Source organism: Pseudofrankia sp. EUN1h (assembly GCF_001854645.1).
GTDB lineage: Bacteria > Actinomycetota > Actinomycetes > Frankiales > Frankiaceae > Pseudofrankia > Pseudofrankia saprophytica.
Window position 1 is genome coordinate 1 of record NZ_MBLN01000001.1, and the last position, 57,671, is coordinate 57,671.

Genomic DNA, 57,671 nt, shown 5'->3' on the forward strand with positions numbered 1-57,671 from the left:
CCCCGGCGATGGGCCGGTGGTTGGCCCGGTCGGTGCGGACCAGGTCCGCGAGCACCTTCGCGTCGCCGGCGTCGCTTTTCGCCCCCGAGGTGACGTGCCGTTCCCGGTACCGGGCCGCGGACAGCGGATTGATCGCATAGACCTGGTAGCCGGCCGCGGCCAGCGCGCCGACCCACGGCCCACGGTCGGTCTCGATCCCGACCACCACCGCCGCAGGCTCGTCCCCATCGCCCAGATGGTCGGCGATCAGGCCGTGCAGCTCGGYGATCCCGGCCACGCCCTCCGGCAGCCGACGGCGCACGAGCCGCCGGCCGGTCTCGTCCTGGATCTCGATGTCGTGATGGGCCTCGGCCCAGTCATCCCCGACGAACAGCAACCCCGGTTCCCTTCCCAGCTGTCGATCATTCAACAGAGCCTTCGGGAAGGATCGCGCACACCCTAATGGATCAGTGCTCGACGGCACGACATCCCACCGGTCGTCTCACCCTCCCAGYGAACCAGCGGCGACACGATCTAGGACTAGACCTCGATCATCAGGCCTGGCGAAACGAGTGCTCGACCGCTGGCGGCTCGGACACCAATCCATCACGGATAGAACCGGTGCAGCCCCATTAGGTGATGGAGAAGCCGCCGTCGACGGTGAGGACCTGGCCGGTGACGAAGCCGCCGGCGTCGCTGGCGAGGAAGAGCAGCGCCGCGGCCAGCTCCTCGGGGTCGCCGATGCGGCCCAGCAGCCGGCGGGGCGTATGGGCCTCCAGATAACCGGGGGAGTACTGGCCGGTCATCTCGGTGGCGAAGAAGCCGGGGGCGAGCGCGTTCACCCGGATGCCCTTGCGGGTGCCCCACTGCTGCGCCAGGTCCCTGGTCAGGCCGAACAGGCCCGCCTTGCTGGCTGAGTACGCCGCCTGGGGCAGGCCCGCGGTCGTGATGCCGAGGACGCTGGAGATGTTGACGATGCTGCTGCCCGGCTTCATGACCCGGCCGCAGGCCTGCGCCATCCAGTAGCAGCCGTTCAGGTTGAGGTCGACGACGGAGCGGAACTGCTCGGGGGTCTCCCGGGTGGCCGGCACGGCGGTGCCGATGCCCGCGTTGTTCACCAGGATGTCCACCCGGCCGAACTCGGCCATCGCCGCGGCGACCAGCGCCTGGCAGTCGGCCGGCTCGGTGACGTCGGTCCGCACCGCGACGGCCCGCTGGCCGGCCGCCTCCACCAGCGCCTTGGTCTCCTTGAGCCGGTCCTCCCGGCGAGCCCCGAGGGCGACGTCGGCGCCTGCTTCGGCGAGCGCCTTAGCGAACGCGACGCCGAGCCCGGCGGACGCTCCGGTGACGATGGCGACCCGTCCATCGAGCCGAAAGCGGTCAAGCACGGACATGCTTCCCCACCGATCTTCTAGGACTGAGCCTTCCGCGATTCTGCCCGTTCCGGTCAGCGGAGGATGCCGGTGTGGCCGAGGGAGTAGCGRCCGGGCTGGGGCCAGACCGACAGGCCGTGCGGGCCGGCGCCGACCGGGATGCGGGCCAGCAGCTCGCCGTTCTTGGTGGAGATCGCGTAGACCTCGCGGTTGTAGCGGCCGGAGAGCCACAGGACGTCGCCGTTGACCGAGACACCGCCCATGTCCGGGCTGCCGCCCGGGATCCGCCAGCGGTCGACGATCTTCCTGGTGGCGAAGTCGATCAGCGAGATCGTTCCTTCTCCGCGGTTGGAGACGTACAGCACCTTGGCGTCGCGGCTCGGGTAGAGGCCGTGGGCACCTTTTCCGGTAGGCATGAACTCGATCTGGCGGAAGTCCTCGCCATCAATCAGATGGACGCCGTTCTGGTCCATGTCGGCGACGTAGAAGACCTCGCCCTGGGGGTCGAGCTTGATGTCCTGCGGCATCCCGCCGACCGTGAGGTAGCCGAGCACCCGCTGGTTCTTCCAGTCGACCTTGACGAGTTTCCCGGAGAACTCGCACGTGGCGATCAGGTAGCTTTCGTCGGCCGAGTAGTCGATGTGATCGACGCCGGGACAGGTCACCGACAGCTGGCGGTGGAGCTTCCAGGTGTGCGCGTCGTAGAAGTCCAGCCGCTGCTGAGCCTCGGCGACGACGATCGCGTATGCCCCGTCCGGGGTGAAGTACATGTTGTACGGGTCGGCGACGGGAATGTTCGGGCCCTCGACCCGGCCGGTGACCGGGTCGATCGGTGTGAGGCTGTTACCGATGTTGTTCGTGGCATACAGCGTCGACAGGTCCCAGGCCGGCACGACGTGCTGTGGCTTGGCGCCGGTGGTGAACTCGTCGATGACCTTGAAGGTCTTCGGGTCGATGACCGTCACCGTGTCGCCGTCGCTGTTCGGCACGTAGACGAGCGAGCGCTGGCCGGTGACCTCCGGGCTCAGGTCGCCCGGGCCGGTGTGGGCGTAGATGCCGCGCCCGCCAGCCCCCGCGGGCGGCACGCCCGCCGAGGTGCCCGCCGAGGTGCCCGCCGGGGGCGTCGTCGTGCCGGCTGGCATGGTCATGGTGCCCATGCCGGCGGCGTCGGCGGTGTGGGCGTCCGCGCCGGCGCCGGGCACGCCGTCGTCCGAGCAGCCGGTCGTCACGGCGGCGACGAACGCCGCGGTGACGATCGCCGCTCGGAGGTCGACCCGCGCGCGCCKGGCGGGGCACGCGCGCCTCACGAACCTGAATCGGAATACATCTTCCGCATACCGCTGGCGACGCACAGTCGGTCAGCTTTGCCGTCTCTGGGCTCGCTGTCATGCATCCGCGCCGTGTCCCGCGGACGTCGTCCGCGTGCCCGGCCGCCGTCCGCCGCGCGGCGCGGCCGCCGATCGTCGCGCGCCTGGGCCCCGACCGCCGCGCGGCCAGGTGAATACGCCCCGTGACCGCCCCGGCGACCGGCGTCACGTCGCGAAAAGAACGGCCGCTGTACACCCGTGCGTCCGGCGGCGATGGTAGGCAGGAAGGCATGGACCTTCGGATCTTTGTCGAGCCGCAGCAGGGCAGCACGTATGCCCAGCAACTCGGCGTCGCGCGGGCCGCCGAGGAGGGCGGGTTCGACGCCTTCTTCCGCTCCGACCACTACCTGCGGATCGGCGGCGGGGACCCGGGACCCGGCCCCACCGACTCCTGGGTGACGCTCGCCGGGCTCGCCGTCCAGACCAGTCGCATCCGCCTGGGCACACTGCTGACGAGCGCCACGTTCCGCTACCCGGGGCCGCTCGCGATCTCCGTCGCCCAGGTGGACGAGATGAGTGGCGGGCGCGTCGAGCTCGGCCTCGGCGCCGGCTGGTTCGAGGCCGAGCACCAGGCGCAGGCGATCCCCTTCCCGGCACTCGGTGAGCGGTTCGACCGGCTCACCGAGCAGTTGGAGATCATCACCGGCCTGTGGACGGCCCCGGTCGGCGAGACCTTCGGGTACGAGGGCCGGTACTACTCGGTCACCGACAACCCGGGGCTGCCGAAGCCGGCCCAGCGGCCGCGGCCGCCGATCATCATCGGCGGGTCCGGACCGGCGCGCACGCCGCGGCTCGCCGCTCGGTACGCCGACGAGTACAACGCGGCCTTCAAGCCCGTGGCGGAGGCCGCCCGGCTGTTCGACCAGACCAGGCGGGCCTGCGAGGAGATCGGGCGCGACCCGGGCAGCCTGAAGCGCTCGGTGGCCCTCACGACCTGCTGTGGACGGGACGAGGCCGAGCTCACGCGGCGGGTCGAGGCGGTAGGCCGGCAGCTGCCGGAGCTGCGGGAGAACGGCCTGGCCGGCACCCCCGCGGAGCTGGTCGAGAAGATCGGCGCCTATGCCAAGATCGGCGCGGACCGCGTCTACCTCCAGGTTCTCGACATGGACGACCTCGACCAGATCGCCCTGCTCGCCGCCGAGGTCCGCCCACACGTCTAGGTCCCGGGCAGCGCGAATCCGCCCGGCTCGCGGCCCTTCACGATCACCGCGACCGCGACCGCGACCGCGTCGTCGCGGTCGCGGTCTGGCCGAATCCGCGACCGCGACGACGCGGAGGTGGTGATCTACCGGTCGCTGCTGGCGGGCGGCCGCCCGCCAGCAGCCCTAGCGTCCCGCTGTCGGGCGGAACATGACTAAGACGGTGGGATTCCGGCGGGCGTAGCGGACGGCTGCCCGGGCGGCCGAGCCGGATGCCCACACCATCGTCCACTCGACCGGCACCAGGCTGACCACGCCGGTTACCCGCTCGTAGAGGTCGTCTTGGACGGCGCGCTCGGCGGTGTGCGACGCCTGCGCCACGCCGTCCATCCCGAAGGCGCAGTACATGCCGGAGGTCCAGCGGGCGAACCGGGCCCATCGGTCACGTTCCGCCACGACCACCAGCCTCGAGCCGGTCCGCACCGCGAGCTCGGCTGCCAGCAGGACATCCGCGAGCTCGCCGGGGTCACCCGCGCGCAGACCGACGATCACACTGCTACCGGACGCGACCGCGGTCGCGACCGCTCGGTCCTGCGCTTGCTCCACGGCCCCTCCTCGGGTTGACCGTTCGACCTACTTGAGCCCGATTGTGACGCACCTCATAGGCAAGTGGAAGGCCTAGTGAAGTGCATCTCGTTCGCTGTGTCCATACCCGCATCCGGGACGCGTCAGGCGCGCGGGATCCGCCCGCAGCGCGGTCCAAGGACTCTGGGCGCCTGGGCCTAAAGGCCTAGAACCCACCACATTTCCGTCACGCTCCGTGTCGGATCGAACGGGCATCGCGAATTAGCGACAAAGGTCACCATCGGCGGACATTTTTCGAGCTTGCTTCGATTGGCACCATTCGGGCGGTTGGCCCGCGCGCGGGTGGCCTGAAGGCGGCCGTGGGGGGCGGGAGTGTCCTGAAGGTCACAGCGAAGGGGGGGTCGATGCGACCTGTTCGGACGGCCGCGGCGGTCATGGTCGTGGCGGCGTTGGCGGCGGCCAGCGCCTGCGGCGGGGGCGAGTCCGGCGGTTCGGGCGACCCTGGGCGGACGGTCGACCTCGCGGACTTCACCCCTGGCCCGCCCAAGGGCTGGGACGCGAACGGCTTCAGCGTCGACGCCTCCTCGCTGCGGTGCGCCGGCGCGGCGACCAACCCGACCCGGGGGATCACCGACACCTCGGTCAAGGTCGGCGGGCTCGCCGTCATCACCAGCCCGGCCACCAGCTCGATGGCCGGCATCGACGTCGGCGCCAAGGTGCGCTTCCAGCGGGCGAACGCCGCCGGCGGCGTCGCCGGGCGCACGATCGACTTCGTCGGCGTCAAGGACGACGCGCTGGACCCGGCGCGCAACGGCCAGCAGGCGCACGCGCTGGTCGAGCAGGACCAGGTCTTCGCCGTCGTCCCGGTGGCGACGGTGTTCTCGAACTTCCTCGACGTCTTCTGCGCGCAGCGGGTGCCGTTCTTCGGCTGGGGCATCGGCGGGGGCTTCTGCGACACCGCGAACGGCTTCGGCATCACCGGCTGCCTGCTGCCCGACCGGCCGAAGGTCGACGCGACCACCTGGGGCCTGATGGTGACCTCGGTGCTCGGCCCGGTGGAGCAGGCGAAGACGAAGGCCGTCGCCGTCATCGGGCTGGACACGGACGCCTCGCGCGCGGGCGTCGACGCCGTGGCACGGGGCGTCCGGCTCGCCGGTATCCCCGTGTCCTATGACAAGTCGCCGATCCCGCTGTCCGGCCTCAACGACGCGACCGCGATCGTGGGCGACATCATGACGTCGAACAAGGGCGGTCCGCCGGATCTGGTCATCTTCCCCGGCGACTTCGAGTCGACGACCAAGGTGACCGAGGCGCTCAAGGCCAACGGGTACAAGGGCGACACGATCAACGCCGTCGGCTACGACCCGCGGCTGACCAGCCTCGACGCCCTCGACGGCGCGCACACGCTGCTCCAGTTCGCCGTCCCGGAGGCCGACACACCGGCGATCCGGCAGCTGAAGGCGGACTTCGCGCAGTACGCCCCGGACCAGCCGCTCACCCTGCCGGCGATGGCCGGCTACTGGTCGGCCGACATGTTCGTCGCGGCGCTGACGGCGACGGGCCGCGACCTGACCGCCGACTCCTTCCTGAAGAAGCTCAACAGTGGCGACTTCTCCTACTACGTGCAGGACACCGTCGCGGAAAGCCGGTGGCCGCTCAACCACGCCACGTCCCCGCCGTGCTTCGCGATGGCCCAGCTCAGCCAGCACCAGTACCAGGTCGCTACGAAGCTCACCTGCGGCAGCCTGGTCCCGCTGGCATCCGCGCCCTCGTCGACGCCAACCGGCTGACGCCGCTCGCCGCTGCCGGGCTCCGGCGAACTCGGAGCCGGGCGCCGGAGGTGAGAGGCTGCTCCGAGCTGGAGCTGGAGCCGCGCCGGGATGGCGACGCGTGAGCGAGCGGAGGCGGGCGTGGAGGCCGGAACCGGGCTGGAGCCGGACCGTCGTGGGGTGGCGGTGGTGACCGGGGGCAGCAGGGGAATCGGCGCGGTGACCGCGGTCGAGCTGGCCAGGCACGGGTGGGACGTGTGCCTGAGCTATCGGGCGGACGAGGCGGCGGCGGCCGGGGTGCTGGCCACCTGCGAGCAGGCCGGAGCGCGCGCCGTCGCGGTGCGCGCGGACGTGGCCTCGGCCGAGGACGTGACCGCGCTGTTCGCCGCCGCCGACCGCCTCGGGCCGGTGACGGTCCTGGTCAACAACGCCGGGATCGTCGGCCGCCGGGCCCGCGTCGACGAGCTGGCGCCCGAGCGGCTGGAACGGATGATGGYGGTCAACGTGGTGGGTGCCTTCCTGTGCGCAGGCGCTGCCGTCCGTCGGATGTCCACCCGTCACGGCGGGAGCGGCGGCGCGATCGTGAACGTGTCGTCGGCCGCCGCCCGGCTCGGCAGCGCCGGCGAGTACGTCGACTACGCGGCTTCCAAGGGCGCCATCGACACGATGACCATCGGCCTCGCCAAGGAGGTCGCGGCCGAGGGGGTCCGGGTCAACTCGGTCCGCCCCGGCGTCATCGACACCGAGATCCACGCCAGCGGTGGCCAACCGGACCGGGCGGCCAAGGTCGGCTCCACGGCCCCTGTCGGCCGGGCCGGCACCGCCGCCGAGGTCGCTGCCGCCATCCTCTGGCTCTGCCTTCCCGAGACCTCTTCCTACGTCGTCGGCACCTTCCTGGACGTCACCGGAGGTCGCTGACCCCTCGGAACCTCAGGCCGGGCAGATGGTCGGGCGGATGGGCGCGGCGGCGTGGGGGCGTGGGCGCGGCGGCGGGAACGGATGGGCCCCGGGAGTGCCAGGCGCGGTGGCCCCGGCCAGTGCCGGCGCCGCCGGCCGGGCGAGCGCCGCGGCCGGGGTGAGCACCGTGGGCGCGGACAGGGCCGGAGCCGGCCGGCGGGCTTGAGGCTGGGCCGGCATGGGCTCCGGTACCGACGGCTGACGCGTGGCCTGGCTGGGGATGCGGGTCTGGGCCTCCATCAGGTAGGCCGCGACGGAGCCGGCCCTGCCCTTCACGGTCATCGGGGGCAGCGGCACGAGGCGGGCGCCGTATTCACCGCGCAGCGCACTGGCGGTCGGTTCGGACAGGACGGTCTGGCCGGCGTGGGCGAACGCCTGGAGCCGGGCCGCGAGGTTCATGGTGTCGCCGACCAGGGTGTACTCGCGGCGCGCGTCCGAGCCGAGCAGCGCCGCCGCGACCTCACCGGTGCTCACGCCGATGCCGAGGCCGAAGGGCGCGAGCCCCTCCAGCTCCCAGCGAACGTTGAGGGTGCGCTGCCGCGCATGCATCGCGACCGCCGCCCGCGCGGCCCTGGTCTGGTGGTCGTCCTGGGGGTAGGGAGCGCCGAAGACGGCGATGACGGCGTCGCCCGCGTACTGCAGGACGGTTCCGCCCTCATCGAGGATCGCCGCGTTCATCTCGCGACGGTGCGCGTCGAGGAGGCCCGCCAGCACCATCGGGTCTGCCCGCTCGGCGATCGAGGTGTAGCCGCGGATGTCCGACATCAGCACGGTGACCACGAGGCGCTCGGTGCGCTGGCCGGCGCCGGCGTCGGACCGCAGCTTCTCGGCGAGGCCACCGGGCAGCAGCCGGGACAGCGCCTCGCCCTGCTCCTCGCGGCGCACGATCGCGGCATGCAGCAGCCGGAGCTGCCGCAGCGCGCCGGACCGACCGTTGCTGGCGCCCTGAGCCAGTCGGAGCAGCGTCGCATCGATAGCGCTGTTCACCGCTTCCGGTGTGTCGCCGCGGCGTTCGGCGATCACCCGGATCGACCGGCCCTCGGCGACGTCGCGCAGGAGTTGTGCCTGGTCATCGCTGAGGTCGGCCGCGTCGCGAACCGGGCTGAGTACGGCGGCGACGATCTCCGGGTCGAGCATCGACGAACCGGCTGCCACCTCCCGGATGGCCCGCACCAGGATCTCCGGATCGGCTAGGCGCTCCTTGAGCAGGTAGGCACAGCCACCTGCGTCGGCGCCGGCCAGCAGACCGATCGCATACTCCGGCTCGTCGTACTGGGAGAGCAGCACCACGCCAGTTCCAGGCGCGTAGTGACGGATCTCGCGGGCGGCATCGACCCCTTCATCGGAAAAGGTCGGCGGCATCCGGATGTCCGTGACCACGACCCGCGGTCGGCGAGTGCGGGCAAGTTGGACAAGCTCGTCTCGGTCGGCGGCGACGCCGACCACGGTCAACCCAGGCACCCGGGCGAGCAACGCCCGCACCCCGGCTCGGACGATCAAGTTGTCGTCCGCAAGCAGCWCCCCGATCTGCTCCATGGTGCTAATTCAGCCCTGTTGGTGACCCGATGCACAGGGCGGTKGGACCACCGGCACGGTGGTGCCAGCACCACATTCCTTTTGGGGATGACTCGTGGACATCGGTTCGCGGCGTCCCGTCGCCCGGTAACCGCACTGTCCCAACGCGAACGGGCAAATCGGGCGAGGGCGGCGACCGGTAGCCGCCCCGCGTGTTCCGGCGAACCTTGGCACCAATGGGGTAATTTGCCCGTTCTTGTTGTTACTGGCCGATCGGCACTTCGATCGGCACTGGAGTGCGGTCCTGAGGGAAGATCGTCCGCGAGCCCGCGCTCTGGCGTAGCAGGCGCGCTACGCTCCGGCAGAGAGTTTGGGGTGGCGAGTTTCCTTGATGGATGTGACGGACCGCTTGGACCTGGCCGAGGGGTCAGCAACCGGGGCGGACCGCGTACACCAGGACCACATCGGGGTGGTGGCGCTGAACAGCGAGACCGACTACGCCGCCCGTGRCTGGCTGGAGACGGTTCCCGACCCAGCCGTCGCGGTGCGCGCGGATGGCAAGATTGCCGCGGTGAACGCCCGCGCCGCCGCGCTGCTCGGTTACGCCCACGATGACCTCATCGGCCAGCCTGTAGATGCGATCGTCTCCGACGGGCTCGCTGCCGTTGGTCTCCGCCGGGACGCCGCCGAGCCGGGTGACCCGGCTCGGCTGGAGGATCTTGGTCGGGTCACCGGGGCCGTGGCGCACGACGTCAACAACCTGCTGTCGGTGATCAGGAACTATGCCGTGTTCGTCGGTGACGCGCTGGACGCGGCCGCCGAGGCCGACCGGACCGCTCGGGACGCCGGCGGCCCGGTCGACTGGGAGGCCCTGCGCCACGACGTGGCGCAGATCCAGCACGCGGGCGAGCGGGCGGCCGAGCTCACGGCCCAGCTGCTGGCCGTCGTCCGCCGCAAGCCGGCCGAGCTCGGCGCCGTCGATCTGTGCGCGGTCGTCCGCGAGACGGTCGGCATGCTGCGCCGCCCGCTCGGCGAGCGGATCGACGTCCGGGTCGAGCTCGACGACGACCTGTGGCTCGTGTCCGCCGACCGGGCGAGGCTGGAGCAGGCGATCATCAATCTGGCGATGAACGCCCGCGACGCGATGCCGCAGGGTGGCACGCTGACGGTGACGGCCGGCAACGTCGTGCTCGGCGGCCCACCGGAAGCGGCGCCGTCCTCCCCGTCCTCCCAGGCCTCTGCCGCCTCCGTGGCCTCCTGGGCGCCGGCGGGAGGCGCCGAGCCGGCCGGCGACCAGGAAGTGGGCGCGGACCTGCCAGGGCGGCGTTTCGTGAGCCTGTGGGTGACCGACACGGGCACCGGGATGACGCCGGCGACGCGGGCGCGCGCGTTCGAGCCGTTCTTCACGACCAAGCCAGAGGACTCCGGTACCGGTCTCGGCCTCGCGGTGGTCCACGACGTCGTCACCCAGGCCGGTGGCGAGGCTCAGATCTCCTCGGCGGTCGGCCTCGGCACCACCGTCAGCCTGCTACTACCCGCCTGCGATCCGCCCGGGCCGCGCGGACCCGCGGTGACCAGGGCGACGGCCGGCGAGCCGGCCCGCCTGGAGGAAACGGCCTGGTCCGCGACCCCACTGGCGTCCCCGCCCGGGGACTCGGCGGCCCCGGACGCGCTGTGGATCTGTCATCGACGGCTCGACGGCGCGCCGTCCCGGTCCGCCGGCGCCCGCCGTTCCCGCGTCCAGTCACCCGCCCCCTCGACGGTCTCCCGAGGCGCCGGCGCCCGTCCGTAACCGTGCCTCGGTGCCTCGGTGCCTCGGTGCCTCGGTGCCTCGGTGCCTCGGGATCCGGGACGTCGTGGAACTCGCCTATTGGGCTTCCTGCCGAGGGATGGCCGAGACCAGTGCGGTGTCGACACCCACCGGYCCGAGGTCCGCGGCGCCGCCGGGTTCACGCAGCGGGGCCGGCCRGCCAGGCAGCGGCTGGTAGAAGAACGCCGTCGCGTCGGTGGCGTGGGTGCTGTCGGGACTGGCCGGATCGAGGTCGCGGTCCCAGGTGATCGCGTCCACCGGGCAGCTGCGCGCGCACGCGCCGCAGTCGATGCATTCCTCGGGGTGGATGTAGAGCTTGCGCTCACCGGTATAGATGCAGTCGATCGGGCAGTCGTCGACGCAGGAACGGTCCATGACGTCGACGCACGCCTCGCCGATCACGTAGGCCATCGCTACCCGCCGCCTAGAGCGCCAAAGGGTGTGCGAAAATGATCTTCTTTCGCGCACCTGGAGGCCGTTGTCCCCGGGATCATTACCGGGAGGTCTTCTGGTAGGTCAGAGACTCGGCGGCAGCGCTCGCGGCGGCGACCCCGGCCTGCCGGCGCGGCAGCACGTTCGCCGCCGTGCCCTGGTCGCCCGCCCGCCCGCCCGCGCCCTTGCCCGTGGCCCCTCGCTCGGCGTGCAGCGGCCCGGTGGCCTCGATCCAGGTCCCGCCGCGTACGCAGCCGACGGGGGCCAGCCGGCGCTCGCCCGCGATCGTCTCGAAGCCGTCGGAGAAGGCGGCCGGCCCTTCCTCGACCCGCAGCACGCTCACCTCGGCCGGGCGGCCGACGTCCAGGGTGCCCAGCTCCGCGGAGCGGCGGATCGAGGCGGCGGGATTCACCGTCGCCATCGCGATGACGTCCGCCAGCGAGGCGCCCAGCGACCAGATCTTCGACATCGTCTCGGGCAGCGAGTAGACCGGCCCGTCCTCGTTGAACAGGTTGAGGTCGGTGCTGACCGTGTGCGGCGGGTAGCCCAGGTCGAGCAGCGCCCGCGCGGCGGCGAACCGGAAGTCCGAGCCGGAGTGGCCCACGTCGAGCCGCACCCCGCGCGCCACGGCGTCGGCGAATACCGGGTGGACGGCCGTCCCGTCGTTCACGAGCGCGCCGGAGTGGCCGCGGAACGCGTGCGTGACGATGTCGCCGGGGCGCAGCGCCGCCAGCGCGTCCAGGTTCGTCAGGCTCTTGGTGTACGGGTACTTGCCCAGGTGGATCATGATCGGCAGGTCGCCGGCGATGGACTTGGCGCCCTCCAGGAACGGCGAGACCCGGGCGTCCTCGGTGGTCGTCGCCCGGACCTTGAAGCCGACGACATAGTCCCTGTGCTCCTCGATGGTCGCCGCGGCGGCGTCCAGGTCGAGGTTGCGCGGGTCGTTGGCGATCTCCAGGCGGTGGGCGATGAAGTCCTTCGTCGCCAGGTAGAGCAGGCACGGGTCCATGAACGCGAGCACGCGGGTACGGACCCCCGGACCCTGCGCGAACGCGCGTGAGATGCCGAGCGTGCGCACCCCCGAGGTGCCGCCGTCGACCACGACCGGGACGCCGACCTCGACGCCGGCCCGGTCCGGATGCACGCAGAAGTCGCCGAGGCCGGGGTAGACGTGCACGTGCAGGTCGATGAGGCCGGGTGTGACGACGAGCCCCGCGCAGTCGATGACCTCGGCCGAGGCACCGCCCGCCGGAGCCTCCGCCGGTGGCGTCGTGTGCGCGGCGCCGGCGGCGGGGCCGACGGCCACGATCCGGCCATGCGCGCAGACCACGTCCGCGATCATGTCGATGCCGTTCGCCGGGTCGATCACCCGTCCACCGGCGAGAACCGTGACGCTCGCGGCGTCACCAGAGTTCGGGTCGCGCATGTCTCTCCGATCGAGCTTCCCGCCGAGGACCGGCGGCATGGCCGAGGACCGGGCGACGGTGCCCAGAACACATGTTCGCGTCCTCGCGAACCGAGGTCCAAGACGCAAACCCGCGCGGAGCCATAGCCCTTTCCTATAGTCCAGGCAGGGCCGACGAACACTCGTCGGGAAGGGCGGTGCGGTGGCCAGGCAAGGCGGCGAAAGCGCGCGTCCGGCCGGCGCGCAGACGCGGCCATGGCTGGACCTGCGACAGGTGGGGTACTTCGTGGCGGTCGCCGAGGAACGGTCGTTCACCGCGGCCGCGGCCCGGCTGCTCGTCTCGCAGCCCTCGCTGTCCCAGCAGATCCGCGCGCTGGAGCGTCAGGTCGGCACGGCCCTGCTGGAGCGCTCCAGCCGCGGGGTGCGGCTCACGCCGGCCGGCCGGGCGTTCCTGGACGCCGCCCGCGGCCTGATCGCGGACGCGGGCACCGCGGTGACCCGGGCCCGCGCGGCCGCCGGGCTCGACGGCGGCATCCTGCACGTGGCCACGCTGACGTCGCTGGCGACGTGGGTGCTGCCGTCGGCGGTCGTGGCCTTCCGGGAGCGGTTCACCGACGTTCCGCTGCGGATCACCGAGCACCCCGACCGGCTCGGCCTGGAGGAGTTCATGGCCGAGGGGCGCGCCGACCTCGCGGTCGGGGCGCGGCCCCCCGACTGGGCCGGGCCGGTGCGCTGGCTCGGCGACGAGCGCTACGTGCTCGTCGTCCCACCTGGCGACCCGCGTGCCGGCCAGACCGGCGTCCCGCTGAGCGCGTTCGCCGCCGCCGACTGGGTGATGTACGCGTCGGGGCACGGCCTGCGGACCCTGGTGCTGGAGGCCTGYGGCGCGGCCGGGTTCACCCCGCGGGCGGCGGTCGAGTCACGCACCGTGGACGCGGCCGCGCGGCTCGCGGCGGCCGGGGTCGGGGTCGCGCTGGTCCCGAACGTGGCCGTGAGCGCGGACCTCGCGCCGCGCCGGGTCGAGCTGGCCGACGCTCCGGTCGTCGCGGTCGTCGGCTACGCCAGAGCGGCCTTCCCGCCGCGGGCGGCCGCGTTCCTCGACCTGCTCGCCAAGCTTCCGGTCCCCGGGCTCACCCGCCCGTCTCCCGCCCCTCCGGGCTAGCGGATGGGCGTACCGGATCGTGGGCACCGGCCACCGCACCTCGACGCGGCTGGCCCCGATGGGGCTGGTCCCGGCGCGGACGGCGCCGGCGGCACGGCGACCGTCAGCCGACGCCGTCGTGGTTGTCGGCCGGGCGCGGCTGGTAGGCGGCGAGGCCAGGGCGCTGCTCGATGCGGGTATGGGCCACCGGGGGGCGGGGGGCCGGCCGGGGCCACGCCAGCGACGCCCGCCAGGAACCGCCCGGTGCCTCCTCGCTGATCTGGGCGCCGGTCAGCGCGGCGACCCGGCTCAACCGGTCGGTCCTGGCGCCCGCGTCCCTGGCGGCGTCGGGACTCGCCGCGGCCGACATGGGGTCGGGCATCACGTGCAGCGTCAGCGCCAGGCCCTCGTTGCCCGACCGGATGGTCACGGCGGCGTTCGCGGCCGGCCGCAGCGGGTCGCTCTCGAGCAGCAGGATCTGGAGGGCGCCCAGCAGCTCGGCGATCTCGGCGCGCGTCGGCGCCGGGTCGCCGACCTCGATCACCGTCTCCAGCGTCCGCGTGAGCGGCCCGTGCACCCGGCTCGCCAGCGCCGACTCCAGGATCATTCGAGCGTCGTTGCTGGCCCGGAACGCCGGCGGCGGCAGGCGCAGCGTGGTGATGGCCCCGCGCAGCTGAGCCTCCACGTCGGCCAGCCGCTCGGCCTCCGGCCCGGTGAGGGTGCGGCGCACGGCGGAGCAGGCCAGCAGCACCGCCGTGAAGTCCTGGATCGGCCCGTCGTGGAAGACGTCGCCCAGGTGGCGCTGCTCGCGTTCCTGGTTGGCGACCATCAGCCGCAGCAGCAGGCGGGCACTCTCACTCACCGGGTCCACCGGGTCGTCCACTGGGGCCGGCGCCGTGGGGGACGCCTCTGGCCGGGCCGGGATGGTGGCCCGCACCTCGGCGGTGGCCACCGGCCTGGTGTCGGGCGGCCTGGTGTCGGGCGTCGAGCGGGGGGGAGCGGAGGCGGACACGGCGATGACGCCGGCCGCCTGCCTGCTGGGCCATGCGCCGCCTGATCCGCCATCCACCACCGGCAAACCGTAACGGCCGGCCGTCGCCCTTTCCATGATCGCAACGGGCCCGGCGGGTGGCGCCTCCCGGCCGGCTGGCGCGGGCTGGCGGGGGTCGCGCGCCGCGCGGGCGGGCGCGGCTCGGACGGTCAGATCGAGGTTCTGGCCGGTCACGACGCCCCTCGGGGACTGTCGACTGGCCGGGGCGTGGGTACCGGGCCGGGCGGCACGGAAGGGATCATGGTGGTAGTAGCGACGACCGTCGCCATCGGGCCGGTCTGCGCCGGTGGCTCGGGTGGGCCGGCGGCCRGTTGCGCCGCTGGTCGGCACGCGCCTCGCAGGCCGTGCACGGCGGTGATCAGGTCGTCGGCGCTGAACGGCTTGCGCAGCACCGCGACATCCCGCGGCAGGTCGTCGTCGATCCCGCCGGTCAGCAGCAGGCAGCGGGCGGGCGTGGACGGGTCCTGCGCGCGCAGCCGCTCGATCAGGTCGGTTCCGCTCCCGGAGCCGAGCCGCACGTCGATGATGAGCGTCTGGTAGTCGGTCGTCGGCAGGGCCAGCGCGTCCTCGACCGAGGCGGCCACATCCACCGAGTGCCCCTCGTGGCGCAGCAGTCGGCTGACCAGCGTCCTGATCATGTCGTTGTCGTCGACGACGAGCGCCCGCGGCTGGGTGTCGCCGGAGCGGGTACCGCTGGGGGCCGCTTCGGGTGCGGCGACGGCTGCCCTGGCCACGGGGCGCCCGATGGCCGCCGTGGGGCCGCTCGTCGCCATCGCCGGCCAGCCCGGCCTGGTCGGCGAGATCATCGAGCCCGCCCGGTGAGCCGGGGCGCGGCGTCCGCGCGGGTGGGGCCAGCGGCGCTCCTGGCCGCGCGGCTCCGGCCGGCACGGCTCGCGGCGGGGCGGCTCGCGCTGGGGCGCCACAGCTCCTGCTGACCCAGTGGCTGAGTTCCTACGGCTCGCACCAGCTCACCTCGCTCGCCTCGGCACACCCCGATGTCCACCGAACGGTCCACCGAACGCCCGCCGGTCGTCCTCGCGTGTCCCGTACGCGCGCGACGCCCGAGGACACCGTTGCGCCAAGAGCTCTGGCTGACAACCCCACGTGTGTGCCCATGTGGGATCGGCGTGACGGAGACGGGGCGGTGAAGTCGTAACGGTAATGGATCGGCTACACCATACGGCAGCCGTGCCAGCCTCGACATCCCGCTCGCGAGCCGCGGCGGCGCGCTCGCCGACGCCCGGCCGGATTCGTCAATAGGGACGTTCGGTCCTACCGCCCTGATGGCGGATCTAGCTCAAGCGGACGCAATACGGCAGACTGCCGGTGACCTGTCTCACATCCTGTCTGGCTCGAACGTGCCGGGTGGCCGCCGTGCCGCCCGGGTCCCCGCCGGCCTTCCGGTGCGTTCCCGGTCGGCCGCTCCAGCCGTCCAGGTCGCTCGGTCTCGGACGTCGACATCCCGCCCGTGGTGGATTTCGTGGCGCGACGGAGCGGTTTGCCGGCCCGCGGCGCGCGAGATGGTTGTTGAGTCAACGTTCTACCTCGGACCGCTCGCGCCCGGAACGGTCCGCGCTCGAAAGGACGGAGGCAGCACCCCGATGATCAGCACGATGCAGGACGTGYCGCTGCAGATCCGGCGGCTTCTCGATCACGCCACCACCGTCTTCGCCGACCAGAGGATGTTCACGGCGCAGCCCGGAGGCGGCCTGGTCGAGGCGACCTTCGCCGAGGCCGGCGCGAACGCGGCCCGGCTCGCGCACGCGCTGGTCGAGCTCGGCGTCGCCCAGGGCGACCGGGTCGCGACGCTGATGTGGAACAACCAGCAGCACGTCGAGACCTACTTCGCGGTGCCCTCGATGGGCGCGGTGCTGCACCCGCTGAACCTGCGGCTGCCCGGCGAGCAGATCGCCTTCATCGCGAACCACGCCGAGGACAAGGTCCTGCTCGTCGACCACACCCTGCTGCCGCTGGCCCGCGCGCTGCTGCCGGCGATGAAGACCGTCGAGCACGTCGTCGTCAACAGCCCGGCCGACGCCGGCACCGATCTCGACGCCCTCGCCGTCGCGGCCGGTCGGCCCATCGGCGTCCACGACTACGCGGGGCTCATCGCCGGGCGCCCGGCMGAGTTCGGCTGGCCGGACGTGGACGAGCGGTCGGCCGCCGCGATGTGCTACACGTCCGGCACCACCGGCGACCCGAAGGGCGTCGTCTACAGCCACCGGTCGATCGTCCTGCACTCGTCGGCGTCCGCCCTGCCGTCGATGATCAACCTGTCGGCGGCCGACCGGGTGCTCTCGATCGTGCCGCAGTTCCACGTGCTCGCCTGGGGCCTGCCGTACATCGCCTTCCTCACCGGCGCCGAGATGGTGCTGCCCGGCCCATTCCTGCAGGCGGAGCCACTGGCGAAGATGATCGAAGCAACCCGGCTGAACAAGGCGGCCGGCGTGCCGACGATCTGGCAGGGCCTGCACGCCTACGTCACGGCCAACCCGGGCGCCGCGGACATCTCCTCGCTCAAGGAGGCTCTCGTCGGCGGCGCGGCCTGCCCACCCTCGCTGATGGAGGACTTCGACCGGCTCGGGATCACGATGCTCCACGCCTACGGCATGACGGAGACGTCGCCCCTGGTCACCGTGGCCCGTCCGCCGGCGGGCCTGAGCCCCGAGCAGGCCCTGCCCTACCGGCTCACTCAGGGCCGGTTCGCCGCGAACGTGGCGGCTCGACTGGTCGGCGCGGACGGCTCCGAGCTGCCGTGGGACGGCCGGAGCACGGGTGAGCTGGAGCTGCGGGGCCCGTGGATCGCCGGCGCCTACTACGGCGTCGACGACGCCGGCAAGTTCCACGACGGCTGGCTGCGCACCGGCGACGTGGGCCACATCAGCTCCGAGGGCTATCTCACGCTCACCGACCGGGCCAAGGACGTCATCAAGTCCGGCGGTGAGTGGATCTCGTCGGTCGAGCTGGAGAACCTGCTCATGGCGCACCCCGCGATCGCCGAGGCGAGTGTCATCGGGGTGCCGGACGAGCGCTGGGGTGAACGCCCGCTCGCCCTCGTCGTGCTCCACCCCGACACGGAAGTGACCTTCCCCGAGCTGCGGGAGTTCCTGTCCGACAAGGTCGCGCGCTGGCAGCTGCCGGAGCGGTGGGCGGTGATCCCCGAGGTGCCGAAGACGTCGGTCGGGAAGTTCGACAAGAAGCGCCTCCGCCAGCAGTACGCCGTCGGCGACCTGCTGGTCGAGACGATCGCGACCAGCTGATCTACGCCGGGCCTCCCCGACTGGCCGGGGAGGCCCGGGGCTGGCTTCGTACCCATCGCGCCTGGGGATGCCGATTGGATAGCTTGGGCAGCCGGAGCGGTGGGGGAGGCTGGCGTTGGGCGTCATCTACCTGGTGCGGCACGGCCAGGCGTCGTTCGGGTCCGCGGACTACGACGTGCTCTCCGAGCTCGGCTACCGGCAGGCGGCGCTGGTCGGCGCGGAGCTGCGGGCGCGCGGCGCGCGGGTCGACCTCGCCGTGAGCGGTGCTCTGCGCCGCCAGCGGGAGACCGCCGCCGCCGCCGGTTGGTCCGCGGACGTCGAGTCCGACAGCCGGTGGAACGAGTACGACCAGGACTGGATCATCAACCGGCACGCGGACGTGGGCGGCGCGCCGGTGAACGCGGGCCAGCTGCCGCCGTCGCGGGGCATGTCGTCCCGCGCCTACCAGGGGCTGCTGGACGTGGCCCTGTCGGAGTGGATCGCGAGCGCGGACGCCGGGCCGGGCAGCTACGTGGCGTTCAGCGACGCGGTGGGCGACGCGCTCGACGGGCTGCTGCGCCGGCTCGACTCGGGCGCCGCCGCGGTGGTCTTCTCCTCCGCCGGACCGATCGCGGCGATCTGTGCGCGTCTGCTCGACCTGCGTGTCGACGGCATCATCTCGCTCAACCGAGTGATGATTAACGGAAGCATCACCAAAGTCGTCTCTGGTCGCTCGGGGACGAGTCTCATTTCGTTCAACGAGCACAGCCACATTGACGCAGCGGGCCGCGAGTTTCTTAGCTACCGCTGACAAGCGGGCATACCCTGTTCGCTGAGTCGGCGTGGCCGGGCTCAGCGAGCCCGCGCCCGTGGCCGGCGGCGATGCCGGCCGGCGGCCGGCGGGCAGGTGGGGAGGTGCGGCTCGTGACGGTGGCATCAGAGTCGACGGCACCAGGGTCGACGGCACCCGGATCGGCCGGACGGGTCGGCCCGCCAGCCGGCCGGGAACCGGTTCATTCGCGGCCGGCGGCGACCCACGAGGTGCGCAATCAGCCGCCGCCGCTCGGCGACCACGACGTCGCGGACGACCCGGTGCTCGTCGAGGGCGTCGAGCGGGAAGGCGCCGGCTACTACCTCGACGACTTACACCGGCTCGGGTGGCTGGCCGGCTCGGAGCAGGCCGCCCGCTGGGGCGACGAGGCGAACCGCTACCCGCCGGAGCTGCGCACCCACGACCGGTACGGCAACCGGATCGACGAGGTCGACTTCCACCCGTCCTGGCACGCGCTGATGGACGTCGCCGTGCGCGAGGGGTTGGCGGGCTCGGCCTGGGGCAGCTCACGCCCCGGCGTGCACGTCGCCCGCGCCGCCGGGCTGCACGTCTGGAGCACCGTCGAGCAGGGACACACGTGCCCGGTCTCGATKACCTACGCCGTGATCCCCGCGCTGCGGGCAGCGCCCGACTTATCGAGAGCCTACGAGAAACTGCTCACCAGCCGCGTCTACGACCCGGGCCTGAACCCGCCGCTGACCAAGCTGGGCCTGATCGCCGGCATGGGGATGACGGAGAAGCAGGGCGGCTCGGACGTGCGCGCCAACACGACGGTCGCCACGCCGCACCCGGACGGCGGCTACCGGCTGCGCGGCCACAAGTGGTTCACGAGCGCGCCGATGAGCGACCTGTTCCTGGTTCTCGCGCAGGCGCCCGGCGGGCTGTCCTGCTTCCTCGTCCCCCGGGTGCTGCCGGACGGCAGCCACAACACCTTCCGGATCCAGCGGCTGAAGGACAAGCTCGGCAACCGTTCCAACGCCAGCAGCGAGCCGGAGTTCGACGACACCGTCGGCTGGCTGGTCGGTCCCGAGGGGCGCGGCGTCCGCACCATCATCGAGATGGTCGCGATGACCCGGTTCGACTCGGCGCTCGGTTCGGCCAGCGGCATGCGCGCCGCCCTCATCCAGGCGCTGCACCACACCCGGCACCGGTCCGCCTTCGGCGGGCTGCTGATCGACAAGCCGCTGATGCGCAACGTCCTGGCGGACCTGGCGCTCGAGTCGGAGGCGGCGACCACGCTGGTGCTGYGCCTGGCCGGCGGGATCGACCGGAGCACGCGCGGCGACGCGGGMGAGCGCGCCTTCCTGCGCCTGGCGACGGCGCTGGCGAAGTTCTGGATCTGCAAGCGCCAGCCGGCGTTCGTAGCTGAGGCGCTGGAATGCCTGGGCGGTAACGGCTATGCCGAGGAGTCGCCCATGCCGCGGCTCTACCGCGAGGCGCCGCTGAACGGCATCTGGGAGGGCGCGGGCAACGTCAACGCCCTCGACGTGCTGCGCGCGCTCGGTCGGGAGCCGGAGGCGTTCGCCGCCTACCGCGCCGAGGTGGAGCTCGCGGCCGACGGAGACAAACGGCTCGACGCCGCGTGGTCCGCCGTGCGCGCCGATCTGGATGAGCTCAGAGGGCTCGGTCCGGACGACCTTGAGTTCGGCGCCCGTTCGCTGGTGGAGCGGCTCGCGTTGGTTCTGCAGGCCTCGCTGTTGGTCAGGCACGCGCCGGCCGCCGTCGCGGACGCCTTCTGCGCCACCCGGCTCGGCGAGGCCGGTGGCCGCGTTTTCGGCACCCTGCCCCGAGGCACCGACGTCGAGGCCCTCATCGCCCGGGTCCCGCCTGCCACCCGCGGTTGAGCGGTTGAGCGGCTGAGCGGCTGATTCCGCGGCTGGGCCGCGGCCTGACGCTTCGCGCCAGCCTGAGGCTGGCGCGAAGCGCGGTCTCAGTGCTCGTCCCAGCTCCAGCGGAAACCGACCACCGCGTGGTGGACGGCCGGCAGGAACCGGTGGACCGTGCCGTCGGCGGAGAGTGCCGCCGGCTCCTCGTCGACGATCAGGCCACCCTCGTGCGTGCTCCACACCGTCCAGCGGAGGTCCCGCGGCGGGTGGTCGGGGTCGAACTGGATCAGGATGTCGACGTTCTCCGTCTTGGCCCGCGCGGCGCGGCGTACCTCCTGCGTCGGCAGCCCCGCCGGGTAGCGGGCGAGGAGCTCCAGCGCGTGCCGCTCGCCCCGGCCGAGCGTCCGGTCGAGCTCGACCTCGACGAGGGTCAGCCGGGAGCTGTACGCGTGCCGGGCTCCGGGCGTACCGCCGATGAGAACCTCGCCGGCGGTCGCGTCGGTGCGCAGCACCCACGGATAGATCCCGACACCGTCTTCCTGGGCGGAGATCACCTGAAAGGTGTGCTGCTCGACGAGCGAGCCGGTCGCGTCGAACCGGTAGCGCTCGAACACCGCGACGGTGCGATGTCGCTGCGGCATGATCATCGCTGGTCCGCCGCGCAGCGTGCCGGAGCTCGTGTCGACGCCCGGGTCGGTGAGGCCGGCGAACGCCGCCCACAGCCCGGCCTCGTGCCGGCGCATCCCGAACGCCTCGATGAACCACTCCATCGTCTGCGCCGAGATGCGGCCGCCGCCGAGCGCTCGGCTTACCCGGTCCTTGAGCGCCCGGTCGAGCTCCTGGTCCTCCTCGGAAACGACGCCGGCATTCCACAGGTATTCGGCGATCACCCGGGCGACCGCGGCGAAGCTGGGCTCCTGTGCGCTCGCCCGGCGTACCCGGGACTCCCACATGCGGCGGTACTCGGCGGTGCCGGTCAGCAACTCGCGCAGCAGTCTCCCGGCGCGTTCGCCGGTTGACAGCGCCTCGTCGCCGGCTATCCCCGCCTGCCCGCCGGCCGGGCTGTTCTGCTGGGTGGTGYCGGTGGACGGCGGCCTTGCGCCCCCGCCCTCGTCACCGCCCGAGCGCGGATCCGGCGACGGTGCCGCCGGCCAGGCTCCGGTGACTGTTGGGTTTCCAGTTCCCACGCCCCACCCCTCCCGATAGCGCTGCGTGGTCGGTTAGCAGTGGGCGCCTCGTGGCGCTGGCCGCGTGGCCCGCGCGGTTTGCATGGCTCTGCGTCACCGACGGCCCTCACCGCCTGGCATGCGCCACCGTGAAGACACCCAGCCTGGACAGTAGTGCGTCGGCGGTTTCCGTCATCGTCGGCATGTCCATTACCAGCGGGTATGTGTGCTGCTGGCTACGGATGGTGATCTTTTGCGCGGTTTTGAGCGGAAGGCACCTCGGTGAGGGCTACCTGGCCGGTTCGGCCTGGCCTCGCTCGAAGCACGCAGCGTGGCTGCGCGAACGCGATAGCAAACTCTTTTTGCTTACCTTCAGTAAACATTCTGGGAGTCGGTGGCGGGTGCCCCGGCGCGCGACGCCGACCGCCTCCCGCCCTTGATCGTGGCGGAGTGTAGCCGGCGACGGAAAATGCCGGCTGGGCATGTGGAATCGGGAACGCCCGTCGCCGCGATCGGCGGAGCGTCTTTCAGGCCCCGGCGGCGGCGTCGGTGGCGGCGGCGTCGAGGGCCTGGCGGAGGTCGGCGACGAGGTCGTCCGCGAGCTCGATGCCCACCGACAGCCGGACCAGGTCGTCGGGCACCGCGAGCGGCGATCCCGCTACCGAGGCGTGCGTCATCCGGCCCGGGTGCTCGATCAGCGACTCCACGCCGCCCAACGACTCGGCGAGCGTGAACAGCCTGGTACGCCGGCAGATCTCCGCGGCGGCACTGGCGCCGCCGCGGGCCCGGAACGACACCATGCCGCCGAAACCGCGCATCTGCCCGGCGGCGACCTCGTGCCCCGGATGCGTTGGCAGGCCCGGGTAGCGGACCTCCGCGACTCCAGGATGACCGACGAGCAGGTCGACGACGGCGGCGGCGTTCGCGCAGTGCCGGTCCATCCGGACCGCCAACGTCTTGATGCCCCGCAATACGAGCCAGGAGTCGAACGGGCCGGGCACGGCGCCCGTCGCGTTCTGGAAAAACCGAACCCGCTCGCCGAGCTCGGGGTCGTCGACCACGACCGCTCCGCCCACGACGTCACTGTGACCGCCGAGGTATTTGGTGGTCGAGTGGACGACGGCGTCCGCGCCCAGCGCCAGCGGGCGCTGTAGATACGGCGAGGCGAAGGTGTTGTCGACGGCGAGCAGGGCGCCGGCGCCGTGGGCGAGCTCGGCGAGCGCCGCGACGTCCGCGATCGACAGCAGCGGATTGGTCGGCGTCTCGCACCAGATGAGCCGCGTGCGACCGGTTCCGCCGGACCCGGTGGCCCAGGCGGGCCCGCCCCCCGCGCCGGCACCACCCACACCACCCACACCGCCGGCCTCGCCGGTGAGGCCCGATCCCGCCGGTCCGTCGCCGGGGCCGAGACGCAGCGCCGCCTTGACGGCATCCAGGTCCGACAGGTCGACCGGGGTGTACTCCAGGCCCCATTCCGCGTAGACGCGGTGGAACAGCCGGAAGGTGCCTCCGTACGCGTCGAGGGGAATGAGGACGTGGTCGCCCGGGCGGCAGACGGCGCGCACCAGGGCGTCCTCGGCGGCGAGTCCCGAGGCGAACGCGAGCCCTACCCGGCCGCCCTCCAGCGCCGCGAGCGACGTCTCCAGCGCCGCCCGCGTCGGGTTGCCGGAGCGGGCGTACTCGAAACCGGCCCGCAGCCCGCCGATCCCGTCCTGCGCGAACGTCGACGCCGGGTGGATCGGGACGACCACGGCCCCGGTCGCGGAGTCCGGCTCCTGGCCGGCGTGTACCGCGAGCGTCTCGAAACCGCCCCAGTCGCGCCCGCCGCTCCCGTTCGCCTGGCCGTCCTCCGGCCGGCCGTCCTCCGCGTTCCCATTCACGGCGCCGCCGGAGGCACGGCGGGGGCCGACGGCGGTCACCGGGCCGCCAGGAAACTCAGCAGGTCGGCGCGGGTGAGGATGCCGACGGGTTTGCCGCTGTCGAGCACGAGCACCGCGGGGTCATCGCCACCGAGGGCCTCGACCAGGGTGGACAGCGGCTCACCCGCGCCGATCGTCGGCAGCGGCGCCGACATGTGCGCCGAGACCGGGGCGTCGACCGCGGCCCGATCGGCGAACACGGCCGCGAGCAGCTCACGCTCGAGCACCGCGCCGGCCACCTCCGCCGCCCGCAGCGGCGGCTCGTGCCGGACGACGGGCATCTGCGACACGTTGTACTCGCGCAGGTAGGAGATGGCCGTGCCGACGGTCTCGTCCGGGTGGACGTGGACCAGCTCCGGCGGACCCGTCTGGCTCCCTCCCCGGCCGCCCCCGGCGCCGCGGCCCTGCTTGCTGGCCAGGACCGCGGCGACGACCGGCTCGTCCGACGGTKGCTCGAGGAAGCCGTAGTCGTACATCCACTCGTCGTTGAAGATCTTCGAGAGGTAGCCGCGGCCCGAGTCCGGCAGCAGGACGACGACCAGGTCGTCGGGGCCGAGCTCGCGGGCGAGCCGCAGCGCGGCGACGACCGCCAGCCCGCAGGAGCCGCCGACCAGCAGCCCGGCGCGCTGGGCGAGCAGGCGGGTCATCAGGAACGAGTCCCGGTCGCTGACCGCCTCGACCCGGTCGACGACCGTCTTGTCGAAGGTCGCCGGCCAGATGTCCTCGCCCACGCCCTCGACCAGGTACGGCCGCCCGCTGCCMCCGGAGTACACCGAGCCCTCCGGGTCCGCGCCGATCACCTGGACGCGGCCGCCGCTCGCCTCCTTGAGGTACTGGCCGACGCCGCTGATCGTGCCGCCGGTGCCRATGCCGGCGACGAAGTGCGTCACCCGGCCGTCCGTGCCCCGCCAGATCTCCGGACCGGTGGTGGCCCGGTGCGCGGCCGGGTTGTCGGGGTTGGAGTACTGGTCGGGGCTCCACGCGCCGGGGGTCCGCTGGGTGATCTCCCGCGCCACGGAGTAATAGGAGCGCGGGTCGTCCGGGTCGACGGCGGTGGGGCAGATGACGACCTCGGCGCCGTAGGCGCGCAGGACGGCCCGCTTCTCCTCGCTGATCTTGTCGGGCATGGTGAACACGCAGTGGTAGCCGCGGATCGCCGCGACCATCGCGAGCCCCACGCCGGTGTTGCCGCTGGTCGGCTCGACGATGGTGCCCCCGGGGCGCAGCCGGCCGTCGCCTTCCGCCGCGTCGACCATGGCGACGGCGATCCGGTCCTTCACCGAGCCACCCGGATTGGTGTACTCGAGCTTGCCGAGGATCTGGGCGCCGCGGTAAGGGGCGGGTCGATCATCGTCCCGGCCGCCGGTCAGCAGGTCCGCCGCCGCCTCGACCATCGACGTCAGCCGGACCAGCGGGGTGTCGCCGACGAGGTCGATGACCTGGTCGACGACCCGAAGGCCGCCGGAAGCCTCATTGATCCGCATCGCTGCCACCCCGCCTGCCTGGTCGCGACCACAGCCGTCCCCGTGCGGTAACCATCAGTCCCGACGGTACCGCTGTTGGTGAGGGTCGGAACGTTGGCTGGCGCGGCGCACGCGCGACTCGGCCCGGTGGGGTTGTCCTTGGGCTCTCAACGTCGTTGGGTGAAGGTATGACGACGGTGGACCCGCACGCCGAGATGATCCGGGCTGTCGAGCCGAGCACCCAGGATGGGTGCGAGGACTGTCTGCGCGAGGGATCCAGGTGGGTGCATCTGCGACTGTGCCTGACCTGTGGGCATGTCGGATGTTGTGACTCGTCGCCGCGCCGGCACGCACGCGCGCACGCGGCGCACGACGGGCACCCGATCGTGCGGTCCTTCGAGCCGGGCGAGGACTGGGTCTACTGCTTCGTCGACGACGCCTTCGTCTGATTGCGCCTGTCCAGGCACCGCGATGTCCCTGGACACCCAGAAGCACCTGAACCCGAGAAGCACCTGGACATGCCAGAGCCCCGGACACGCCGTTGTGCCGGGGCTGGACTCTGGCGGGGATGGCTGGCGGCGTCGGCCTGGCCAGCGGCCCTGCTGAGCGGGAGACGCTCTAGGCCGTACGTCTCACAGAGGACGTACCGGTCACAGTGACCCGCGCAGCGCCCGGGTGGCGACCGGGAGGATGACGCGCGGGTAGCGGAAGATCTTCTGGGCGGTGAGCTCACCGCCGTCGAGCACGGCGCCGAGGGTGTCGGCGCGGGAACGGTCGAGGCGACCGGTGCGCCACAGGTGCCGCAGCCGCAGCAGACCGGGCAGCGCCGCCTCGATCGCGGTGTGGTCGGGCCGGGGGGCGCCGCCGAGCCACGCGTCATACCGCGGGCCGCTCATCACCTGCCAGATGGTGGTGTCGGCGACCGTGCCCGTCCCGTCGGAGATCGTGACGAAGTGCGGGACCCGGAAGAGCCCGGGGGCACCGGCCAGCTCGGGGCGGACGGCCGCGGTGACGACGTCGGCGCCAAGCCCCATTCGATGCTGGCGAGTGCGCAGATGAGCGCTGAAGGCCAAGGCCAGGGCGGTTCGTCCGGGCGGGCCGCACTTGGAGTGCAACACCACGGCATCGACGGCGCGGGTGCGTACCCGATCCATGCCCTCCCGGACCAGCCAGGAACGGTCGACCACGACGAAAGAGACCTGACCGGGACCCCGTTGCCCCTGGCTCTCGTCGTCGTCAACCGCGGCCTCGATCGTCCATCCGGGCCGGAGTGACTGAGCTGGCGCGTGCCAGGCCGGTCGGCCCGGCACCGAATCCTGGAACCACCGACAGGTGACGAGGCCGTCGGCATCCGGTAGCGACAGACTGGGGAGGTCGCTGGACGTGAAGATGCGCTCTCCAGTCAGCGTCTGCTCCGATGTCATGGTGTCCATGCGGTCTCCGTACGGGGGCGGAGTGCTGTCAGACGTGGCGTCGATGGCAACGGAGGCCAGCATCAGCAGAGGAGGTTGTCGAAGTCGCCGTCCTTGGCACCCAGGATCAGGGCCTCGATCTCGGCGAGTGTGTAGATGAGCGCCGGGCCTCGCGGATCCCGGGAGTTGCGGACCGCGACGGCATCGTCCGAGAGCCGCGCCATCTCGACGCAGTTCCCTTGGGAGTTGCTGCGCTGGCTCTTCTGCCAGGTGACGCTCTTCAGCGCAGCAGCGGACATGCCGTTGTAGATCATGGTCAAGGCGGTCTCCTGGGGATGCCGGGGAGGGTTGCCGCCGTATGCGGCACACCCCGAATCCATGTCCAACGTTTCAGTCGAGCCGTCTGCTTGTGGCGAGCGACTCGACCTCGGCGAGCGGTGCCAGTCGTTCATGCCGGGCCTCCGTCTCGGGAAGGGCTCCCGGCCAGTAAGACCAGGAACGCCGTTGGGGCGTTGCGCCCCGTACTTCCCAGATCGCCGACCTGTCAGCACACCTGTCCGATCACGACCTCCCAGATCGGCTTCACCGATCCGACGGGAACCCCGTCGCCGATCCGGCAGGAACCCCAGGCTGGCGGCGACGCGCGCCGAGGAGGCGACAACTCCTTGGAGTCGCTCACTCGGAAGTCGAGTCGCAGGCACCAGCCCACCTCCTCCGTGCCTCGGAAGCCACGGATACACCGTGCTTCTTGCTTGCAGTCACAGTATGGCACGGTCGCATGCACGTGCATCTGCCCGGGAGAGGACGTGTGCAAACGTTGGGCGCGAAAGGAAGGTGCGTCCRCAAGCTCAGATGCGCCCAACGGACGTAGCGTGCGGAGCTTCGTGYCGATGACCTGCGGGTTTTAGTGCCGACCTTCCTTGCGAGCCGCCCGTCGCGGGGGGCTCCGGTCGCGCCGCGGCGTGCCCGTGGCGGTCGCGCCCGGCGGCGTGCCCGCCTGGCCCTCGGCCGCTCGGGCGATTCGGACCGCGGCGGGACCGCGGCGGGCGGGCGGGGCCGGGAGTTGGAGCTTCGGCCTCGCGCGCGTGGCCTATCTGCTGGAAGAGCCCGCCCCAGTAGAAGAGCCCAGTTCCTGGAAGAGCTGGCAGAAGAGGTGGCCAGCTCGGCCGCGGCGGGAGCGGCTGCGACTCCTCTTTGCTACATCCCCTGCGGCCGCGTCCTCTGTAGTCGCGTCCCCTGCGGTCACGGTGCCTGTGGCCACGGTGCCTGTGGAAAAGTGCATCGCTCGTGACCGCGGCGGAAAGGTGGCTCCGAGGCGATGTCGCTCGGCGCGCCGGCCCGCCAACCGTCACGACTCGATTTCTTTACGTCACTGTCATCTGTGCGCAACGTGACAGATCCGGTCGATGATGCCAACGAGCCGCCGATGGTGTAGGAATCTCCAAGCGACGCACCGTGGCCGGTTGGGTCTGGTGGGTCCGAGCGTGGGATGTGGGATCCCGCGTCGTGACCGCGACGGAGGGGTCAGGTGGCGGACGAGGGCGCGTCGCGCCCCGGGGTGGTCGTCGTGCCCTCCGGCGCGCCTGTCGCCGACGTTGCGCCGTCGCCGTCCGGTTACGACCGGCCCGTTCCGTCCGGYGTCGCCCACTCTGCTGGTGTCGGGTCGACCTTCGCCGGTGTCGAGTCGGCGAGGACAACCTCCCATCCGCGCATGGCGTCTGGGAAGGCCGTGAGGCCTGTCATGGCCGGAGTCCCCTACCMTGGCCGCGTGGACATCGCCGTGGCGAGGGTCTCTCGGCTGGGCGTAGCTGGCGCACTGGTCGACCGCCCAACTATCGGGACAGTTGGGCGGGCTGGCAGAATGGCTCCGTTCGGTGGATCCGCGTGGGTCGTGGCGTCCGGCGAGGTTGTAACGATTGTCCGTCGTGAGGTGAATGTCGGATTTGCTCCGCGACTGCCTGACTCGGTGTGCTCAGCGGCACCGGTGGGCCGTGGCCGGTGGCGCGTCCGGAACAACCGAACCGTGCGGTCGGGACAGCTTTATCCTGATCGGCACTGGACGGCGGCCACGAACGCGGACAAGCTTGCTAACCGTCGTAAGGACTGGATCAGAGGGAGCGGGACGTGACGACACCGTCGGCGGGCAGTGGCCCGACCGTTCGTCGCATCCTGCTCGGCTCCCAGCTACGCCGGCTGCGGGACGCAAAAGGGATAACCCGGGAGGAAGCCGGCTATCACATTCGTGGTTCCGAGTCGAAGATCAGCAGGCTCGAACTAGGTCGTGTCAGCTTTAAGGAACGCGACGTCGAGGATCTGCTTACTCTTTACGGCGTGACCGACGAGGCAGAGCGGACGCCGTTCCTGGCGATGGTCCGTGAGGCAAACCAGCAGGGTTGGTGGCAGAGCTTCTCCGAGGTCCTGCCCAACTGGTTCCAGCCATACATCGGCCTAGAGGAATCGGCCTCGCTGATCCGCACCTACGAGCTCCAGTTCATCCCCGGCCTCCTGCAGACGGAGGAGTATGCGCGGGCGGTGATCACGCAGGGCAACCGCGGCGTGGCCAGGGATGTCATCGATACCCGCGTCAACGTGCGGATGAACCGGCAGAAGCTCCTGACCAGGGACAACGCGCCTCGACTGTGGGTCGTCATCGACGAGGCGGCGCTGCGCCGGCCGATCGGCGGCACCAAGACCATGAAGGCGCAGATCGAGCACCTGCTGGAGCTGATGAACCAGCCCTCGCTGACGCTGCAGGTCATGCCGTTCGACTTCGGCGGCCACGCGGCCGAGGGCGGCGCATTCAGCATCCTGCGCTTCCCCGAAGCGGACATTCCGGACGTCGTCTACATCGAGGTTCTCGGTGGGGCCAACTACCTGGACAAACGCGAGGATGTCGACCGGTACATGGAGGCCATGGACCGGCTCTGCGTCGACAGCACCACCCCTGCTCGCACCGCCGACGTCCTGAAGAAGATCGCCGCCAGCCTGTGACAGCCGTGTAACCAGCCGCCGTGATCCCTGGCGGCGGTTCTGGCATGTCCGCGTGCCGTGAGCCGCCGTCGCGCGGTGCGCGCGCCCCGGGCCGGCGCGGGCCCCGCTGGCACGCTGGCCGGCGGCGCGGCCGGCCGGGTCCGAAGGATCCTCGGCGCAGCCGCCGTCCGCGCGCAAAATCGCCCGCGGCGCGGTGACGACCCAAATAATTCCGAGATGCACGTGCAGGTTGACCGTGCGTATCACGCGTGCATTCTGCCGTGCATTTCCGGCGCGCGCCCCATCATGWCCAGTGCGCCATTTGATTCGGCATTGTTAACGAACCGAGAGCGCTCGGTGATCGGCGTCGCTCCGTGTCCGCTCGTTTACCAGGTCGCCATGGCTGGTTCGATGTACCACGCCGCGCGGCCGGGCCGGTTCACCGGACTTTCACGTCGGCGCGCCAACCCGCGGCCCGCCGGCCCGACAGCCCGCCGACCCGACAATTCGGAAGCTCGCGCTCCGCTTGTGCTGATGGCCACGCGGTCCGCCAGGCGCCGGTGGGGCCTTGGGCTCGGCTCATCTCGCGGTCACGGGGACCGCGGCGCGCATAGGGCGCAGGTCGCGACGAACTCGGGTGCCAGTGTGCGGCCTCGGAACGGCCTCTGCGACCATGGGCGGAACACAATGAGCTCCCGGAACGCAGGGAAGGCGCCGTGGACGACCGGATCGCGGATCGCTGGTACGACGCGGTGTCGATGACGGCGGCGCCGGCGAACACCTGCCCCTCGCCGGAGGCGGGCGGGCCGCCCACGCCCGGGGATCCTCGTGACGCCTGTGTGGCCGGCATGCGCGCCGAGCTGCGCGAACTCACCGGTCAACTGCTCGGAGCGCTCGCCGCCGACCCGGTGGACCGCGCCGCGGGCCTGGCGGTCGGCGCCCGCCTGGCCCGGATCGGCTTCGCCGACTCCGACGCTCTCGCCCGCACCGTCGAGGTGCTCGGGCCGCCGCTGACCGTCGCCGCGGGCCCAGGGCGCGCACCGGCCGCGTTCGTGGTGCTCGGGGCGGTCGCCTCGGGGCACGGTGAGGCGGTGCGCAAGCGCGCCCTGGCCACCGCCGGCGACAAGCACCGCGCGGAGCTCGCCGACCTGCGCCGGTCCGAGCGCGCCGGTCGGCGCAGCGACCAGCGGTTCCGGTCCGTCTTCGAGCACGCCGGGATCGGCACTTTGGTGGTCGCCGACTCCGGGTCGATCCTGGAGGCCAACGACACCGCGAGCGCGATCGTCGGGCGTGACCTGACCCGCCTGTCCATCGGCGATGTCTGGGACCTGGTCCCGTCGCGCGACCGAGCCGAGCTGATCGACATGTGGGCGGCGGTACGCGCTGGTCGGCCAGGGCATGGCATCTGGCGGCTGGACCGGCCGGACGGTCCGGATGACCTCCGGGTATGGGTCAGCCTGACGGCGGCGATGGTCGACGACGAGACCGCCGCCGGCGGCTCGTACTACGCCGTCACGATCGAGGACGTGACCAGCCGTCATGACCCCCGGCTGACGGCCGGCACCTTCGGCGGGTTCACCGGTCGCGACTGTCTCGGTGGGGATCAGGGCGGTGAGCCGGCGCGCCTCGCGGGCGCCGGCGAGAGCCCGTCGAGCTACGAGTCGTCGAGCTACGAGTCGTCGTCCTCCCAGCAGGTGGCAGCCGCGGCCGCCACGGCGCGGCAGACCCGCTCGATCGCGGCGGCGCTGCGCGCCGGCCAGTTCGTCGTGCACTACCAGCCGATCGTCCGGCTGACCGACGGGATGATTCAGGGCGCCGAGGCGCTCGTCCGCTGGGACCACCCGCGCCGGGGCCTGCTGTCGCCGGACGAGTTCATCGGGGTGGCCGAGGAGTCGGGCCTGATCGTGCCGCTCGGCCTACAGGTGCTCGAGACCGCCTGCCGGGACGCGGCCCGCTGGGCCAGCGTCGCCGCGTCCGCCCATGCGACCGTGCCCGCCGGCGAGCCGGGGCCAGAGGATCCGATGTCCGAGGGTCCGGCGTCAGTGGGTCCGGCGTCAGGCGAGGCGATGCCTGGCGCGCCTGGTGCCCCGGGCGGGGCGCGGGCGCGTGGCGCGGCCGTCTCCGGCCCCTTCGTCAGCGTGAACCTGTCGGTACGCCAGCTGGAGGAGCCGGACGTCGTGCCGGTGATCCTCGACATCGTCGAACGCGCCGGCCTCGACCCGCGCCGCCTACAGCTCGAGCTGGTCGAGAGCCTGATGATCGACGCGTTCGGCCGCCAGCCGGAGGCGTTGCGGCAGCTCGCCGACGCGGGTATCCGGATCGCGATCGACGACTTCGGCACGGGCTACTCGAACTTCGCCTACCTGCCGACGCTGCCGGTCGGGGCGCTCAAGCTCGCCGGCCAGTTCTGTTCCCAGGGGGAGGCAAACGCCGACGCCGACGCCGACGCCGACGCCGACGCCGATGCCGATGAGGATGCGGACGCCGTCTCGGGCCTTGGCACCACTGGCGTGGCTGTGGCCGCCGCTGCGGCTGTGGATGACGCGACCGCGGGTGGCGCGGCCGCGGACGGCGCGGCCGCGAGTGGCGCCGTCGTGGGGGGCGCGCCCGAGGCCGCCGTCGCCACCGGCCTCGTCGTCGCCGGCCTGGTGGCCGCCGGGGCGGAACGGGCTGGGCGACTCGCGGGGTCGGTGAGGTCCGAGGCCATGGACCAGATGATCGAGGGGATCGTCTCCATCGCCCACGGGCTGGGGCACATCGTCACGGCGGAGTCGGTGGAGACGCGCGCGCAGGCGGCGCGGATGCTGGCGCTCGGCGCCGACCTCGGCCAGGGCCACCTGTTCGGTCGTCCTATGTGCGCGGACAAGATGGCCACCGCGTTCGCCGCTGCCTCCGGAGCGTCGGCGCCCGTCCTCGGAACGCCGGACGGTCCCGTCATCTCGCTGGTCCCCGTGGCTCGCGACGGCCACCACCATCGCCTCACCCACCGCCACCCATAGCCGCGCACCCGAACAGGTCCAGGTCTGGCTGTCCAGTCCTCCCAGTCCTCCCAGTCCTCAACCGGACCCGTGGCCGCGGATCGGTAGGGGAGCTCATCGCATGCCGATGCCGGCGAGGGCGGCCCGGAAACCTGGGGTGGCGCCGGCCACGCGGGTGGGGGAGGTGAGGCGGTCGGCGTCGTCGTCCAGATACGGGCGCCAGTGCTCGAGGAAGACGAGCCCGGGGGCGACCAGCTCGAAGCCCGCGAAGAAGGCGAGGGCCTGGGCGCGGTCGCGCAGCGTGAGCCGAGGCGCGCCGCGCGCGTATCCGTCGTCGTAGGCATTCGTCGCCGATCCGTCGGGATCGGCGCGGGTGTTGGCTGTGCCCTGGGAGAGCGCGAGAAAGCTGCCCGGGACGAGGCGCTTCCGGATCCGGGCGATGATCCCCTGCGGGTCGTCCGAGTCCGGGATGTCGTGCAGGACGCCCAGGATCAGCACCGCGACGGGCTTCGTCAGGTCGAGCAGCCGGCGGGTGTCCGGATGGCCGAACACCGCGTCCGGGTCGCGCAGGTCGGCCTCGATGATCGTCGCGTCCCTGTTGCCGGCCAGGACGACGCGGCTGCGGGCGACGGCCGTCGGGTCGAGATCGACATAGACGACCCGGGCACGTCGGCGGCGCCGCCGCGCCAGCTCATGCACGTTGCCGTCCGGGCCATCGTCGGTCGGAATGCCGGAACCAAGGTCGAGGAACTGGTCGACGCCGGCGTCCAGGAGAAAACGGACGGCCCTGCGCATGAAAGCCCGGTTCTCTCGCATGATCGCGCCGATGTCGGGAAGCGTGGCCGACAGGCGAGCGGCCAGCTCCCGGTCGACGGCGAAGTGGTTCGACCCGCCGAGGAAGTAGTCGTAGACCCGCGAGGTGCTCGGCTGTCGATGATCGAGGCCGAGACTGAGGCTGACGTCGACGTCGACGTCGGCATCGATGCCGGACCGTCCCAGGCATGGCTCCGTGGGTGCCACCGCTACCTCCGCCGCTCGGTTGGCAGATGTGCCCAACCCCTACCCCCGGCTTCGCCCTAGCACCCACCCTTTGTCGCATTCGGTAATCAGTCTGTCTCAACGTGTCGAACTTCCCTGCGCAGGCCGACGTTCCGTGCCCCTTTTGCCCCTTTTATCCACGCCCGATGCCGTCCGCGGCGGCGTTCGCCCGGTCGACATCTCGAAGATCGCCAGGACTGTATCCAAATCCGAACTCCGAGCCGGCTCTGGTTCGGATCCGAGTACAGATCTGACGATCAAGCCCATGGCGCGGTGGTACCGGCGGCCAACCTTGGCCGACGCGGCACCAGTGGAAAACCATGGGATGAGTGTGGGCGGCGAGGAGCTGGAGATCGCCGGCCACGCGTGCTGCCGGTGATCGACGGTGAAGCTCGGCGGTGAGAGCGGGCGTGGGGATCACAGCGACGGCTCAGTGCGGCGTTCCTCAAAGGAGGTGGACCTGGACGGGCGACGCCCGAGTCTTGACTGACATCGCTGTCGAGGCAGTCGAAATTGGGGTCGGGATCGCCGTCCGAACCCCACTGTGACCTGCCTCGACGAGGCGGTCCCCGGCCGGCGCGGGCCGGCGCGGGCCGGCTGTGGGATCTAGGCCCAACCAAGCTCGTGGAGACGGGCGTCGTCGATGCCGAAATGGTGGGCGACCTCGTGGATGACGGTGACCCGAACCTCGTGGACGACCTCAGCCTCGTTCGCGCAGATCTCGCAGATCGGATCTCGGTAGATCGTGATCCGGTCCGGAAGGACCGCGCTGTACCAGTCGCCCCGCTCGGTGAGTGGGACGCCCTCATACAGCCCGAGCAGACCCTCCGCCGAGTCGTTCGCCACCAGGACCGCGACGTTGCGCATCTGCCGGCCCAGCTCCGGCGGCAGGCTGTCCAACGCCTCGACCACCAATTCTTCGAACCGCTCCAACGGCACGTCCACGCCCATGCCACAAGTCTCTCGCCACGCGCAGCCCCAGGTCCGCCGGACTGGCTGAGGCGGGCATACGTCCGGTGGACGGCGACATCTGCTGATCCCGAGTCGACGAGTGCGTGATCATGGCGACGAGTACGGCGGTGGCAGGGAACGCCACCTTGTGTCGCCGCGCGCCTCGACCCGGGCGGACAGGAGCAGGCAGAGCGCGGCGAGCCCAAACGAGCCGCGCGTCCACGGGTCCGACCAGCCGGCGGACTGTACGCGAGCCAGCGCGTAGACGACCGTGGTGATCCCGGCGGTGACCAGGACGGCGCCGGCGAGGTCGAAGCCGCCGCCCGGCCGGCGCGTACCGCGCACTCGGCCTGTCTGGTCGATCCAGCCGGCGACGTCCATCTCGTCAGCGGAGCCTGGGCCGGCTGGGAAGGCCGAAGCGTCTCTCCGACGGGCGGTCTCAGCCAGCACCCGGGGCGCCAGCGCCAGCACGGCGAGCCCCAGCGGGACGTTGACCAGGAAGATCCATCGCCAGGACACCCACCCGGTGAGCAGGCCACCGGCGATCAGGCCGCTCGCGATCCCGACGCCGGACATGGCCGCATAGACGGCGATCGCCCGTGCCCGAGCGCGCGGGTCGGTGAACGTCGTCGTCAGCAGGGCCAGCACGTTCGGCGCGGCCGCCGCCGCGCCCACCCCCTGCAGCACCCGCGTCACCAGCAGCATCGTGCCGCTACCCGCGAGGCCGCCGAGCAGGGACGCGACGGTGAACAGCGCCGTCCCTGCGATCAGGACCCGGCGGCGGCCGAGCAGGTCGCCGACCCGCCCGCCGAGCGGCAGCAGCCCTCCGAACGCCAGGTAGTACGAGGTGATGACCCAGCTGGCGTCGTCCGGCCCCAGCCGCAGCGCGCCGCTGATCGTCGGCAGCGCGATGTTCACGATCGTCCCGTCGAGCAGCACCATCAGCTGGACGGCGCACAGCACCGGCAACGCGAGCCGCCGCGCGGCGGTCTCAGGGAATGCTGGGGTCTCAGGGTGTGCCGGGATCCCAGGGCCTGCGGCGGTCCCGGGGCCCGCGGCGGTCCCCGGGCCTGCGGCGGTCTCAGGTTGGGCCGGGGTCCCAGGGTGCGTGGCGGTCTCATGGTGTGCGGGGCTCCCAAGGCCGGTCTCCGCGTGGCGGGCCCCGTGGGTCGTACCGGCGCCGCCTGCCCAGAATTCGTCGGTGTCGACGGTGCTGCTGACTCGGAGGACCCTGGCCGGGCCGGCCGTCTGGTTCGTGATGATCATGCCGGCTCCGGGCGGACGGGCCGGGAGTGCCGGCCGTGATCGGGAACGCGCCTCGGCGAGGCGGCTTCCGGAACCATGCGTCATCGGGCCTGCGGCGAACTTGCGGACTTGTGGCGGGCAACTTGAGGTCCTGCTCAGCGGCACTGTGGAGTCACCGGCACCGTGGTCAGCGGCACCGTGGTCAGCGGCATTGTGGTCAGCGGCACCGCGGGGTCAGCGGCACCGGGGGATGTCGTTTCGGAATGACCTTCTCAAGATCAGTCAGACGCTGGGCGTCACCGCCGGCGCGTGGCGTCTGACTGATCTTGATCCGATGGCGCTCGCGATGGGGCTCGCGATGGGGTGAGGCGGGTGAACGGGCGCTGGGGCGTACTAGCTGCCGGGTGGCACGGTGGACTGGCCCGGGCAGGGAGCGCCGGCGCCGATGTCGGCCGACCCCGTGCCGGACGGAGTACGGACCTCGACAGCCAGGCAGCGCGGGGTGTTGACGTAGTAGCCGCCGGCAAAGACCAGCCAGACGGCGCCGTCCTGGCGCGTCGAGCAGGCCGGAACGTGAACGACCAGGCCCGGCTCGCCCCTGCCCCAGCCGATCGCGGCCTCATTGGCGAAGGTCGGCGCCAGCGCCAGGTCGACCGCGACGCCGACGCGGACGAGCAGGCCGTACTTCGCGAAATACGCCTGCGGGTCGGAGGTGGGGATGTTGGTGTCGCGGGCGGCCTGGATCTGAACGCGGGTGGGAAGAGCGACATCCTTCGCGACGGTGGAGAACTCGCCGGGTGGTGCCGGGATCTCGTCGATCACGTCGCCGCAGTCCACTGTCCGGCTGCCGTCGGCGCCGTTGCCGCCGTCGACCGGGGCGCTGCCCCCGAAGCCGGGACCGACACTCGAGCCGCCGGCCCCGCCAGATCCCGACGCCGAGCCCGCGTCGTCGGTGCCTGAGGAACTTCCCGGCAGGGAGGACTGATGTGGGACCGGCTGAGATCCGGTGGCCGCGGAGGAGCCAGCGCCGCCGCCGCAACCCGCGACTGTCAACGCGACCGCTAGTACGGCCGCGACGACGAGCGCTGGTGTGGGGGCGGATCTGTGCGCGAGCGCGAGGACGGATCCACGCACGAAGGCGGATCTGTGCGCAAGGTCGGATCTGCGTGTGAGGGTGGATCTGCGGGCAAGCGCGACGGAGGTCGCCGGTGGCGCGGTGGGGGTGCTGGAATGGCCGGACGCGCTGGACCGGCGGAGTTCTCGCTGGCCGGGCAGGGCGGTCACCCCAACATCGTCGCAGAGATGCCGGGGTGACCGCGATGGCGAGCGCGCGATGCGCTACCGCGGATTTGTCACCGGATGACCGCGGTCAGGTCGCCGTTCGCCGGGCTTCACTGGGTGATCGTGAACGAAAGGATCTGCGGCTTGGTGACCGGCTCACCGTCACCCGTCTCACCTGCGGCGCCGGGGCCGGTGATCTTGTCRAGGACGTCGAGTCCCTCGGTGATCTGACCGACGACCGTGTAGTTGCCGGCGAGTGCCTGGGCACCTTCCTCGGATGGATCGGCATAGTTGATGAAGAACTGGCTGCCGTTCGTGTCCGGACCGGCATTGGCCATGGCGATCACGCCGCGGTTGTAGTTCACGCCGGTGGTGTTCTCGTTCTTGTACTGGAATCCGGGCGAGCCGCCGCCCGTGCCGGTCGGGTCACCGCACTGGAGGACGTAGATCCCGGCGTCAGGGCCGGAGGTCTCCCGATGGCAGGTCGTTCCGTCGAAGTACTTCTTCCCAGCGAGGTAGCTGAGCGCGTGCACGGTGCACGGCGCCTTGGCCGCGTCGAGGGTCGCTGTCATCGTGCCGAGGTTGGTGGTGATCACCATCTTGGCGGGATTCGTGTCGACGCTGGATCCCGCGGGTGGAAGCGTGACGTCACGGGCGGGCGTCTGCTCGTCCTCGGTGTAGACGCAGTCACCGACCTTTGACGTCGCCGGCGGCTTGACGCTCGCGGTCGCTTCGGGGGTGACACTCGCGGTGTCGTCGGACGACGAGCCTCCCAGTGACTTCGAGAGCGCGATGGCACCGACCGTCAGCAGCAGGGCCGCGAGGATGCCGAAGGCGGCGACCTTCACCTCCGGAGCGATCTCGCGCCGTCGCGGCCGCTCGCCGGAGATGTTCTTCTGCCAGCTCGGCGAGCTGCCCTCGCCGCCATCGCTGGCCTCGTCCTCGTCCTCGTCATCTTCGTCGAAGTCGGGCTCGTCGAAATCAGACTCGTCGAGGTCGGCCGGGTCGAGCCCGTCGTCGTCCTCGTCGAGATCGTCGTCGCCGTGGTCGGTGCCCGAGGAGCGGCCGGTGACCTTCACGCCGGCCTCCTCGCCGCCGCGGGCCGCCGAGCCGTCCTCGACCGCGTCGTCGAGGTCGTCGGTGTCGTCAGTGCCATCGACGTCGAGATCGATGTCGTCGACTTCAGAGTCATCACTAGACGAGCCGGACTGGTCACGATCCGTAAGAGTAGGGGCGGTGAGCCCCCACGGCCCGGAAGCGGGGTCCCGGGGTGGCGGCAATATGGCCCATCCGCCCGCGGCCCCACCCGGCCCGGCACCCGCGTCCACACCCTGAACCATCGGAATCCCGGAGGCGGACAGGATGATGGGCGGTGTCGTGATGGCGCCCTGTCTCTTACCGCCCCGTCTTTTACTGTCCTGGCCTCGGCCCTCGTCGTCCGTGGTCTCCTTGGCCGCCGGCGATGCCGGCGCGCTCGACTCGTCAGACCGTGCATCCGGCCCGGCTGGGTCCTTCTCGTCCGGCATCAGCACCTACCTCCCGGCGCCGCAGCCTAGCAACCAGACCTGTACAGCAGCCGCTCACATAGGCTCGCTTCATAACGGAAGGTAGCCGCTCCGTCGCGCACCATCGGTGTTRAGCCAGGCGGTCCCAGATGTCCTCCGCCGGGAGATGGGTGCGACATCAGCCCTCCGTGCAGGTGGTGTGACGCGTCAAGCCGTTGATCGCCGCACCCCCACCCGCACCTGCACCGCACCCGCACCGGGACGGTCGGCCGGCTGGCGTGCGTGGCCGCAGGTAGCGGTCGCCAGCGACGGAGCGACCGAGGGGCCGAGGGGCCGAGGGGTCCAGCGGCACGGTGGCGCGGCGGGCGGGCCGGCGGTTGACCCTCGCCGTATCCATGGACTCGCGGTGGATGTGACTCGTCCAAGCACGGATCGCCGCGGTCGGGTCGCGTCCGCCGCGGCCATCCAGGCGGCTGTCCATCCAGTGTTGGTGGCGCCGTGGCGCGCCCGCGTGAAAAGCTGAGTCGAGCGTATCGCCTTCCCGCCGCGTGACTGTCAGTTCCGACAGCGGGGGGCGGGGTGCCGCAATATTGCGTACTGTACGCAGATAAACACGACGCCTGCGTTTTCCCGCAATTCCGGTAGGGAACGCGGTTTTGTGGTGCGGCTGAGAAGGCTACCACGTCATCAATCCCCGGCGGACATTGATGCACAGCAAAGCGCTCTTCGTCCTCGGCGGGGGGTTCCGTGTCAGCCTGAAAGTCCCCTTCGATAGCGTTGCCCCGAAGCAATCTACCGAGGAGGGAAATGGTCGACATCGTTGGCGCGGGCTTCGGGCGCACCGGAACTCTCTCGCTCAAGGCAGCTCTCGAACAGCTGGGGTTCGGCCCCTGCCATCATGGTTTTGAACTGATGAAGCGGCGCGACACCGTCTTCGACTGGCTGGACGCGGTCGAAGGAAAACCCGTCGACTGGGATTCCATGTACGCCGGGTACAAGTCGACCGTCGACTGGCCAGGCGCGCGCTTCTGGCGAGAGCTCGCCGCTCACGACCCGGCGTCGAAGGTGGTTCTTTCGGTACGCGACCCGGAGAAGTGGTACGAGAGCGTCCACAAGACGCTCTACCAGGCGATCCTGAACGTCCCGGAGCGACTGCCGGCGGAGGTCGAGCCGCTTATCAGGCTGCTCAACCTGCTGATCTGGAACGGCGTCTTCGACGGGCGCTTCGGCGACAAGGACCATGCCCTGCGGGTCTATGAGGACCACATCGCCGAGGTGAAACGGGAGATCCCGGCGGATCGTCTGCTGGTCTTCGACGTCGCCGAGGGCTGGGAACCGCTGTGTGCCTTCCTCGGCGTCCCGGTCCCGGCCGAGCCGTTCCCCCGCCTCAACGAACGAGACGCCTACGGGGCTCAGCAGCAGGCCCGCGTCGCTGCGGCCGCGGCCGCAGCCTCGGCCGCGGCATAGTTCTGGCGATACCCCGCAAAGGAAGCAGTCAGGAACCCGCCCCGGCGACTCCCCCCGCCGGGGCGGGCCCCCCGCTTCCGCCCCCGCCCCCCGCTTCCCGACTCGCGCCGAGGCTTGGCGCCCGACCCGGCACGGTTGGCTCCGTTCCGCCACCCGGCATGATCGCGATTTCTGCCCTCCGCTGGTTGCATCCGCGGTCCTTCCGCGACCACCAGCGGGCGCAAACAGTGATCATGCCAACGGGTTGGCTTTGATAGTCGCGGCTGGTTTCGGGTCGGGCAGATCGGAGTGTTCGGAGCCGAACAGGCGGGGCGAAGCCCCTCAGGCTCCGCCTCCGCGTTTCACGCCCCGTCCGTCCCGCCGGCGTCACCGTCATCGTGCGCGCCCAGCGGACCGCCGCGTCCCGAGGGTTTGCGCAAATGCATGAGCGTCCCTCACCTTCGCACTAGGATTGGCGTAACCGGCACCAGGCAGTGGCGCACGCATGATGCCTGGGCGGATAGTTGCCATGACTACTAGGGGTGGCGCATGGTCTGGAACGCGGATCCGAAGACTGGATTCAGGCGTCGGCTTGGACTCTCGGCGGCTGAGCTTGGCGTTACTGATGCCACTCCAAAATGCCCTGACATCTGGGAACTCGACAACGGGGACATCGCGATCGTTGGTCGCGATCTGACCGTCACCTACGAGCACCGCCTGCCGGATGGGGTGCAGGTCGGCTCAGACGAACGGCTGGTTGTGATCCCTCGGGAAATGCTCATCGCCGCGAAGCCGGACATCCCGGATGCTTGAGTGTCTCGCTGAAGTCGGCGGCATCTCGCTAGGCGATCGCCATCGGCGCGCCCAGTGGTTTCGGCCGCAGCCTGATCCCGCTCCTCTGGAGCTGACCGCCGCGAGCAAGCTGGGGCCGCTGCCACCAGCGCCGATGCCCAGGGGGCGTTAGACCCTCGCTGTGAGCCAGCCCTCCACCATCCTGATCACATTCGTTGCCATTTGAAGGTTCCTCGGCAACGACTGCTCCTTCTCGTCGCCATGGTGATGACTTGTGCCCTGTCTGGTGAGACAGTGATGGCTACGTCAGTGCGATGAGGGGGAGGGCGATGGCGGGCGAAAGGCATGGAGCGGCCCGGGCGCTGCTGCCGGCGGCCGTGCTCGCCGCGGCGGTCTGGTCGGTGGGTCTGCAGCCTGGGGTAGTGAGGGCCCGGCGAGACCAGGCGTTGCGGTCGTTGCACGTGGATCTGTTGCGGATGGCGATGGACGACGAGGTCTACCGGCGCTGCTGGGGTGACTTCTTCGATTCCGCCGACCCGGAGCAGCAGCGGGCTCAGCTGTACGTGAACATGATCTTTTCCCATTGGGAGCTCATGTTCGAGCTGAACGCCCTCACCGAGGTGGCACTGCGTGAGGCCGCCCACATCGTGCTCGCTGGATCCGACGGCCGTCGATTCTGGGAGGGCAGCCGTGACATCAGAGCCAAGTCGGCGAGCACCCGCCGAAAGCGCCGCTTTCACGAGATCGTCGACGGGGAATACCTCTGTCTCCCGACCCCGAGTGCAGGTCCCACCCCGAGCCCGACTTCAGGCTCCGGCTGACTGATCAAGATGCTTCCCAGCCTTGACGTCGTCTTCACCAGCCGCAGGGTGCCCAGCGAGGGGCTGTTTCTGGATGCCTTCGCGCGGCGTCAGTCGGGGGCGCATCTGGGCGCTGAGCCCCCGTCGCTGCTGGTGGCTGTCGATCAGGGCTGCCAGCCGGGAGCAACTGCCGGCATTTCTCACCAGCCGAGGCGKCGGGCTCGGGCGACGGCGTGGCTCGTTGGCCAGGCGATGCCCGGGGGTAGCGATCCGATCCGGCCAGACATCGTCCTTCGTGGCCGTCAGTAACCGGTGTAGTTGTTCTCTTTGTCCAACTCCGGTACTGTCTACTCAGACACTGTCTGAGTAGACAGTAATGCCGTCCGGCCGGACGATCGTCTGGCCGGGGCGGATGCTTCGCACCGCTTGAGCGGACAGATGKAGATGAACGTGCCGATGCTCAGTGGCCGTCGGCCGTCCGATGACCTGGACGCCCCGGCCGGCCGGGAATCGCGTTGCGGGCTCGCTGTCAGGCTTGACCGGCAAGTCGCTCGGATGCCTTCCGGCGATGCGGCTGGTGCAGGTTGGATCCTAGTGGATCCTGCGACTTCATGTAACTACACTGTAGTCGTGGCGAAGCGAGCTCCGACTCCAGTCCGATTCGACGAGGCCGTTGCCGTCCGCTTGGCGGCGTTTACCGCCGCCCATCCAGGGCTGTCGCTGTCCTCGGCCGCGAACMTGCTGATCGACGAGGGTCTGCGGATGCATGAGCATCCCGGCATAACGTTCCGGAGMGGCCCGACGGGGCGGCGTGCGGGCCTGGTCGGTGGGCCTGATGTCTGGGAGGTCATCAGGGCTCTCAGGTCCGCCCGCGCCGCTGAGCCGGACCTCGCCGAGGAAGCGCTGGTGGCCTTGGTCTGCGACAACACCGCCCTGCCCGTTCGGCTGGCACGCACGGCGGTGCATTACTGGGYCGCCTTCCCGGACGAGGTGGACGCCGAGATCAAGGCGGCGGACGAAGCAGAGCTCGCGGCCGAACGGGCCTGGCAACGCGAGCAGGAACTTCTCGCGCGATGAGCCGGCCGCTCCTGCTCGACGAGATGCTGAGTCAGCGGATCGCCGGTCAGCTGGGCGAGCGGGGGCACGACGTCCGTTGTGTCGTCACCGAGTCCACCCTGCTCGCTCTGCCGGACGACCAGCTACTCGCGGAGGCGACGCGTCACGGGCGCGCGCTCGTCACCCTGAACATCAAGGACTTCGCGCGGCTTGATACCCAGTACCGCGCCGACGGTCGTTCCCATGCCGGCATCGTCTTCGTGTCGACGAAGGCCTTCCCCCAGGACAGCCGCTTCGTCGGCGCCGTGGTCGGCGCGCTCGACAAGCTTCTCCATGAGCCCGACAGGCTTGGCCCGGACTTGGTCCTATTCCTCCAGCGCTGACGTCACGCGCAGGCTCGTCCAGTGACAGAGCCGCCCGCCCGTTGGAGCTGGATCCTCCCGGATGGGCGAAGGGATGCACCGGCCAGGTCCCGGCCCGCAGCAGGACGGGTGCCTCAGTTTCTAGAAACAGCAACGTCATCGAATTGATCGTCGCTCATGGCCTACTCGACTGGTGTCGCGTACCGGACCTTCGGACGAGGTCGGAGTGAAGCAGTGGATCACTCGGGCGATTGCGTTCCGCAGGTCAGCGTCGTCAGCTGGTCAGGCCGAGCGCGGTCGCGATCTGGGGGGCGTCGCGGCGGACGATGGCGAAGATACTTTCCAGCGCGTCGTAGTGACCGGACTGCATAGCCGCCGAGCGGAGCGCGAGGCCTGCAAGCGCCAAGTCCGCGCTTGGAGTGGGTGCCGGCTGACCGGCGCCGAGGTGCAGCGGCATGTTGCCGCGGGGCGATGAGCGGCGGTAGGCAGCGTTGGCGGCGAGGCACAGCTCGTTAACCGATGTCGCGATCATCTGGCGGAGCTGCGGCGGTATCGAGACGCGCATTTTCGACACATTGATATTAAAAACTGGGTCGAGCGACGTGTCGAAGTCGAGCGAGGCACGAGCCAGCTTGGTGTGCTCGTCGATGCCACGGATACCAGCCCATCCACCCCACTGGACCAGCCGGTCGGCGCGGTAGACGTATAGGCCCTGTTGGCGATTCCAGTTCAGCGGGCCCGACAGGCGCTCGAACTCGTCCTGCGAGGAGAACTGGGTACGGGCGGGCAGAACAAAGCGGCATAGGTGGGCTGTGCCCGATGCGTCGCCGACGGTGATCTCGAATTGTTGCTCCGGCAGCTTGTGGCAGTGCTCCTCGCCCGGCGCGAATGGGTCCCAAGGGCGAACCTTCTCACCATTGACCGAGATCGTCACCTTGCGGCCGTCTGGTAGTCCTTCAAGGAAGCGGTGAAAGACGATGGCGAGATGCTCGGCGGTGCGGTGGGCGTATGTATCGATCCGACGTCGGGCCCAGCCGCCCTCCGGGTGTTTCTCGGGCAGGACGCGGTCGAGCAGACGCCAGAGGACGACGGTGCCAGCGCCATCGCCAAGCAGCTCGCGCGCTCGGTCGGTGTCGGCGGAGCGCTTCGGCGCCACCACGAGCCATTCGTCGAGTTCCTCAATGAGATCGAGGTTGAGCTCGCGGACGAAGATGCGGTCGACGGAGGCGGACCGCCGTGTGACGACGGTGACTGACCTCCCCTGCGAGAGGGACGCGGTCTTCAGGCCAAGGCCATAACGGCCGAGGTCGGTGGCTTCGTAGGTGCGCCGCGACCCGAAGCGCAGTGCCTCTACCAAGGCGTTCTCGCTCATCCCGATGCCGTCATCGGCGATGAACACGCGGGAGTTGACACCGTCGAACTCGATGATCACCTGAACGTGGGTGGCGCCGGCGGAGACGCTGTTGTCGACGAGATCGGCGACGGCGGCGGGAAAGTCGTAGCCGACGTCGCGGAGCGACCGGGTGAGGCGGGCCGCCGACGGGGTCACCTCGTACGTCCTGCGTGCCGTCACCTGTTCCCCCTCGTTCGTTCCTTCGCGGACCTTCTCCAGGCTCCCACACACCTCGGCGCTGTGGACAGCGCGCCACAGGTGTTGTCTCGGTTTCTGCCGTGTAGTTGGCGCAGGTGGGCGTTGGATGGCTCCACGACGGTCCGCCCGTGCGTGGTGCGACCGACGCCGACGCCGACGGCGCCGCTGTGGCGGCTCGAGACCGTGTCTGGAGCTCCAGAGTTTGTCGCATCCCGGTGGTAGAACGTCTGTGCGAAGGACCTGGTGGTGGTCTCCGTGTGCTTCGGGAAGGGGCCGACAGGTCCCCTGAGGGTCATCTGGCGTAGCTGTTGTTAACTACTACCGCGCGTCGGTGGCTGCTCCGGATGCGACTAGTCCGGGCTGACGGCTTTGGGGAGGCGGGCGGTGGCTACGTACGGCGTGCGCCTAGAGCGCAGTGATCTACTACGGCTTCCACCCTGCGCTGGAAGTCCGCCCGATGACGAGTTCGCTGCCTGGTGCGCGGAGGAGGTGGCGGCCGGTCGTCGCTTGGCTCTGGATCTGTTCGCAGGAGCAGGGGGTCTCAGCCTGGGGCTAGAGCAGGCCGGATGGACGGTGGTCGCGGCCGTCGATCATGACCAGCGTGCAATCGAGACCCACCGTGCCAACTTCCGTGGCCGCGCGCTGCAACTCGATCTGAGTGAGCCCAATGTCCGAGCCGACTTGGTCGCCTCGCTCAACGGTGTTGAGATTGATCTCGTAGCCGGTGGGCCTCCATGCCAGCCATACAGCCGGGCTGGGTCGAGCAAGATTCGTAGTCTGGTCGAACAGGGCACCCGCTCACGCATCGACCCCCGCCGCCAGCTGTGGATGGCGTTCCTGTCGATCGTGCTGGAGCTGAAGCCACGCGCGGTGCTGATGGAGAATGTCCCCGACATGGGTTTGGGTGATGACTTCCAGACAATACGCCGTATAGTCGGCGATTTGGAAGTGTCCGGATATGTAACCCAGGTCCGAATCATCGACACGTGGAAGCATCGGGTACCCCAGCATCGCCGTCGCCTCATACTGCTTGCGCGGCGGGATGGGGGCGCCTTCACTTGGCCGAAAGAAGACGAGAAGCGGCAGACGACTGTCTGTGAYGCGATCGGTGACCTTCCTCGGTTGCTCCTGTCCACTGGGGCACGCCGGTTGCCCTACGTCGAAAACGCAGAGCTGAGTGAGTTTGCCCGCGAGATGCGGCAGGGAGCTGACGCGACCTTCGTCTACGATCACTTCACCCGCCCAGTCCGCGACGACGACCGCAAGGCGTTCGAGCTCATGGACGAGACAACGCTCTACTCGGACCTTCCGGCCGAGATGAAGAGGTACCGGTCGGATTCCTTTGACGACAAGTACAACCGGCTCGGCTGGAAGGAGCTCAGCCGGACGATCACCGCGCACATCGCGAAGGACGGCTACTGGTACATTCACCCGTCCGAACTACGGACGCTGACGGTCCGGGAGGCGGCGCGCATCCAGACCTTCCCGGATTGGTTTCGATTCGCAGGCTATCGAAGCGACGCCTTCAAGCAGATAGGTAATGCCGTGCCGCCTCTTGCGGGCACTGCGGCGGCGYAGGCATTGCGACCGATGTCCGCCGACGAATCAGGAGCCTCGTCGGCGCCGGCGGCCAACTGGCCCGAGGTCCATCGGCTGTTGGTGGAGTGGGCGGCCAAGTTGTCGCGCAGCGAGGCATGGACGGCCGTTCCAGGCGAGGCGATGACGCCGCTGCTCGCGGCGGCCTGCGCGCTGCTGTCCAGAGCCCAGCCGATCCCCGCAGAGGACATGCCCGCGTTGTCCGTGCTGAGCGGGTGCGATCGCCTTGACGACGCCACGCTGCAGGCCTGTTTGCGCGTCGCGCCGAGCAACACCCGCCGCAGGCTTGAGCGGCTCCGAAAGATTGTTGATGTCGAGCTGTCAGAGGACGCTGGCGACGTTATCAAGCTCCTCAAACTGCGGCCCGCCGAGGCGAAGGTCTTCAAGTTGCTCCGTGGGTATGACGTCCTCGTGGCCGGCGCCAGCGCGGTCCGGGTTGCAGCCCGATTCCTTGACACCACCTCCGACGAGCAAAATTTGCTGACGAATGGACGCATCGACCTGTCAAGGCTGGTCGGCACGGGTGAGCAGAAATTTGACCAAACATCCGGGACCGACGAGCCGGGCCGGGTGGCGAAGAGGGGCGAGGAGGCGCCCATGCGGATGGCAGCGATCCGCCATCTTGCTATGACAGTGTGCGAGTCGACCACGCCGGACTGTGCCGCCTGCCCGCTCGCGTCAGCGGGCTGCGCCTACGCCCGTAGGTCGGCGGCGCGGGCGGCGTCCAGGCTCGACGAGGCATTGTCTGCAGACGGCCTCTTCGCGTCCTGAGCGGCGCGTTGCACGAGCAGGGCAGCCTCGCCCGCACTTCGCCGTACCTGGCACTCCCATACGCGCAACACCGCCCACCTGGCCTCAGCGAGCGCGGCGTCGTTGCGTCGGTCCCGGTTGCGGTTTGCCTCCATCTTCTGGCGCCACAGTTCGGCGTTTGGGCCGCGATACTGCTTCATCCCGTGCTCGGGGCAGCCATGCCAGAAGCAACCATCGACGAAGACCGCGAGTCGCCAGCGAGGGAGCACAAAATCGGGGGTGCATCGCGGAGCCACCGTCTGGTGGATCCGGAAGCGCAGGCCAAGACCGTGCACGGCCTTCCGGAGCGCGACCTCAGGCTTGGTGTTCTGTGCCTTGCGGCCCCGCAGGTGGTTGCCAGCGTCGGTCGCGACCCAGGTAGGCCGCGTCGCCTTGGGGCCCATGTCGTCCGCGGCGCCTGGGCCGTCCTTGGTCACGTACCGGATTCTTCCAGCCCGGGCCACGCTCGCCCCACAGCGGCTGGGCATGCCCGCCATCCGGCCACAAGCAATATGGACGCTCCGCCAACCCCCTTGGCGTTTGGGCAAGGCGACAGAAGGACGCGGCGGCCGGGGATGCTGCCGACTGCTTGGCCTAGGTCTTCTTCTGTCGCGCCTTCGTCGACCCGGTCCTGTCAGGCTGGTTCGCATGGCGGCAGGTGGCGGCGAGAGGGCAGCTCGCGCAGACCGGGGCATGCGGCCGGCAGACCGAGTTCGCCAGCGCCACCAACGCCAGATGCGCCTCGCGGGCGGTGCCGGGACCACCGATGAGCCTGGCCACCGCGAGCCGGCCGTCGGACATCCGGTTCTGGAAGTCGACCGAGCTGTCATCATGCCGGGCCGCTAGGCGCAGCACCCCCTTGCCGACGAGCACGGGCTCCGGACTCTCGTCGACGTCCGCCGTCCGGACGACGAGGACAGCCAGATCGATGACAGACTGGGCTACATGCGGGATTTTCCCGACCGGATCGGGCGCGTCCAGCGCCTCTGGACGCTCTAGGAGCCAGCGGGCCGCCTCCAGAAGCTGCTCCGCACGATGCCGACGCCTGATCCAACTGGCCGACTCGAGGAATCCCTCCGCGGCCTCGACCGTGGTGGCGGGGCTACTCCAGCCAGCGAGCAGCGGCCACAACAGCCGGACCTGCTCGACAGTCACTCGGTCGAACAACATCTCGGCGACAACGACCTGCCATCGAGTTCTGGCCGTCAGCCAGGGGACATGCAGGGTGGTCTCGCGCTGCTCGGCGAACCAGGCGGTGAGCCGGTTGGCGAGTTCGGCGGTGCTTGGCTGTGGCACTGTGGGTGCGTCGAGGCTCTGAACCAGTGCCCGGCCGAGATGTTCGCCGAGGCGTGGCGGCACCRCATTTCCGATCTGCCTGAACGCGGCCGAGGGCGGACCAGCGAAGCGGACGTGGTCGGGGAACGTCTGCAGACGCGCCGCCTCGCGGATGGTCAGGGTCCGACTCTGGCGTGGGTGGATGTACCAGTAGCCATCCTTGGCGATGTGGGCAGTGATCGTCCGCGAGAAGGTGTTTTCGCTCAGCCTTTTGTACTTGTCGTCGAAGATGTCGTCGCGGTAGCGCTTCATCTCGGCCGGCAGGTCCGAGTAGAGCGTCGTCTCGTCCATGAGCTCGAACGCCGCGCGGTCGTCGGGCCGCACCGGTCGGGTGATGTGGTCGTAGACGCGGTCCCGCTCGCCGCGAGGAACCTTCGCGCGCATGGCGCGCTGGAAGCTGTTCTGCGGCTCGGTCGGGTCATACATCGACCAACCGGCCGGCCCTCCCGGCGGCCGCCATCCACCTTCAACCTCGGGGAGGTCTCCGATCGCGTTCCACAGGTGGACTCGCTCGGTTGCCTCCTTCGGCCAACTGAAGGTAGCTCCGCCATGCATAGCAGCGATGATCAGACGCTGCCGAAACTGGGGAACGCCATACTCGGAGGTGTCGACGAGCCGGGCCTGGACCGAGTAGCCAAGCCCCTCGAGCGTGTGGACGATGGTTCGAAAGATGAACATCTCCCGGTCCAGCGCCATGTCCGGCACGTTTTCCATCAGTACGCAGCCTGGCTTCGCATGGCGCACGATCGCCAGGAACGACTCCCACAAGTCCCGGCGTCGGTCGTGCGCCTCGGCCAGCCCCAGTCGCGCCCTGTGCCGGATCTTTGACCGGCCCGCCCGAGAGAACGGCTGACAAGGCGGCCCGCCGACCACGACGTCCAGCCGCAACGACCGGATCAGCTCGGCGATCTCATCGACCTTCGCCGGGTCGGACAGGTCCTCGTCGAGCGTCAGACCGCTGAAATGATGGCGATGTGTCTCCGTCGCCTCGGAGTCATGGTCGACGCCGAGCACCACCCGCAGCCCGGCCTGGTCCAGCCCGAGGCTCAGCCCTCCGGCCCCCGAGAACAGGTCGGCGACGAGCAACTGGTCCGGATCCTCAGCCCGTAGGCGCCCGACGAGCGCGGCTAGCTCCTTGGTGTCCGCGCAACTCTCTGCGTGGGGCTCCAGTCGTACGAACGGTCCCCGAACCAGCCTGACCCCATACCCGCCGTGCCGGCCGCCGTCGTCGCGGGCCGGGCGTCGGTCCGGCGCCTCAGGCGGCATCGGAAGCCTGGACGGCCAGCTCGGCAACCAGTTCGGCCGGGGGTGTCCACTTGATCAGCTGTACCTCGTGCCAGCTGGCCTCCTTCTTGCACCACTCGGTCACGTTCCCGTTCCCCGGCGGGTTGGTGATGACGTCGCGGACCCGCGTGGCCAGGTCGGGCACGATCCGTTCGAGTGCCTCCGGGACCGCCTGCATTCGCCAGATCCGATTCAGGTCGATCGCACCGCCGAAGCGGTCGACGACAAGGGAGAGCGTGGCCGCGGCGATGTTGGCGAGATAGCCACCGTAGCCCTGCTGCTGGACGAGCTTGCGCACCCGGGCGTACAGGATTGCCTTCGCGACCAGGTCGCGGAACTCGGCGTCGGTCGGTGCGTCGTTCATGCTCGGCTCGCCTTTCGTCGACCATTCCTGGAAGCACTTCTGGCCACCGAGGCTCACGACGTGTGGCTGGCGCCGATAGGCGTACTCGTACTTGGCGGCGTCCGTCTTCGTGATCTTCTGGCTCTTGGGGTTGTCGAGGTCGAACTGCTTCCGCTTCGACTGTGTCATGAAGCGTGCCCGGTCGACGTCGTACTGGCCGCGGACCCGCTCGTAGTACCAGTGCGTCTGTCGCGCCACGACACCGGCGGCTGGCGTCCAGATAGCACGTGAGTGCTTCTCCATCTCGACGTGGTAGGCGCTATTGCCCTCGAAATCGGCCGTGGTGACCGCGTTCTGCGAGTTAGCGTACATCGAGATCTTCGGGACGAGTTCGTCCAAGAGCCGGTCGCCGACAACCGTGAACTTGGTGGCCACATGGACGTCGGCGAGTCCCTCGACACCGCCGCGAAGCGCGACATGCAACGACGCGGTCGTCTGGCCGCCGTTGACGATCTGAAGGTCCCGGAGAGTGCGGATGATCCGGCGGCCGTCGGCGGCGATCTCGAACTCCATGGCCGTCGCGGTTGCCGAAATGCCGTTGTTGTACGCCAGGAACCGACCGGGATTGTCCTTGATCGTCTCCGCGATGCCCTTGTTGACCTTAGTGCGGGCCTGCAGGAAGGCGCGCACGTTGCGCTGCAGCAGACGGCTGTGGTGACGATCGTACAGTTCGGCGATCAGTCGCGCAGGCAGCACCGCCAGGACGCACTGGTATTCATCGGCCTGCTTCGGTGCCTCGAGGCAGGGAATCTCGTACCCCATCTCGACGAGGTCGATGACGATCTCCTCCTGGCGGCGTCCCGAGGTCATGAGGCGGTGTAGTCGGGTCAGGTCCCAGAGCTGGATGGTCACCGGCAGGTTTCCGACGGTGAGGTCGTCGGCCCAGGCGCCGGTCGTGCTGGCGGCTCCGTCTGTCAGGACGATGATTTGGACCTGCTCGAAGTCGGCCCAGGAGTCCCGGATCCGTTCGGCCATATCCCGCCGACTGGACCGCTCAAGCTTGTCGGGCAGATCGGCCAGACAGGCCTCGCCGAAGTTGATGGTGTACCGAACCAGCTGGTCGATCTGGCTCTTCTTGACCATCGCCTCGCCGTGGTGCGCGGCCAGCAGCCGGAGGATCGATCCGTCAGTGCTGATGTCGAAGCCAGCCACCTCAATATGCCGGTTCTTCCACTGCATCCGGATGAAACAGGACTCCGGGTTGTCGAGTGTTCCGTCCTCGGTCAGAGCCTCCGCAGCGACCTGCACGAACGCGTCACGCAGCATGATCTCCTCGGACGATGCCCGTTCGTACACCCACTGGTGGAGTTCGGCGACGAAGTCGGTGATCTCTGTACTCATTGCCGTCCGTCCTGGGGTGTCGCGGGTGGTTCCTGGTGGCGCCGGAACACATCGGCTGAAAGTCGTCTCGTCATCTTCGCAAGCACTGTGAGACGCGGCTGTAGCGGAGTCGGCACGACCAGCGGCAGGTCGGGGGCGGGGCCGCGCCAGGCATCGAGCTGGATCGGCTCGATCTCGATCTCGAGTCGGGCCAGAGAAAAGTCCGCACTGAGATCAAGATCGGGAAGGCCCAGCCACCCACCCAGGGACCAGAAACGGCCATCGGACACGACATAGAGGCCCTGCGACTCCCGCCACGAGGCTGGCTCGCCGGCCTCCCGAAGATCCTCCTCGTTGAGTGTCTCCGGGTAGGGCAGCACATACGGCGTCACGAGCGCCGACAGGCCGTCGCCGGGCACACGCTCTGTCCCGAAGTCCTGGGTGGCCGGGTGCGTGAGCAGGAACGGATCCCGCGAAGCCACCGGAACCCCGCCGGCATCGGGGCCGGCCGACCCACTCTTGGTGGGCGTCGGCGCCATTGTGGGTTCGACTGTGGGAACAGGCGCCGAGGTCTGCGACGTGACCTGGACATCGACCGCCCCTGGCGCGGCCGTCGGGTGGCGTTTGGCTGGCTGAACGGCGCCGTGCGTGGACGCCGCGCCGTCGACGACCCTGGATGGCCCTGGCGCCAGCGGCCTTCGGCCATGAAGCGGGATCACCTGCCCACGTACTGGCTGCGACACGGGTTTGGGCCCCGGACCGGCGATGTCCTCCAGGTATGCCTTCCGGAGCCTGTCCTTCAACTGCCCTAGCGCTTTCTTCTCGATCTGGCGGATTCGTTCCCGGGTCACGCCGAAGACCTGCCCGACCTGTTCCAGCGTCTGCCGCTCGCCGTCTTCGAAGCCGAACCGAAGCCTGATGATCTCCGTGCTTTTCGGGCTCAGCTCTGCGAGCTCCTTGGCCACGATCAGACGCAGCCACTCTCCATCGAGGATCGTGTCCGGATCGGCATCGGTGGCGGCGATACCGACCAGATCGCCGAGGACCGTGCCTCCGCCGTCACCGACCGGCTGGTCGAGGCCGACGACGTCTCGGCGGAGGAGGACGAGGCACTGCTCGACCTCGCGTTCGGACAGCCGAGCCTGGCCGGCGACGGCGGAGATCGACGCGCGATCGACTGACATGTGTAACTCGCCGAGGACTCGCCGGACYTTGTTGATCTTCTCGACGAGGTGCACGGGCAGTCGGATGAGCCGGGCTTCGTCCGCGACCGCGCGGGCGATCGCTTGACGGATCCACCAGGTGGCGTAGGTCGAAAACTTGTAACCCTTCGTCGCGTCGAACTTCTGGACGCCGCGCATCAGGCCGATCATGCCGTGCTGTATGAGGTCGTCGATTTCAAGGCCCTGTTCTTGGTACTTCTGTGCGATCGAGAAAACGAGCCTCCGGTTGTGCAGTACCAGAGCGTCGTACGACCTGGCTCGCTCGTCGTTCGGTGCGAGTGGTTTGCGGAATTCCCTCCCGAGGTCCTCGTGCAGCGGACGATCRGGTCGCATGAGCATCGCCAGGCCGACCTCCTCCGCAGCGTTCAGGATGTGCTTGTCGGGGCGGCGGCGCTGGTGGTCGTCCTCGAGCAGCTGGCGCGCCGCGGCTACAGCAWCCGGTGGGAGGGCTACCGGATCGAGATCCCCGACCACCAACCCAAGATCTTTCCTGTCCGGCTGGGCCAGAGACCGATCGTCCGGATCTTCCTCGGCGTCGTCGAGCGAATCGTCATCCGCGGGTTCCGCCACCTCGTCGGGCGCCGGAAATTCGACAGCGGGCTCGCCAGGTCCAAACTCGTGGTATACGAACGGTTTGCCTCGCTGGTCGTCAATGAGGTCGAGAGGAAGCTCGCGAATGATACGAGGGTCGCCGTCGCCCGAGTAGGCGAGGATGACCATCCGGCGAGCCCGGGTCACCAGATACTCCAGTGCCCCCGCCAATGACGGGATGGACGGGTCGAGCGTGACATCCTGCAGTTCTGGAAGTACGACTGTGTCGAACTCGACTCCCCGTGCGGAGGCCCAGGTCGTGACCTTCAGGCCCGAGCGATCCAAGTCGATTCGCCCATCCGGGAGCCTGAAGCTGGCGTTGTGTTGGAACTGGACCGAGCCCGTCGTGTCGCGGCTGAGAGCCCGGTACAGCGCGTCCACCTGCGTGATCTGTTGGACCAGTACTCCGATGCGCTCACGCGGATGCTGGACGCGATAGTCGCGCAGCCGGTTGGTCAGCTCCGTCAGGTCCGGGTCATGCCAGAGCACTGGCGATGCGCCGCCCCGGTCCGGCAGCGCCGGTCGACGACCGCCGGCCTGCTCACGGAGGTGAGCGGCCAGCCGGGCGATCGACGTCGTGTTCCGGCTGTTCTCGCGCAGGAATATCGCCGCGCCTTGGCCCAGAACGGACTCGATCTCTCGGGCGGAGGCACCACCGGCGCCCGCGCCTGCGTCCGCCTCGACGAAGACCGTCAACGAGACACCCAGAACGCGCAGCAGAACATAGAATTCCCGTGGAAGCTGTCCACCGTCCACGACGACGACGTGTCGGCGGACCCGGCGTGGGGAGACATCGCGTACCGCGCGGTCGAGGCATGCCGCGAAGTCGTACTCCCACAGTCCCAGCATCGGCGGATCGCTGTGGAACAACTTCCGCCAGAGATCGGGAAAGAACGAGTGGTACCGCTCGAGTCGCGTGCCCCGGTCGTCAGCCAAGCGCCGCAGGCGGAGCTGGGCCATCAGGAGCGAGCCTTGGGCGACGACGGAGACCCGCAGACCCATCGAGGTCAGCCGTCCGGCGAGCTGCATTGCCGAGCGGGCCATCCCAGAACCCGGAGATGCGACGATCAGTTGGGCGTCCAGGGAAACGGTCTTTCCGCTTCTGGGCCCCTCGGCGTGCGCAGTTGTCACGATGAGCCGGTGTCGAGGTCGCCGTCGATCGCGGCCAGCATGTTCCGGAAGAAGCCGAACTCCTCGTCCACGACCAGACGGCGGTCAAGCAGCCGGTTGGCGGCCACGCAACTGGTCTCGGCAACCAGTGAGCATGCGTGGCACGCCGCCATGGACAGGCCGTACGGTCCCTGCCCCGTCGACTCGCCACACACCGGGTCGAACGAGCACCAGCGTGCGGCGGTGAGTGCGCCGGCGACCAGCGTCGTGAGCCGATCGGGTTCGCCCAGCCGAACCAGGCCACCGAGGGTGCCCTCAGTGTCGCCGGCGGCGGTGTAGATCAGTACGCCCGCCATGCGGGGGCCGGACTTCGGGTCGGTGACGTAGAGCCGCTCGCGCAGTGAGGAGGCCGAGTAACCGGCCTCGAATGCGGTCTGACGCAGCAGCAGGTGCGCGAACGTGTGCAGAAGCAGGAAACGGGAGGTCGGCGTGGGCAGCCACGCGAACTCTGGGCGGTCTTCCTTCCGGTCGGTCAGCGTATGAGCGCGGCCGATCACCTCGAGCCGCGCCTCCCACGTCGCCAGCGCATCCTCGTTGAAACGCAGAAAGAATCCCTCGCCGTAGACCTCCACACCGGGCAGGAGCGTCCGGTAAGGGCCGAGGTTCGCCGAGATCAGCTGCTCAGCCTTGTGGCGTTTGAACCCCTCCAGGACACGGACCTCGCGGAGCTTCTCGACCATGGTGACCTCGGTGGCCAGGTATGTCAGCTCACTTGCCGCTGCGCTGAGGCGTCCGTCGACCGTCGTCGCCGTCAGGTCCTTCTTGCGGGCGACGAACTTGTTGCGCCTGTCGTAGGCGTCCGGGCCTGCCGGTGGGTCGATGAGCGCCATCCACTCGTCTGGGATTAGGTCAGCCCGGTCGCTGGCCGGGGCCGACGGCTCCGCATCGGTCTCCAGACCTGAGAGGACGGACTCAACCTCAGAAAGTGACAGGCCGGTCTCGGTCGCGGCCACTCCCAGGAGGACGCTGCGCGCCGGGTGGCCCGGKTTGTCTAGGACCAGGTTGAAGTTGCTGTTTGCCTTCAGCAGGACCGCGGGGCTGCTCAGCACGCTCCAGTTCGACTCCGGCGGGATGTCGATGGCGGAGACGACCTCCGGGAAGTAGACGCTGGACGCTCCTCGCTGGACCGCGGCCAGGGGTTCGTCACACGAGACGGCCTCAGCATCGACCTGCCATGGCTGCCGCCCTGTGCAGCGCTGCCCGACACGTCTGAGTGACTCTTTCGTCGGCAGGTCCTCAAGAGAGCGCGAGGCGCCGCAGACCGAGCAGCGGACCTCGGTCGAATGCAGTCCACCACCAACGCCGGCATTGGTTTCGAACGTCAACCGGCTGTCTGCACATCTGCTTGTCCCGGCACTCGTCCGGCCGGAGGAACCAGCCCGAGCGGCTGAGTGCGCCCAGCGTCGCCAGTCGACGTCGCCAAGGTGGCCGCGCGCGCAGACGGCGACGAACCGCATCGGCACCAGCTGTGGGATCGGCTTCCTGGTGCAGCTCTGGCAGCGAGGCACGGGATCCTTCTTCTCCCGGACCGTGCTCCAACGCTCCATGCGGCGGCAGCTCGGGCAGAAGAGCCACTGTGGGAAGCGATAGTAGGGCAGTCCTCGCACGGGCGCTGTCTTGATCTCATGGATCTGCAGGGACGCCGCGAGCCTCGGCATATGTATTGCCTCGGCGCCATGCGGCCATCGGCTGACGTCCTCGGCGACGAACGACTCTCCAACCAGGTCGATGATGGCGCCGGGTCCAAACGGGCTGACAGTCTGCGATCGGCGGACCTTCCGAATCGTCACTTGTTCGCCCCTCTGACCTTGATCGCTACCGTGACGTCCACGTTGCGCATGGAGTCCAGCGTCGCCCAGCCATCGCCCGCCTCGTCATGCCGACGGAGGAGTCCAGGCCGGTGCTTGACCGCCCGATAGGTAAGCCCGAACTCGTCGCTGCCCGCTTGGAGGGCCTTCTCCCGCCACTCGGCGGCGAGTTGCCACAGGTCCTTTTCAATTTCCTGTGCCTCGCGCTCCCGCGTCTCCCTGTGCTCCACCCCCCTCGGGACGGTGTCGGACGCCCGCGCCATGAACATGTCCAGAAGCGTCGTCATCGTCGGGTCGTCCTGGTCGAACTGGGCAGCGTCCTTCTCCCCGCTCCAACCGCAGGCGTGGCGGGCCAGGATTACCAGGTCTGCATGCAGTGCTCGATTGCGGGCCGGCAGCGAGAACGGGGTTACGGAGGTCGGCTCGACCGATCGGTACAACTTCGCGTGGTCAGAGGTGAATGCCTCGTAATGTGACCGGTCTCGGGGCTTGGACGGTGAGTACAGGGTGACGACGAGGCCTGGGCGGTTCTTACTTCGGCCTACTCGGCTGCTTGCTTGGATGTACTCGGCAGTCGTCTTGGGCTGGCCGACCACGACCATCAGCGCGAGCCGTCCGACATCGACACCCACAGACAGCATGTTGGTACTGGCCGCGAGGGATACCGATCGCTCCTGGTCGTGAGCCCTGCCCAGCCGCTCCAACACCTCTGGGATCTTGTGGGAGGCGACGTTGCTCGTCAGCTCGACGACATCGTCGTCGGTCAGCTTTCTGAGGTTCTCGGCGTCCCTGGCGATCACCTTCACGCGGGCCGGAATGTCGTCGTGCGCGAGAGTGATCGTCTTGCCGAGCTCGCGGAGGCTGTTGTGGTAGGCGACGAGTGTCCGATAGGCGTCCTGACCGGCCGCCGTGAGATCCAGGTCGACCGGTGCCTGCAACAGCGCCGCCGCTAGGTGCACCAGCGCCGTTAGCGGTGTGTGGCCCTGTGGCATGACGCCGGTGTAGAGCCGTCCGGGAGCGTCATGATCGGTACGGACGAAGTAGGAGTCGTCAGCTTCGAGGCCCGCGGGTGGGAACAGTGCGACCTCGCGGCCGAACACACCTCTCGTCTGTTCCTCCGCCCGCCGGATCGTGGCCGTCGAGGCGACGAACTTCGGTCGGGTCTTGTTGTGCTTGAGCAGCACGTCGAAGGCGGCCTCGTAGATCCCGACGACCGTGCCCAGTGGGCCGGATATGAGGTGGAACTCGTCCTGGATGATCAGCGAGGGTCCCGGTTGGGAACCCGATCCGAAGAAGACGCCCGAGCGCGGGTCCCACACGGTCCGTGCGAACTTGTCCACGGTGCCGACCAGGAACGTCGGCGGATGCTCGTAAAGATCTTCGTCGACGGACGAGAGCGGCAGACGCTCATGGAACGGGCAGCGGTGGTTCGGGCAGTAGACCTCGAACGTGTTGTTGGTCGACCTGATCGCCCATATCGGGGTCTCGGACTTCTCGTCGGGCGTGATCCGTGTGCCGCACCACGGGCAGGTCTCGATCTGGAAGCTCTCGGTCGCCGGTTCGGATTCACGCAGCCGTTGCAGCAGCTTCCTGGCCTCCACGTACGTGTTCGGGCTGTTGTTGCCACCGACCCAGAGCCCGATCGAGATCGGCTCCGAACCCAGCTCGGCTTCGTTGTCCCTACGGAGAAGCTCACAGGAGCAGATCAGCGTTGCCGCCCGCTGGAACTGCTGGGCGGTGAGAAGCCGAAGGGTATA

43 protein-coding genes (1 of these 43 running past the window's edge) are annotated in these 57,671 nt (G+C 70.0%); 17 read left to right on the forward strand and 26 right to left on the reverse strand.

Going from position 1 to position 57,671, the window contains the following annotated elements; all coding sequences use genetic code 11:
- From BCD49_RS00005 to BCD49_RS00015, 3 genes are all read right to left on the reverse strand, one after another.
- A partial coding sequence (locus BCD49_RS00005) for an IS110 family transposase (protein WP_158072920.1) occupies positions 1-376 on the reverse strand: 376 nt, incomplete at its 3' end.
- A 235-nt stretch (positions 377-611) separates the two neighbouring features.
- Positions 612-1,373 carry an SDR family NAD(P)-dependent oxidoreductase gene (locus BCD49_RS00010; RefSeq protein ID WP_007508584.1) on the reverse strand — a complete coding sequence of 254 codons (762 nt, stop codon included), beginning with the start codon at positions 1,371-1,373 and terminating at the stop codon, positions 612-614.
- 53 nt (positions 1,374-1,426) lie between these two features.
- Entirely contained in the window at positions 1,427-2,659 is a 1,233-nt protein-coding gene (locus BCD49_RS00015) for a YncE family protein (RefSeq protein WP_007508586.1), read from the reverse strand.
- A gap of 290 nt (positions 2,660-2,949) precedes the next feature.
- Here BCD49_RS00015 and BCD49_RS00020 point away from each other — a divergent pair, with 290 nt between their 5' ends.
- On the forward strand, positions 2,950-3,879 hold the full coding sequence (locus BCD49_RS00020) for an LLM class F420-dependent oxidoreductase (protein ID WP_007508588.1): 930 nt from the start codon (positions 2,950-2,952) through the stop codon (positions 3,877-3,879).
- A gap of 165 nt (positions 3,880-4,044) precedes the next feature.
- On the opposite strand, the gene BCD49_RS00025 is transcribed toward BCD49_RS00020, so the two are convergent.
- The gene (locus BCD49_RS00025) at positions 4,045-4,464 is read right to left on the reverse strand and encodes a hypothetical protein (protein ID WP_007508589.1); all 420 of its coding nucleotides are present in this window, start codon (positions 4,462-4,464) and stop codon (positions 4,045-4,047) included.
- 383 nt (positions 4,465-4,847) lie between these two features.
- Here BCD49_RS00025 and BCD49_RS00030 point away from each other — a divergent pair, with 383 nt between their 5' ends.
- The gene (locus tag BCD49_RS00030) at positions 4,848-6,233 is read left to right on the forward strand and encodes an ABC transporter substrate-binding protein (RefSeq protein ID WP_007508590.1); all 1,386 of its coding nucleotides are present in this window, start codon (positions 4,848-4,850) and stop codon (positions 6,231-6,233) included.
- 120 nt (positions 6,234-6,353) lie between these two features.
- A complete protein-coding gene (locus BCD49_RS00035; protein ID WP_335341663.1) occupies positions 6,354-7,130 on the forward strand; it encodes an SDR family oxidoreductase in 777 nt (258 codons plus the stop codon).
- A gap of 12 nt (positions 7,131-7,142) precedes the next feature.
- Here BCD49_RS00035 and BCD49_RS00040 read toward each other — a convergent pair whose 3' ends face one another.
- Complete coding sequence (locus BCD49_RS00040) at positions 7,143-8,705, reverse strand: adenylate/guanylate cyclase domain-containing protein (protein WP_083401152.1); 1,563 nt, start codon at positions 8,703-8,705, stop codon at positions 7,143-7,145.
- Between the two features lie 370 nt (positions 8,706-9,075).
- Between BCD49_RS00040 and BCD49_RS00045 the strand changes: the two genes are divergently transcribed.
- Positions 9,076-10,476, forward strand: a complete 1,401-nt coding sequence (locus BCD49_RS00045; RefSeq protein WP_083401153.1) for a sensor histidine kinase — start codon at positions 9,076-9,078, stop codon at positions 10,474-10,476.
- 75 nt (positions 10,477-10,551) lie between these two features.
- On the opposite strand, the gene fdxA is transcribed toward BCD49_RS00045, so the two are convergent.
- Positions 10,552-10,905, reverse strand: a complete 354-nt coding sequence (gene fdxA, locus BCD49_RS00050) for a ferredoxin (protein ID WP_071040951.1) — start codon at positions 10,903-10,905, stop codon at positions 10,552-10,554.
- Positions 10,906-10,987: 82 nt separating this feature from the next.
- Positions 10,988-12,352, reverse strand: coding sequence for an amidohydrolase/deacetylase family metallohydrolase (locus tag BCD49_RS00055; RefSeq protein ID WP_007508600.1), 1,365 nt, complete (start codon positions 12,350-12,352; stop codon positions 10,988-10,990).
- A 253-nt stretch (positions 12,353-12,605) separates the two neighbouring features.
- Here BCD49_RS00055 and BCD49_RS00060 point away from each other — a divergent pair, with 253 nt between their 5' ends.
- On the forward strand, positions 12,606-13,493 hold the full coding sequence (locus BCD49_RS00060) for a LysR family transcriptional regulator (RefSeq protein ID WP_232793915.1): 888 nt from the start codon (positions 12,606-12,608) through the stop codon (positions 13,491-13,493).
- Positions 13,494-13,596: 103 nt separating this feature from the next.
- Here BCD49_RS00060 and BCD49_RS00065 read toward each other — a convergent pair whose 3' ends face one another.
- Both BCD49_RS00065 and BCD49_RS40045 read right to left on the reverse strand, forming a co-directional pair.
- Complete coding sequence (locus BCD49_RS00065; RefSeq protein WP_071040953.1) at positions 13,597-14,697, reverse strand: hypothetical protein; 1,101 nt, start codon at positions 14,695-14,697, stop codon at positions 13,597-13,599.
- A complete protein-coding gene (locus BCD49_RS40045) occupies positions 14,694-15,329 on the reverse strand; it encodes a response regulator (RefSeq protein ID WP_241832211.1) in 636 nt (211 codons plus the stop codon). The genes BCD49_RS00065 and BCD49_RS40045 overlap by 4 nt, the downstream gene beginning before the upstream one ends.
- A gap of 795 nt (positions 15,330-16,124) precedes the next feature.
- Between BCD49_RS40045 and BCD49_RS00075 the strand changes: the two genes are divergently transcribed.
- The 3 genes from BCD49_RS00075 to BCD49_RS00085 all read left to right on the forward strand — a co-directional run bounded on the left by BCD49_RS00075 (position 16,125) and on the right by BCD49_RS00085 (position 20,438).
- Complete coding sequence (locus BCD49_RS00075) at positions 16,125-17,783, forward strand: long-chain fatty acid--CoA ligase (protein WP_071040955.1); 1,659 nt, start codon at positions 16,125-16,127, stop codon at positions 17,781-17,783.
- 115 nt (positions 17,784-17,898) lie between these two features.
- Complete coding sequence (locus tag BCD49_RS00080) at positions 17,899-18,573, forward strand: histidine phosphatase family protein (RefSeq protein WP_007508610.1); 675 nt, start codon at positions 17,899-17,901, stop codon at positions 18,571-18,573.
- A gap of 113 nt (positions 18,574-18,686) precedes the next feature.
- Complete coding sequence (locus tag BCD49_RS00085) at positions 18,687-20,438, forward strand: acyl-CoA dehydrogenase family protein (RefSeq protein ID WP_083401164.1); 1,752 nt, start codon at positions 18,687-18,689, stop codon at positions 20,436-20,438.
- A gap of 86 nt (positions 20,439-20,524) precedes the next feature.
- Here BCD49_RS00085 and BCD49_RS00090 read toward each other — a convergent pair whose 3' ends face one another.
- The 3 genes from BCD49_RS00090 to BCD49_RS00105 form a co-directional block, all read right to left on the reverse strand.
- The gene (locus tag BCD49_RS00090) at positions 20,525-21,607 is read right to left on the reverse strand and encodes a hypothetical protein (RefSeq protein ID WP_083401154.1); all 1,083 of its coding nucleotides are present in this window, start codon (positions 21,605-21,607) and stop codon (positions 20,525-20,527) included.
- Between the two features lie 506 nt (positions 21,608-22,113).
- Complete coding sequence (locus BCD49_RS44635) at positions 22,114-23,466, reverse strand: PLP-dependent transferase (protein ID WP_051466598.1); 1,353 nt, start codon at positions 23,464-23,466, stop codon at positions 22,114-22,116.
- Between the two features lie 35 nt (positions 23,467-23,501).
- Complete coding sequence (locus tag BCD49_RS00105) at positions 23,502-24,989, reverse strand: cystathionine beta-synthase (protein WP_071040958.1); 1,488 nt, start codon at positions 24,987-24,989, stop codon at positions 23,502-23,504.
- 167 nt (positions 24,990-25,156) lie between these two features.
- Here BCD49_RS00105 and BCD49_RS00110 point away from each other — a divergent pair, with 167 nt between their 5' ends.
- Positions 25,157-25,417: a UBP-type zinc finger domain-containing protein gene (locus BCD49_RS00110; RefSeq protein WP_027140231.1), complete on the forward strand. Its 261-nt coding sequence runs from the start codon at positions 25,157-25,159 to the stop codon at positions 25,415-25,417.
- A gap of 201 nt (positions 25,418-25,618) precedes the next feature.
- Here BCD49_RS00110 and BCD49_RS00115 read toward each other — a convergent pair whose 3' ends face one another.
- Together BCD49_RS00115 and BCD49_RS00120 are read right to left on the reverse strand one after the other, a co-directional pair.
- Positions 25,619-26,155 carry a hypothetical protein gene (locus BCD49_RS00115; protein ID WP_241832213.1) on the reverse strand — a complete coding sequence of 179 codons (537 nt, stop codon included), beginning with the start codon at positions 26,153-26,155 and terminating at the stop codon, positions 25,619-25,621.
- Between the two features lie 308 nt (positions 26,156-26,463).
- Complete coding sequence (locus BCD49_RS00120; protein WP_425343333.1) at positions 26,464-26,694, reverse strand: DUF397 domain-containing protein; 231 nt, start codon at positions 26,692-26,694, stop codon at positions 26,464-26,466.
- A 1,810-nt stretch (positions 26,695-28,504) separates the two neighbouring features.
- On the opposite strand from BCD49_RS00120, the gene BCD49_RS00125 reads away from it, so the two are divergent.
- Positions 28,505-29,371 carry a helix-turn-helix domain-containing protein gene (locus tag BCD49_RS00125; RefSeq protein ID WP_007508626.1) on the forward strand — a complete coding sequence of 289 codons (867 nt, stop codon included), beginning with the start codon at positions 28,505-28,507 and terminating at the stop codon, positions 29,369-29,371.
- A gap of 695 nt (positions 29,372-30,066) precedes the next feature.
- Complete coding sequence (locus BCD49_RS44640; RefSeq protein ID WP_007508629.1) at positions 30,067-32,349, forward strand: EAL domain-containing protein; 2,283 nt, start codon at positions 30,067-30,069, stop codon at positions 32,347-32,349.
- A 93-nt stretch (positions 32,350-32,442) separates the two neighbouring features.
- On the opposite strand, the gene BCD49_RS00135 is transcribed toward BCD49_RS44640, so the two are convergent.
- The 5 genes from BCD49_RS00135 to BCD49_RS46080 all read right to left on the reverse strand — a co-directional run bounded on the left by BCD49_RS00135 (position 32,443) and on the right by BCD49_RS46080 (position 38,369).
- Complete coding sequence (locus BCD49_RS00135) at positions 32,443-33,348, reverse strand: SAM-dependent methyltransferase (RefSeq protein WP_007508631.1); 906 nt, start codon at positions 33,346-33,348, stop codon at positions 32,443-32,445.
- A 624-nt stretch (positions 33,349-33,972) separates the two neighbouring features.
- Entirely contained in the window at positions 33,973-34,317 is a 345-nt protein-coding gene (locus BCD49_RS00140; protein WP_007508634.1) for a metallopeptidase family protein, read from the reverse strand.
- 108 nt (positions 34,318-34,425) lie between these two features.
- The gene (locus BCD49_RS00145) at positions 34,426-35,583 is read right to left on the reverse strand and encodes an MFS transporter (protein ID WP_007508637.1); all 1,158 of its coding nucleotides are present in this window, start codon (positions 35,581-35,583) and stop codon (positions 34,426-34,428) included.
- Between the two features lie 372 nt (positions 35,584-35,955).
- Complete coding sequence (locus tag BCD49_RS43025; RefSeq protein WP_007508639.1) at positions 35,956-36,696, reverse strand: hypothetical protein; 741 nt, start codon at positions 36,694-36,696, stop codon at positions 35,956-35,958.
- Between the two features lie 257 nt (positions 36,697-36,953).
- The gene (locus tag BCD49_RS46080; protein ID WP_007508640.1) at positions 36,954-38,369 is read right to left on the reverse strand and encodes a peptidylprolyl isomerase; all 1,416 of its coding nucleotides are present in this window, start codon (positions 38,367-38,369) and stop codon (positions 36,954-36,956) included.
- A 786-nt stretch (positions 38,370-39,155) separates the two neighbouring features.
- Between BCD49_RS46080 and BCD49_RS00160 the strand changes: the two genes are divergently transcribed.
- The 5 genes from BCD49_RS00160 to BCD49_RS43030 all read left to right on the forward strand — a co-directional run bounded on the left by BCD49_RS00160 (position 39,156) and on the right by BCD49_RS43030 (position 42,825).
- On the forward strand, positions 39,156-39,815 hold the full coding sequence (locus tag BCD49_RS00160) for a sulfotransferase family protein (RefSeq protein WP_007508642.1): 660 nt from the start codon (positions 39,156-39,158) through the stop codon (positions 39,813-39,815).
- A 528-nt stretch (positions 39,816-40,343) separates the two neighbouring features.
- Entirely contained in the window at positions 40,344-40,607 is a 264-nt protein-coding gene (locus BCD49_RS00165) for a hypothetical protein (protein ID WP_007508644.1), read from the forward strand.
- Positions 40,608-40,915: 308 nt separating this feature from the next.
- Positions 40,916-41,407 carry a DUF6082 family protein gene (locus BCD49_RS00170; RefSeq protein ID WP_007508645.1) on the forward strand — a complete coding sequence of 164 codons (492 nt, stop codon included), beginning with the start codon at positions 40,916-40,918 and terminating at the stop codon, positions 41,405-41,407.
- A 741-nt stretch (positions 41,408-42,148) separates the two neighbouring features.
- Positions 42,149-42,463: a hypothetical protein gene (locus BCD49_RS00180; RefSeq protein ID WP_241832214.1), complete on the forward strand. Its 315-nt coding sequence runs from the start codon at positions 42,149-42,151 to the stop codon at positions 42,461-42,463.
- Positions 42,460-42,825 carry a DUF5615 family PIN-like protein gene (locus tag BCD49_RS43030; protein ID WP_007508647.1) on the forward strand — a complete coding sequence of 122 codons (366 nt, stop codon included), beginning with the start codon at positions 42,460-42,462 and terminating at the stop codon, positions 42,823-42,825. The genes BCD49_RS00180 and BCD49_RS43030 overlap by 4 nt, the downstream gene beginning before the upstream one ends.
- A gap of 253 nt (positions 42,826-43,078) precedes the next feature.
- Here BCD49_RS43030 and BCD49_RS00190 read toward each other — a convergent pair whose 3' ends face one another.
- On the reverse strand, positions 43,079-44,377 hold the full coding sequence (locus BCD49_RS00190; protein WP_007508648.1) for an ATP-binding protein: 1,299 nt from the start codon (positions 44,375-44,377) through the stop codon (positions 43,079-43,081).
- Positions 44,378-44,794: 417 nt separating this feature from the next.
- On the opposite strand from BCD49_RS00190, the gene BCD49_RS00195 reads away from it, so the two are divergent.
- Positions 44,795-46,762, forward strand: a complete 1,968-nt coding sequence (locus BCD49_RS00195) for a DNA cytosine methyltransferase (RefSeq protein WP_274535036.1) — start codon at positions 44,795-44,797, stop codon at positions 46,760-46,762.
- Here the strand turns inward: BCD49_RS00195 and BCD49_RS40065 are convergent.
- The 6 genes from BCD49_RS40065 to BCD49_RS00220 all read right to left on the reverse strand — a co-directional run.
- Positions 46,684-47,217: a very short patch repair endonuclease gene (locus BCD49_RS40065; RefSeq protein WP_027140227.1), complete on the reverse strand. Its 534-nt coding sequence runs from the start codon at positions 47,215-47,217 to the stop codon at positions 46,684-46,686. The two genes, BCD49_RS00195 and BCD49_RS40065, sit on opposite strands and share 79 nt — an antisense overlap.
- 157 nt (positions 47,218-47,374) lie before the next feature.
- Positions 47,375-49,201 (reverse strand): DNA cytosine methyltransferase, encoded by a 1,827-nt coding sequence (dcm, locus tag BCD49_RS00200; protein ID WP_241832216.1) that lies wholly within the window; start codon positions 49,199-49,201, stop codon positions 47,375-47,377.
- 169 nt (positions 49,202-49,370) lie between these two features.
- Positions 49,371-51,143, reverse strand: coding sequence for an AIPR family protein (locus BCD49_RS00205; RefSeq protein WP_007508652.1), 1,773 nt, complete (start codon positions 51,141-51,143; stop codon positions 49,371-49,373).
- Positions 51,140-53,980, reverse strand: coding sequence for a sigma-70 family RNA polymerase sigma factor (locus BCD49_RS00210; protein ID WP_241832217.1), 2,841 nt, complete (start codon positions 53,978-53,980; stop codon positions 51,140-51,142). Before BCD49_RS00210 ends, BCD49_RS00205 begins: the two co-directional genes overlap by 4 nt.
- Before the next feature lie 83 nt (positions 53,981-54,063).
- Positions 54,064-55,896 (reverse strand): DUF1998 domain-containing protein, encoded by a 1,833-nt coding sequence (gene drmB / locus BCD49_RS00215; protein ID WP_071040962.1) that lies wholly within the window; start codon positions 55,894-55,896, stop codon positions 54,064-54,066.
- Positions 55,893-57,671: the 3' portion of a helicase-related protein gene (locus BCD49_RS00220; RefSeq protein ID WP_241832218.1), read on the reverse strand. It continues 1,440 nt past the right edge of the window; the window shows 1,779 of its 3,219 coding nt (coding positions 1,441-3,219); its start codon lies beyond the right edge, outside the window; its stop codon occupies positions 55,893-55,895. Before BCD49_RS00220 ends, drmB begins: the two co-directional genes overlap by 4 nt.

Excerpts from the sequence above, each read along its gene's own strand:
- BCD49_RS00010 (WP_007508584.1), bottom strand. The coding sequence starts at position 1,373 with ATGTCCGTGCTTGACCGCTTTCGGCTCGATGGACGGGTCGCCATCGTC.
- BCD49_RS00020 (WP_007508588.1), top strand. The coding sequence starts at position 2,950 with ATGGACCTTCGGATCTTTGTCGAGCCGCAGCAGGGCAGCACGTATGCC.
- BCD49_RS00030 (WP_007508590.1), top strand. The coding sequence starts at position 4,848 with ATGCGACCTGTTCGGACGGCCGCGGCGGTCATGGTCGTGGCGGCGTTG.
- BCD49_RS00055 (WP_007508600.1), bottom strand. The coding sequence starts at position 12,352 with ATGCGCGACCCGAACTCTGGTGACGCCGCGAGCGTCACGGTTCTCGCC.
- BCD49_RS00110 (WP_027140231.1), top strand. The coding sequence starts at position 25,157 with ATGACGACGGTGGACCCGCACGCCGAGATGATCCGGGCTGTCGAGCCG.
- BCD49_RS00120 (WP_425343333.1), bottom strand. The coding sequence starts at position 26,694 with ATGATCTACAACGGCATGTCCGCTGCTGCGCTGAAGAGCGTCACCTGG.
- BCD49_RS00140 (WP_007508634.1), bottom strand. The coding sequence starts at position 34,317 with ATGGGCGTGGACGTGCCGTTGGAGCGGTTCGAAGAATTGGTGGTCGAG.
- BCD49_RS00145 (WP_007508637.1), bottom strand. The coding sequence starts at position 35,583 with ATGATCATCACGAACCAGACGGCCGGCCCGGCCAGGGTCCTCCGAGTC.
- BCD49_RS00160 (WP_007508642.1), top strand. The coding sequence starts at position 39,156 with ATGGTCGACATCGTTGGCGCGGGCTTCGGGCGCACCGGAACTCTCTCG.
- BCD49_RS00165 (WP_007508644.1), top strand. The coding sequence starts at position 40,344 with ATGGTCTGGAACGCGGATCCGAAGACTGGATTCAGGCGTCGGCTTGGA.
- BCD49_RS00170 (WP_007508645.1), top strand. The coding sequence starts at position 40,916 with ATGGCGGGCGAAAGGCATGGAGCGGCCCGGGCGCTGCTGCCGGCGGCC.
- BCD49_RS43030 (WP_007508647.1), top strand. The coding sequence starts at position 42,460 with ATGAGCCGGCCGCTCCTGCTCGACGAGATGCTGAGTCAGCGGATCGCC.
- BCD49_RS00205 (WP_007508652.1), bottom strand. The coding sequence starts at position 51,143 with ATGAGTACAGAGATCACCGACTTCGTCGCCGAACTCCACCAGTGGGTG.